The sequence below is a fragment of the Pseudomonas sp. MWU347 genome, from assembly GCF_017947305.1.
Lineage (GTDB): Bacteria > Pseudomonadota > Gammaproteobacteria > Pseudomonadales > Pseudomonadaceae > Aquipseudomonas > Aquipseudomonas putida_A.
Genome location: NZ_JAFGZB010000010.1, coordinates 1 through 56942, shown reverse-complemented (window position 1 = coordinate 56942; position 56942 = coordinate 1). Strand labels below are relative to the sequence as shown.

Below are 56942 nucleotides of genomic sequence, written 5' to 3'. Positions count from 1 at the left end.
CGGCACAGTTTAGGGAAGCATCGAGGCCGGCGCCAGTTTTCTGCCTGAGCGTTTTACATGGCCACTTCCACCTGACCCGGCGCGATGACCTGCGCCTTGATCACCCGGTTGGAATTGAGGTTTTTCACCCGGATCTGTTCTTTCAAACCGCCATTGGCCAGGGCTTCGCCGGGCATGCGCACAGCGAGCGTACCGCTGCGGGCGATGATGACCACCTGATCACCCTTGCGCACCACTTCAGCCTGTTCCAGATGCACCAGGGTAATCACCTGATCGGCGACCGTTGGTCGGGTCAATTTCTGCCCGATGGCTTCATCCACCGACGTCAGGAAACCCTGATTGATCTGGCTGATGTCGCGTTCACGCAAGGTCACATCCTGCGGCTCGATAATTCCGGCGCGTTTTAGCGGGCGAGTGGTGGTGACAATCTCGCGAAACAGGCGGACTTGAGCGGGCACGAACACCGTCCACGGCGAGCTTCCCTCGCACCGGACCTTGACCGTAACCCGGCCCAGCGGACGGGCCGGACTCTCCAGTGACGCTGTCAATTCCTTGTCGCACATAGGCATGCGCATACGCGGGTCGAGCTGGTTGACCTCGATTTCGTAGCGGCCTTCCGTTTGACTGGTAGCCAGATAGTCTTCTACGGTGAACTCAAGAAAGCCTTGGGTGACGCCGATAAGCATGTCAGGCAAGGTAACCGTATCAGCACCGGCAGGGCTGCCAGCGAAGAAGAAGCAGACGGCAGACACCGCGCACAGCGCTTTGCGGGTGCGGGAGGTCAGGCGTCGGAAAAATGTCGTTTGAGCGTTCATACGAGTTAAAAAGCAAGCGCCGTGCCGTTTAGCAATGAATGTGCGTCGCAACAACACTTGGCGTTGGTGTAGGAGTCTGGGCATGGCTGGTGTAATGGATTCGGTGAACCAGCGCACGCAACTGGTAGGGCAGAATCGCCTGGAGCTGTTGTTGTTCCGTCTCGACGGTCAACAGCTCTACGGCATCAACGTGTTCAAGGTGCGGGAAGTGCTGCAATGCCCGTCGCTGACGTTGATGCCCAAGTCCAGTCCTGTCGTGTGCGGGGTGGCGAATATCCGGGGGGCGACCATTCCGATCCTTGATCTGGCAATGGCGACCGGTTCCGGGGCGTTGAAAGACAAGAACAGTCCGTTCGTGATCATCACGGAGTACAACACCAAGACCCAGGGTTTCCTGGTTCGCTCGGTGGAGCGCATCGTCAACATGAACTGGGAAGAGATCCATCCGCCGCCCAAGGGCACCGGGCGCGATCACTACCTGACGGCTGTGACTCGGGTCGACAATCAGTTAGTCGAAATCATCGATGTCGAGAAGGTGCTGGCGGAAGTGGCGCCGACGCCCGAGGCGATTTCGGTCGGTGTGGTCGATGTTGAGACCCAGAGCAAGGCGTTGTCGCTGCGGGTGCTGACGGTCGATGACTCGTCGGTGGCGCGCAAGCAGGTCACGCGTTGCCTGCAGACGATCGGCGTCGAAGTGGTGGCGCTGAACGACGGCAAGCAGGCGCTGGATTACCTGCGCAAGCTGGTCGAAGAGGGCAAGAAGCCGGAAGAAGAGTTCTTGATGATGATTTCCGACATCGAGATGCCGGAGATGGACGGGTACACCCTGACGGCGGAGATCCGCAGCGACCCGCGCATGCAAAAGCTTCATATCATCCTGCATACTTCGTTGTCGGGGGTATTCAATCAGGCGATGGTCAAGAAAGTCGGTGCCGATGACTTCCTGGCCAAATTCCGTCCTGATGACCTGGCATCCCGGGTAGTCGACCGGATCAAAGCAGCAGATATCAGCTAGGGACCTTTTGTCCCTGGCGGTCAACACGATTTAAGAGGCGGCATCATTGTCTACGGGTAATTTGGATTTCGAACAATTCCGGGTCTTCCTGGAAAAAGCCTGTGGCATTTTGCTCGGTGAAAACAAGCAGTACCTGGTCTCGAGCCGTCTCAACAAACTGATGGAGCAGCAAGGCATCAAGTCCCTGGGTGAGCTGGTACAGCGCATCCAGACCCAGCCGCGCAGCGGTTTGCGCGAGCAGGTGGTCGATGCCATGACGACCAACGAAACCCTGTGGTTTCGGGACACCTATCCGTTTGAAGTCTTGAAGAACAAGGTGCTGCCCGAGGCGATCAAGGCCAGTCCCAACCAGCGTCTGCGGATCTGGTCGGCGGCATGCTCGTCGGGTCAGGAACCGTATTCGCTGTCGATGTCGATCGATGAGTTCGAGCGCAGCAACCTCGGTCAGTTGAAGATGGGCGTGCAGATCGTTGCCACGGACTTGTCCGGCAGCATGCTGACCAACTGCAAGACCGGCGAGTACGACAGCCTGGCGATCGGTCGCGGTCTGTCTGCCGATCGTCTGCAGCGCTACTTCGACCCGAAAGGGCCGGGGCGCTGGGTGATCAAGGCGCCGATCAAGAACCGGGTGGAATTCCGTTCGTTCAACCTGCTCGACAGCTACGCGAGTCTGGGCAAGTTCGACATCGTGTTCTGCCGCAACGTGCTGATCTACTTCTCCGCCGAGGTGAAGAAAGACATCCTGTTGCGCATTCACAGCACGCTGAAGCCGGGCGGGTATCTGTTCCTTGGCGCGTCCGAAGCGCTGAACGGTCTGCCGGATCATTACCAGATGGTCCAGTGCAGCCCGGGGATCATTTACCAGGCGAAGTGATTGCACCGGCAACACGGGAAACGGGAGTCCTTGGGGGCTCCCGTTTTTTTGTGCCTGAATTATCTCCCTCACACACCACAAATCCCCTGTGGGAGCGGGCTTGCTCGCGAAGGCAGTGTGTCAGGACAACAAATATTGACTGACACGCCGCCTTCGCGAGCAAGCCCGCTCCCACAGTTGTCCGGTGTTGGCGAGAGCACGCAAGCGGCAGAAAAGCGGCAGCCAGCGGAAACCGGTTGCCGCTTTTCTGGCATTGCCGCTTTGCCGACTCCTCGCAAAGCCCCGGTTTACGGGGGTTGTTCTGTTTGGCACGGCGCTTGCTAAAGCTCAGGTACGAAAAACCGGTCACCCGAAGGTTCCCGACATGAGCATCAGCTTCGATAAAGCGCTCGGCATTCACGAAAAGGCACTGGGCTTCCGCGCCCAGCGTGCCGAAGTCCTGGCCAACAACATCGCCAACGCCGATACCCCGAACTACAAGGCTCGGGATCTGGACTTCTCCAAAGTGCTTGAAGCACAGACCCAGAAGAACGCCAACGGCACCATCGCCCTGAACATGACCAACAGCCGTCACATCGAAGCTGAAGGCCTGGGCAATGGCGACGAGTCGCTGATGTATCGCACGCCGATGCAGCCTTCGATCGACCAGAACACCGTGGACGCTCAGCTCGAGCAGTCGAATTACGCGGAAAACGCGGTCGGCTTCCAGGCCAGCTTCACCCTGCTCAACAGCAAATTCAAAGGGCTGGTGTCAGCCCTGCGCGGAGAGTAATCCATGTCCCTGTCCAGCGTTTTCAACATTGCCGGCAGCGGCATGAGCGCACAAACCACGCGTCTGAACACCGTGGCTTCGAACATCGCCAACGCCGAAACCGTTTCGTCGAGCATTGACCAGACCTACCGCGCCCGTCACCCGGTGTTCGCCACCATGTTCCAGGGCGGCCAGAACAGTGGCAGCAACTCGCTGTTCCAGAGCCAGGACGCCGCAGGGCAGGGCGTGCAGGTACTTGGCGTGGTCGAAGACCAGAGCAATCTCGAAGCGCGTTACGAGCCGAACCATCCGGCCGCTGACGCCAAGGGCTACGTCTACTACCCGAACGTCAACGTGGTGGAAGAAATGGCTGACATGATTTCCGCGAGCCGTTCGTTCCAGACCAACGCCGAAATGATGAACACCGCCAAAACCATGATGCAGAAGGTACTGACCCTCGGTCAGTAATAAGGGGCGACGGCCATGAGTGTTTCCGATACCACCAGCAGCCTGAGCATGAATGACATCCTGGCGAACTCCTCGAAGAAAACGAGCAGTTCGACCACCGGTGGCATTGCTTCGGCCACCAACAGCGCCACTGGCGGCAAAGCCCTGGGCAAGGATGCGTTCCTGCAACTGCTGGTCACCCAGCTGAAAAACCAGAACCCGCTTGATCCGCAGGACAACAGCGCTTTCGTAGCGCAGTTGGCGCAGTTCAGCAGCCTTGAGGGCATCACCACCCTCAACAGCACCGTCAGTTCGCTGGCCGGCAACTACAGCTCCTCGCAAGCCCTGCAGGCGTCGTCGCTGGTTGGCCGTAACGTGATCGTGCAGACCAACACCGTGCAATTGGACGACCCAAGCAAAGGCATGACCGGTTCGGTCACCGTGCCGTCGTCGATTGCCGGTGGCACCGTCAGCATTACCGACAGCAGCGGCACGGTGGTTCGCACCATCGATCTGGGCAGTCGCGCCGCAGGCAGCGCGAGCTTCACCTGGGACGGCAAGGACAAGGACGGCAATCTGGTGAAGACCGGTACCTATACCGTCAAAGCCAACGCCTCGATCAATGGCACCGCGACCGATATGGCGACCTACCTGCCAGCCACGGTCAACAGCGTGACCATCAGCCAGACCGGTGGCGAGCTGATGCTCAACCTGTCCGGCAAGGGCACCGTCGCCCTGTCCAAAGTACAAACCATTGGTATATAGAGCCGACTAACCGGCACAAAGGAGTGGAATATGTCTTTCAATATCGGCCTTAGCGGTCTCTATGCAGCCAACAAACAACTGGACGTGACCGGCAACAACATCGCCAACGTCGCGACCGCCGGTTTCAAATCGTCCCGTGCAGAATTCGAAGACGTTTACTCGTCGACCCGTCTGGGCAGTGGCAGCAAGGTCATCGGTAACGGTGTACGCCTGGCCAACGTTTCTCAGCAGTTCACCCAGGGTGACATCAACAACACCGGTAACGTGCTGGACATGGGTATCAACGGTTCCGGTTTCTTCACCATGAGCAACAACGGTTCGGTTTCCTATACCCGTGCCGGTACCTTCAAGGTCGACAACGCTGGTTACATCACCAACACCGACTACACCTCGCGCCTGCAGGGTTACGGTGTGGATGCCAACGGCAAGATCATCAATGGTGTGCTGACTGACCTGAAGATCGACACTTCCAACCTGGCGCCGAAGTCCACCTCGCTGGTGACCTCGACCATCAACCTGGACTCGACCGCTCCAGTAATCGACGACACAGTGCCCGCCGGCAAGTTCGATCCGAACAACCTCGCGACCTACACCAAATCGTTCAGCACGCCGATCTATGACAGTCAGGGCAACATGCACCCGATGGATCAGTACGTGGTCAAGACCGGTGCCAACACCTGGAAGGTCTACACCCTGGTAGACGGTCGTAATCCGGACGCTACCGGTAGCGATCCGAAGGTCACCGCGCCGACACCTTCGACCATGACGTTTGACTCCGCTGGCAAGCTGACTCAGGTCAGCACTCTGCCGGGTCCGGTGATCAGCAGTGACCTCAAGCTCAGTGGCTGGGTCCCGGGTAATGTGATCAACGGTACATTCAAGCCTAATGGTGCAGCCGCGAACCCGGCAGGCATCACCATTTCGATGGCTCAGACCACCCAGTACAACGCCGATACCGCCCGTTCGATCCCGACTCAGGATGGTTACGCCACTGGCCAGATCACCAACCTGACCATTGATGGCACCGGTACCCTGTTCGCCAACTTCAGCAACAACCAGAGCAAGGCCATCGGCCAGGTTGCGCTGGCCAGCTTCACCAACGAACAGGGCCTGCAGGCTATCGGTGGTACCAGCTGGAAAGAGACCTTCGCTTCCGGTATTCCGGGCTACGACGCGCCGAAAACCGGGACCTTGGGTGAGGTGGTATCCAACTCGCTGGAAGAGTCGAACGTTAACCTGACCAACGAGCTGGTGGACCTGATCAAGGGCCAGAGCAACTATCAGGCGAACGCGAAGACCATTTCGACCCAGAGCACCATCATGCAAACCATCATTCAGATGACCTGATTGCGGTTTCTGGTTGTGCAAGGGAGCCCCTCTTTTTGAGGGGCTTTTTTGTGGGCTATTGTTTTGTGGGCTTATCCGTTGCTGCGGTAACGGCTACTTAGGGTTTCGCCCTTACGGCGAGTCACTTTTGCAGACGCCCAAAAGTAACCAAAACGCTTGGCCCCAACGTTCGGCCCTCGCCGTGGCTCGGGTTCCTTCGCTCCGGGATCGATCCGGGCGCATCGCCTCCGGTTTGCTTCGCTGCACCTCCTCTCGATGTGTTTGGCTTCGCCAAACGGTCGCTACGCTCCCGCCCCCCGGATCAATCCCTCCACTCAGCCTGCCGACGGGCTTTGAAGATCAAAAGCTGCAGCCGAGCTTGCGCTCATCCTGTTGAGTGGGGCGGCTTTGCCGCATGGGCTGTACGCTTTCTGAATTGTAGGAGCCAGCCTGCGGGCGATCGCGGCCTGACAGCCGACCAATCTCTTGCCGGTGTACTCAATCCCTGTGGGAGCGGGCTTGCTCGCGAAGGCGGTCTGACAGCCGACCAATCTCTTGCCGGTGTACTCAATCCCTGTGGGAGCGGGCTTGCCAGCGATAGCGGCCTGTGAGCCGACCAATCTCCGCCAGATTCACATAATCACTTCAGCAGTCTCGTTTCACTCGACAGCTCCTGCACATAAATGGCAGACAAAAGAAAACCCCCGACAAACCAGAAGTCTGTCGGGGGTTTCTTTTGTCTGGAAGAATCAGGCGTCTCGCGACGCCTGACCCGGCTCAGCTTATTGGCAAGCTTCGCAATCCGGCTCGTCGATCGCACAAGCCTTTGGCACTGGTGCCGGACCTGCCGGAGCGGCCAGAACCGAATCATCGCCGTGGTTGCCGCCGCTGGAAACAGCGTTCAGCTTGCCGGTGTTGATGGTCGACTTCTCGGTGCTGGTCGCAGCCAGGGCACGGAGGTAGTAAGTGGTTTTCAGACCACGGTACCAGGCCATGCGGTAGGTCACGTCGAGTTTCTTGCCCGAGGCACCGGCGATGTACAGGTTCAGCGACTGGGCCTGGTCGATCCACTTCTGACGACGGCTGGCCGCGTCAACGATCCACTTGGTGTCCACTTCGAACGCGGTCGCGTAGAGCTCTTTGAGTTCTTGCGGGATGCGCTCGATCTGCTGAACCGAACCGTCGTAGTACTTCAGGTCGTTGATCATGACCGAGTCCCACAGACCGCGAGCCTTGAGGTCGCGAACCAGGTACGGGTTGATCACGGTGAATTCGCCCGACAGGTTCGATTTCACATACAGGTTCTGGTAGGTCGGTTCGATCGACTGCGATACGCCGGTGATGTTGGCGATGGTTGCGGTCGGTGCGATGGCCATGATGTTGGAGTTACGAATGCCTTTCTGTACACGGGCGCGAACCGGTGCCCAGTCCAGGGTTTCGTTCAGGTCAACGTCGATGTACTTCTGGCCACGTTGCTCGATCAGGATCTGTTGCGAATCCAGTGGCAGGATGCCTTTGGACCACAGCGAACCGTTGAAGGTCTCGTAAGCACCACGCTCGTCGGCCAGGTCGCAGGACGCCTGGATCGCGTAGTAGCTGACCGCTTCCATCGACTTGTCGGCGAACTCGACGGCAGCGTCGGAACCGTAAGGGATGTGCTGCAGGTACAGCGCGTCCTGGAAGCCCATGATGCCCAGACCGACCGGACGGTGGCGGAAGTTGGAGTTCTTCGCTTGCGGCACCGAGTAGTAGTTGATGTCGATCACGTTGTCGAGCATGCGCACGGCGGTGTTCACGGTGCGTTGCAGCTTGGCGGTGTCCAGCTTGCCGTCGACGATGTGGTTCGGCAGGTTGATCGAGCCCAGGTTGCAAACGGCGATCTCGTCCTTGTTGGTGTTCAAGGTGATCTCGGTGCACAGGTTCGAGCTGTGAACCACGCCGACGTGCTGCTGCGGGCTACGCAGGTTGCACGGATCCTTGAAAGTCAGCCATGGGTGGCCGGTTTCGAACAGCATGGAGAGCATTTTGCGCCACAGGTCTTTGGCCTGGATGGTCTTGAACAGCTTGACCTTGCCCGGGTACTCGGTCAGGGCTTCGTAGTACTCGTAGCGCTCTTCGAAGGCTTTGCCGGTCAGGTCGTGCAGGTCCGGTACTTCGGATGGCGAGAACAGGGTCCACTTGCCGTCATCGAAGACACGCTTCATGAACAGGTCAGGGATCCAGTTGGCGGTGTTCATGTCGTGGGTACGACGACGATCATCACCGGTGTTCTTGCGCAGTTCGATGAACTCTTCGATGTCCATGTGCCAGGTTTCCAGGTAGGCACACACAGCGCCTTTGCGCTTGCCACCCTGGTTAACGGCTACGGCGGTGTCGTTCACTACTTTCAGGAACGGAACCACGCCTTGCGACTTGCCGTTGGTGCCTTTGATGTACGAACCCAGTGCACGCACAGGGGTCCAGTCGTTGCCCAGGCCGCCAGCGAATTTCGACAACATGGCGTTGTCGTGAATCGCGTGGTAGATGCCCGACAGGTCGTCCGGAACGGTGGTCAGGTAGCAGCTCGACAGCTGTGGACGCAGGGTACCGGCGTTGAACAGGGTCGGAGTCGAAGCCATGTAGTCAAAGGACGACAGCAGGTTGTAGAACTCGATCGCACGGTCTTCTTTCTGCTTCTCTTCGATCGCCAGGCCCATGGCCACGCGCATGAAGAAGATCTGCGGCAGTTCGAAACGCACGCCATCCTTGTGGATGAAGTAACGGTCGTACAGGGTCTGCAGGCCCAGGTAGGTGAATTGCTGATCGCGCTCGTGGTTGATCGCCTTGCCCAGTTTTTCCAGGTCGAAGGTGGCCAGCACAGGGTTCAGCAGTTCGAACTCGATACCTTTGGCGATGTAAGCCGGCAGTGCCTTGGCGTACAGGTCGGCCATCTCGTGGTGAGTGGCGCTCTCGGCCACACCCAGGAAGCCCAGGCCTTCGGCACGCAGGGTGTCCATCAGCAGGCGGGCGGTGACGAACGAGTAGTTCGGTTCACGTTCAACCAGGGTACGCGCGGTCATCACCAGTGCGGTGTTGACGTCGTTCAGCGCCACGCCGTCGTACAGGTTTTTCAGGGTTTCGCGCTGGATCAGGTCGCCATCGACTTCAGCCAGGCCTTCGCAGGCTTCGGTAACGATGGTGTTCAGGCGGCCCATATCCAGCGGCGCGAGGCTACCGTCGGCACGGGTGATACGGATCGACGGGTGCGCGTCGACCGCAGCTTCTACCGGCGCATGGGCTGCGCGTTCTTTCGAACGGCCGTCACGGTAGATCACGTAGTCACGAGCGACTTTCTGCTCGCCGGCACGCATCAGGGCCAGTTCGACCTGGTCCTGGATTTCTTCGATGTGGATGGTGCCGCCCGACGGCATGCGACGCTTGAAGGTCGCGGTGACCTGTTCGGTCAGGCGCGCAACGGTGTCGTGGATTCGCGACGAAGCGGCAGCGGTGCCGCCCTCAACTGCGAGAAACGCTTTGGTGATAGCGACGGTGATCTTGTCATCGGTGTAAGGAACGACAGTGCCATTACGCTTGATCACGCGCAGTTGACCAGGCGCGGTGGCGGCCAGATCCGAATTCGAATCGGCGGCCTGCGGCAAGGTGCCCTGCGGGTTCTCGCGAGTTGTGTCGGTTTGCATGGGTGTCTCCACGTTCTCTATGTTTGTTTGGGCACCATCAAGGTGCCCACCGTTCCGTCCTGAAGCACTACAACCGGCACGCGCCGGGCATAACGACTTCGGGACAGTTCAGGAAGGGGGCCTTGTGAGCGCCGCTTCCATGCCGAAGTCTTCGGTTCGCGCGATACGCGTGAGACCGCATTCCTTTCGGGGAGCAGATTCGTCACTGCAACACCCGTACCGTTATCGTCGTGGTCGACTGAAAAACGGTAGCCATCCGCAGGCGCGGTTTGGGCTTTCGAAAATACGTTTGGTTCAACCCGACAATGGCAATAAAAAGCCTTGAATTCACTGTCCGGTTTGTGTTTGGTTTTTTGCGAAAACCCCTACATGTAGGGTTTTTTTACGCACGGGCTACAAGATAATGCGTTTTGGGGGAGTATTGCAACGTATAGCCTGTGGATAAACCTGTGCGTAAATTGTGTGCGAAAGGGCTGATTCCCGTGTAGGCCGCGAACCTGCTGAGTTAGACCGTTTGTCACTGTTTTTCACTCGGGAAAAACGCTTCAGCGGATTTTTAAGGGCGCGAACCCTATCACAAAAAACCGGCGTATCCGAACGCATTTGCCGACTTGTGTTCTGGCTGTACGCCGTTTATACAATCGAGCGGTGTTTACCCATTCTTATCCTCCCGAAAGATGACAAAAAGACGGGAAAAATGTGGGAGCGGGCTTGCTCGTGAAAGCGGTGGGTCAGGCAATTTCCATGTTGACCATGCCGCCGTCTTCGCGAGCAAGCCCGCTCCCACAGGGGAATTGAGTCAGGCCGAGCATTCTTCCTTATTAATAAAAACAGCAAGCAGAGGTCACCGGTGGAGCAAGAAGCCTGGCAGGTATTGATAGTCGAGGATGACCAGCGTCTGGCCGAACTCACCCGCGAATACCTGCAAGCCAATGGATTGCGCGTGGAGATCGAAGGCAACGGCGCGCTGGCGGCGGCGCGGATTATCAAGGAGCAGCCGGACCTGGTGATCCTCGACCTGATGCTGCCCGGTGAAGACGGCCTGAGCATTTGCCGCAAGGTGCGCGATCGTTACGACGGGCCGATCCTGATGCTCACCGCGCGCACCGACGATGCTGACCAGATTCAGGGTCTCGACCTCGGCGCTGACGATTACGTGTGCAAACCGGTGCGTCCACGGCTGTTGCTGGCGCGCATTCAGGCCTTGCTGCGACGCAGTGACAGCGCCGAACCGATCGCGGAAAAAAGCCGTCGCCTGCAATTTGGCCCGCTGGTGGTGGACAACGCCTTGCGCGAAGCCTGGCTCAGCGAAAGCGGCATCGAACTGACCAGTGCCGAATTCGACCTGCTCTGGCTGCTGGTGTCGAACGCCGGGCGAATCCTCTCTCGCGAAGAAATTTTCACTGCGCTGCGTGGCATCGGCTATGACGGTCAGGACCGCTCGATCGATGTGCGCATCTCGCGCATTCGCCCGAAAATCGGTGACGACCCCGATCACCCGCGCCTGATCAAGACCATCCGCAGCAAAGGCTATCTGTTCGTCCCCGAAGCCTGTGTGGATCTGGCGCTGTGAATTCGATCTTCCTGCGCATCTATGGCGGCATGTGCGCGGCGCTGATTCTGGTGGCGGTGCTTGGTGTGCTGGCGCTGCACCTGCTCAATCAGGTGCGCAGCGAGCAATACCGCGAGCGCCTGGCCCATGGCACGTTCTCGCTGATGGCCGACAACCTGCAACCGATGAATGAGACCGAGCGCCACCGGGCGTTGTTGGTCTGGGAGCGTCTGCTGGGAATTCCGCTGGCACTGAAGAAGTTTTCCGAGACCGGTCTGGACTTGTCTCAGCGCACTCGGGTGCAGCGCGGTCAGGCGTTGGTGGAGCAGACAGGCCCGCATGCGGCGCGGGTCTATCGACTGGTCAGTGATAAAGAACAATTGGTGCTCACCGGCGACGTGCAGCAGATCAGCGAGCAACTGGCGCGCGCGACTATTTATCTGCTGGCCGATGAGCTAGTGCGCTTCCCGGTGAGCGAACAGCCCAAGCGGCTGGCGCAGTTAAAAGAAGAGAAGGGCTTCGGTTTTGATCTGCGACTGGTCACGGTCAACGAGGCCGACATGGACGAAGACCAGAGCCGCCGCGTGTCCGAGGGCGACACGGTGATGGCGCTGGGCAAGGGCGGGGATTCGATCCGGGTGTTTGCCGGCATGGTCGGTACGCCGTGGGTGCTGGAGATCGGCCCGCTGTATCAGATGAATCCGTATCCGCCGCAATGGCTGGTGTTGATCGCTGCCCTGGGCCTGACCTTGATCGGTCTGATCGTATATCTGCTGGTGCGTCAGCTCGAACGACGTCTGCGGGGACTCGAAGCGGCAGCCACACGCATCGCCAAGGGCAGCCTGGAAACCCGCGTGCCGGCCCGCGGAGCTGACTCGGTCGGGCGACTGGCAGCAGCGTTCAACGGCATGGCCGAGCACTTGCAGCAGTTGCTGGCGATCCAGCGCGAGTTGGTGCGTGCGGTGTCCCACGAACTGCGCACACCGGTGGCGCGCCTGCGTTTCGGGCTGGAGATGATCGGCTCGGCCACCACCCCGCAGGCGCTGGAAAAGTACCGCGAGGGCATGGATCACGACATCGAGGACCTCGATAAGCTGGTCGACGAAATGCTCACTTACGCGCGGCTGGAACAGGGTTCGCCAGCGCTGACCTTTCAACGCATCGACCTCGATGCGCTGGTCAATCAGGTGATCGCAGAACTGGCGCCGTTGCGTGCCGAGGTCACGGTGCAGCGCGGGTTGTGCCTGTCAGCGGCGGACAACGATGGCGCCTGGGTCGAAGCCGAGCCGCGCTTCCTGCACCGCGCGTTGCAGAATCTGGTGAGCAACGCGATGCGCCATGCGCGCTCGAATGTCACGGTGAGTTATCAGGTCGGGCAGTTGCGCTGCCGGGTCGATGTCGAGGATGACGGGCCGGGTGTGCCGGAGTCGGCGTGGGAACGGATCTTCACGCCGTTCCTGCGTCTGGATGATAGCCGCACCCGGGCCTCTGGTGGGCACGGGCTGGGGCTGTCGATTGTGCGGCGGATCATTCACTGGCATGACGGTCGGGCGCTGATCAACAAGAGCAAGAGTCTGGGTGGGGCTTGCTTCAGTCTGAGCTGGCCAAGGAATCAGGAGCGCCGTTGAGTTTTGTGTCAGCAGAAATGACGCCTTCGCGAGCAAGCCCGCTCCCACAGGGGAATGCATTTCAAGGGTGGGAGCGGGCTTGCTCGCGAAGGCGGTGCAACAGTCGCCGAAAAATCCTCAGGCCGGAATGCTGACCAGACTCAACAACTGCCCATCCTGCACACCAAATTGCGCTTCCAGCTCGGTGCCATGACGCCATTCGCCAGACAAGTCAGTCAGCAGACGCAACCGGACCTGACCCTGCTCCGTCCACTCCAGCACCTCGGCGTGCTCGAAGTAGAAACGCTTCTGCACAATCGGGTACAGCGCCTTGAACAGGCTCTCTTTCACCGAAAACGTCAGGGTCACCAGTAACGCCAGTTGTTCCCGCGCACCGGCGGCCATGCGTTGCAGCTCCGGCGGCGTCAGAATCTCCCCAGCCAGGCGTTCGGCGCGCTCGGTCTCGAGCAGGTTTTCCAGATCCATGCCCAAGCCGCGCCAGTGTTGCTTGTTGGCGACAATCGCCGCCGCGTGTCCGGTGCTGTGAGTGATCGAGCCGCAGATGTGCGCCGGCCACACCGGTGCGCGGTCTTCGCCAATCGCCGGAATCACGCTTGAGCCTTCCAGTTGCTGCAGCGCAGCCCGGGCGCAGATTCGCCCGGCAAGAAACTCGGCCTGCCGTTTGGCCACCGAGCGCTGAATGCTCGGCGGCGGCTCGATGGCGCTGCGCTGGAAGTCATCGCCCAGCAGTTGCTTCGGGTCGAAACGGGTACTGAGCAGCACGGTCTCGGGCAACACGTTGGGCAACGGCCAATGGGCGTCGAGCGGGGTGCAGCAGGCGGGGAGGATCGGGCTGGAATTCATGGCGGGCATTTTGCCGGTTGAAGCCACGACTGGGTAGAGGCTGCACACTTTTGTGGCGAGGGAGCTTGCTCCCGTTGGGGGCAAAGCCCCCCAAATCTGTGGACGAGGTCTGTCAGGTAAACCGCGTCGGCAGGTTTTTGCGACGGCTTCGCCGCCGAGCGGGAGCAAGCTCCCTCGCCACAGGGGCAATGTCAGCCAAAGATTTTCTGGAAGAACGCCTTCATTTCCGCCCAGGATTTTTCATCGGCCGCCTTGTTGTAACCGATATCCGGGCCACCATGATCGCCGTGGCTCAAGCGATCGGCATCCGGATTGGTGAAGCCATGCTTGGCGCCGTCGAGGCTGACGAATGTGTAGTCGGCGCCGGCCTTGTCCATCTCGGATTTGAACGCGGTGACGTTGTCTGGAGTGACCATGCTGTCCAGCGCACCGTGCTCGACCAGAACCTTTGCCTTCACACTGCCGGGCGTCGCCGGTGTGGTGGTCGCCAGCGCACCATGGAAACTCACCACGCCCGCCAGCGGCTCGCCCTGACGCGCGGCGTTGAGCACCACGCCACCGCCGAAGCAGTAACCGATGGCGGCGATTTTATTGACGTCGGTCTGCGGCTGCTTTTTCAGCAGGTTCAACCCGGCCTCGAAACGTTTGCTGGAGGCCGCAGCATCCTGGGTCGCGGCTTGCATGAACGCCATCGCATCTTTCGGGTGCTCAGTGTTCTTGCCTTCGCCGTACATGTCGATCGCCAGCGCGCTGTAGCCCAGTTCGGCGAGGTCGCGGGCGCGACGTTTGGCGTAATCGTTAAGGCCCCACCATTCATGCACCACGACGACTCCAGGGCGTTTGCCCTTGATCGCGTCGTCGTAGGCGTAGTAGCCGATCAGTTTGGTGCCGTCGGCACTCTGGTAGGGAATCTCCTGGGTCTTGATCGCGGCGTTGGCCAGACTGCTGGCGGTGAGCAAGGCGAGGGCGAGGAACAGGCGCATGGTCGGTCTCCTTATCGAAAGTGGTCAGGACAGCCTAGTCGATTTGATTCAGTGCAGGTTCACCGAGTGTTCAGGGCAGGTACAGGGGCGGCTTGCTAACCTTGCAGCCTATCGAACAGCAATGAGAAAGTTGTCGCCTGTGCCGTCGCCTTCGCGAGCAGACTCGCCCTCACAAGTATGCTGTTGACGTTGGAGCTTTTTGATTTGCCCGGGAGAGCGTTATGAAACTGTTGGTCGTCGAAGATGAAGCGCTGTTGCGCCATCACCTGCAAACCCGCCTGACGGAGAGCGGTCACGTGGTCGAGTCCGTGGCCAATGCCGAAGAGGCGCTGTACCAGACCGGACAGTTCAACTTCGATCTGGCGGTCATCGACCTCGGGCTGCCAGGCATGGGCGGTCTGGACTTGATCCGGCAGTTGCGCTCGACCGGCAAGACGTTTCCGATCCTGATCCTCACCGCGCGCGGCAACTGGCAAGACAAGGTCGAAGGCCTGGCGGCCGGTGCCGACGACTACGTGGTCAAGCCGTTCCAGTTCGAAGAACTCGAGGCGCGACTCAACGCCTTGCTGCGTCGCTCCAGCGGCTTCACCCAGTCCACCATCGTCGCCGGACCGCTGTTGCTGGACCTCAATCGCAAGCAGGCATCGCTGGATGCAGAGCCGCTGGCGCTGACTGCCTACGAATACCGCATCCTCGAATACCTCATGCGCCACCACCAGCAAGTGGTGCCCAAGGATCGCCTGATGGAGCAGCTCTATCCGGATGACGACGAGCGCGATCCGAACGTGATCGAAGTGCTGGTCGGCCGCCTGCGCCGCAAGCTCGAAGGACCGGGCGGGTTCAAACCGATCGACACCGTGCGCGGTCTCGGCTACCTGTTCAATGAGCGCTGCACTTGATTCGTTCTCTTCGCGTTCGTTTGATGCTCGCCGCCACCACGTTGGCGGTGTTGTTCATGCTTGGCTTGCTGCCGGCCATGCAAGGCGCGTTCAGCCTGGCATTGCAGGACTCGATCGAGCAGCGCCTGGCCTCGGATGTGACCACGCTGATTTCGGCGGCACGTATCGAGAACGGTCGCCTGCAGATGCCGGCGCAGTTGCCTGACGAGCGATTCAACCTTACTGACGGGCGTCTGCTGGGCTACATCTATGATCGCGAGGGGCATCTGGTCTGGCGCTCCAAGGGCACAGAAGAAGGGCAGATCAACTACAAGCCGCGTTACGACGGCATGGGCAATGAGTTCGCGCGGATTCGCCAGGCCAGCGGTCAGGAATTTTTTGTCTACGACGTCGAAGTCAAGTTGCTCGGGGGCAAGAGTGCGGCATTCAGCTTTGTGACCCTGCAACCGGTGCACGAGTACGAATCGACGCTCGAAGGCCTGCGCGACAACCTTTATCTGGGCTTTGGTGCTGCACTGTTTGTCTTGCTTGCGCTGTTGTGGATTGGCCTGACCTGGAGTTTGAAAGCCTTGCGCCGGTTGAGTCAGGAGCTCGACGAAATCGAAAGCGGCACTCGCGAAAGCCTCAGCGAACAACACCCGCGCGAACTGCTGCGCCTGACCGGCTCGCTCAACCGTCTGCTGCACAGTGAGCGCCAGCAGCGCAGCCGCTACCGTGACTCCCTCGATGATCTGGCGCACAGCCTGAAAACCCCGTTGGCGGTACTGCAAGGGGTCAGTGAAGACATGGCCCAACGCCCGGAAGATCGCGATCAAGCCTGGGTGCTGCAAACCCAGATCGAGCGCATGAGCCAGCAGATCAGCTATCAACTGCAGCGCGCCAGCCTGCGCAAAAGCGGCCTGGTGCGCCACCAGGTGCGGCTGCAACCGGTGCTCAAAAGCCTGTGCGACACCCTCGACAAGGTCTACCGCGACAAACACGTGCGGGTGGCCTTCGATCTGCCGGAGCACTGTTACGTGCCGATCGAGCAGGGCGCGCTGCTGGAGATGATGGGCAACCTGCTGGAAAACGCCTATCGCCTGTGCCTGGGTGAAGTGCGCATCAGCGTGCGCGAGAGCCTCACCGGCATCGAGCTGTGCATTGAGGACGACGGCCCCGGTGTGCCGCCGAATCAGCGCGCGCGGATCCTCGAGCGTGGTGAGCGTCTGGATCGTCAGCATCCGGGGCAGGGCATCGGGCTGGCGGTGGTCAAGGACATCATCGAAAGCTACAACGCCAAGCTGATGCTCGGGGATTCGCCGATGGGCGGGGCGGCGTTCAGAATTCAGTTTCCTGCGGTTTAGTCGGTGCCTTTCGGGCCTCTTCGCGAGCAAGCTCGCTCCCACATTGAATCGGCGGCGCTCGCCCTTCCCCTGTGGGAGCGAGCTTGCTCGCGAAGGGGCCAGCCGCCTCGGCGCAAAACTCCGCGGTGTCTTACTGCTCCTGCGCCCGATACGCCCCCGGCGTCAGCCCGGTCCATTTCTTGAACGCCCGGTGAAACGCCGAGGGCTCGGAAAACCCCAACTGCTCGGCAATCTGTTGCAACGACAGATCCGCCCGTCCCAGATGATAGATCGCGATGTCGCGGCGCAACTGATCCTTCAATTCCTGAAAACTGCTGCCTTCCTCACGCAAATGCCGACGTAGGGTTTGCGGGCTGATGTGCAGCTGCGCGGCCACCGCTTCGAGGTCCGGCCACTGCGCACTGTCGCGGCTGAGCAAGCGGCGCAGGCGACTGCTGAGGCTGTCGCCGTCGTCCGGGCGCGATAGCAGGTCGGCGGGTGAGCGTTCGAGAAAGTGCTTGAGGGTGCGTTCGTCCTGCAACAGCGGCATGTGCAGATAGCGACTGTGAAACAACAGGCTGCTCTGCTGGGCGGAAAACACCAAAGGGCAGGGGAATAACAGGTCGTACTCGGCACCGTGCGCCGGTTTCGGGTAACTGACGGTGGCCTGCTCCAGACGAATCCGCTGGCCGATCAGCCAACTGCCGAGGCGATGCCAGATCACCAGCAGGCTCTCGCTGAGAAAGTGATCCGGGTCCCATAACTGCGAATCATCGAGGCTCAGGCGCACCCATTCGTCTTCGCGGCTCAGGTCCAGGCGCGGGGCTCCCGGGAATAGGCTATAAAACAGTAAACCGCGTTGCAGTGCCTTCTCCAGGTTGCGGCAGTGGATCAGGGCGTGGCACATCATCGCGAAGCTGCCGGGTTTGCTCGGTACGTTGCCGAAGCCCAGGTACTCATCATCCAGCGCCAGCCACAGGCTCTGGATCAGTTGGGTGAATTGCTCCGGTGCAATTCGCGCCCGGGGTTCATCGAGCAACTCGGGACTGATGCCCAGTTGCTGCAGCAGCGGCGCATAGTCGAACCCCGAACGGCGCGCGCCACCGAGGGCGGCGCGGGCGAAATGACTGGCGATGGTACGTTCGCGCATAAGCGGCAGATCCTTCCTCAGGCGCTGGATGGTAGCCGGGGCATGCGCAGGGCAACAAGGCGGATTTCCGCCAAATTGTAGGACGAGAGCCGCTGACTTGGCGGAAATCCGCCACACTGGCGTCACCGAGCAGTGACAAAAAATACTCTGCATCCCCTGATATCAAAAGGCTTGCAGCGAATTGCACCAAAGTGGCACGGCGTTTGCGATAAGAGCGACAGAAGTGTGCGTCTATCCCGCGGGAAAAACGCCGCTCGAACAACAAATCCCTCCAGTGCAGGAGGGTTCGCAATTCAGGTTCTGCGCCCAACAGATGGATGTTGCCCGCGGGACGCTTGAGGACACTTGCAATGACGACTCGTCAGCCACTGTACAAATCTCTGTATTTCCAGGTGATCGTCGCGATCATCATCGGTATTGCCCTTGGTCACTACTACCCGCAGTTCGGTGTGGCGGTAAAGCCACTGGGTGACGGGTTCATCAAGCTGATCAAAATGATCATTGCCCCGATCATCTTCTGCACCGTAGTCAGCGGCATCGCTGGCATGCAAAGCATGAAGTCGGTCGGCAAGACCGGCGGTTATGCACTCCTGTACTTCGAAATCGTTTCGACCATCGCCCTGCTGGTCGGCCTGATCGTGGTCAACATCGTGCAGCCGGGCAACGGCATGCACATCGACGTCAGCACCCTCGACGCCTCGAAAGTCGCGACCTACGTGCAGCAAGGCGCAGACCAGAGCGTAGTCGGCTTCCTGCTCAACGTGATCCCGACCACCATCGTCGGCGCGTTCGCCACCGGTGACATCCTGCAAGTGCTGATGTTCTCGGTGATCTTCGGTTTCGCCCTGCATCGCCTGGGTGACTATGGCCGTCCGATCCTCGACTTCATCGATCGCTTCGCCCACGTGATGTTCAACATCATCAACATGATCATGAAGCTCGCGCCAATCGGTGCCTTCGGCGCGATGGCGTTCACCATCGGTGCTTACGGTGTCGGCTCGCTGGTGCAGTTGGGTCAACTGATGGCCTGCTTCTACATCACCTGCCTGGCCTTCATCCTGATCGTGCTGGGTGCCATCGCCCGCATGCACGGCTTCAGCGTGCTGAAGATGATCCGCTACATCCGTGAAGAACTGCTGATCGTACTCGGTACCTCGTCCTCGGAATCGGTACTGCCACGCATGCTGATCAAGATGGAGCGTCTGGGCGCGAAGAAATCCGTCGTGGGTCTGGTGATCCCGACCGGTTACTCGTTCAACCTCGACGGTACCGCGATCTACCTGACCATGGCTGCAGTGTTCATTGCTCAGGCCACCGACACGCACATGGACATCACCCATCAGATCACCCTGCTGGTGGTGTTGCTGCTGTCTTCCAAAGGTGCCGCCGGTGTGACCGGTTCGGGCTTCATCGTGCTGGCCGCCACTCTGTCGGCGGTCGGTCACCTGCCGGTGGCCGGTCTGGCGCTGATCCTCGGTATCGACCGCTTCATGTCCGAAGCCCGCGCCCTGACCAATCTGGTCGGCAACGCCGTCGCGACCATCGTGGTTGCCAAGTGGGTGAAAGAGCTGGACACCGACGTGCTGCAATCCGAGCTGGCTTCGGGTGGTCGCGGTATCGCCGATACCCGTCCGGAAGATGACCTGGGTGTGGCTGAAGGTGCTACTCCGAGCAACGTCAAGTAATCTGAATTGGCTCCAGTGTAATGCTGGAGTCTGAGAGCCCTTGTGGTGAGGGGATTCATCCCCGATGGGTCGCGAAGCGGCCCCTTCTTAGATAGAAGGGGGACTGCTGCGCAGTCCATCGGGGATGAATCCCCTCGCTACAGGGGTTTTTTATTGCCTGCGATTTGAGCATTACGGTCACTGCCGCTGATGCATCCGGTGATTGCCGTGCGCGGCAGCGCTGCCTAGGCTGGGTGCATCGCCCAAGGAGTTCGCCCATGTCCGCGCCGCTGACCTCACTGAAAATTCTGGATTTCTCGACCCTGCTGCCAGGGCCGTTCGCCTCGCTGTTGCTGGCGGACATGGGCGCCGAGGTGCTGCGCATTGAATCACCGACGCGCATGGACCTGCTGCGGATGCTGCCGCCGCATGATCAAGGTGTGTCCGCCAGCCACGCTTACCTCAACCGCAACAAGCGCAGTCTGGCGCTGGATCTCAAACAGCCTGAGGCGCTGGAGGTGGTCAGGCAGTTGCTGGCCGACTACGACATTGTCCTCGAGCAGTTCCGCCCCGGTGTAATGGAGCGTCTGGGTCTGGGTTATGAGGCGCTGAGGGCGATCAACCCGAAGCTGATTTACGTGTCGATCACCGGCTACGGCCAGACCGGGCCGTACAAGGATCGCGCCGGGCATGACATCAACTACCTGGCGCTGGCCGGTCTGTCCAGTTACACCGGCCGCGCCGACAGCGGGCCGTTGCCGCTGGGCATGCAGGTGGCGGATGTGGCGGGCGGATCGTTGCACGGGGTGATCGGCCTGCTGGCGGCGGTCATCGCCCGGCAGCAGACCGGGCAGGGCACGCATCTGGACGTGAGCATGACCGATTGCGCCTTCAGCCTGAATGCCATGGCCGGTGCCGGCTATCTGGCCTGTGGCGACGAACCGCATTGGGAAGAGCAGATGCTCAATGGCGGCAGCTTCTACGACTACTACCGCTCGCGCGACGGGCGCTGGTTGTCAGTAGGCAGTCTGGAACCGGGGTTCATGCAGCAGCTGTGTACGGCGTTGAGCCGGCCGGAGCTGGCGGCGCAGGGCTTGTCGCCGAAACCCGAGCAGCAACGGTTATTGAAGGATGCGTTGAAAGTCGAATTCGAGAAGCACGACTTTGCCGAGCTGCGCGCGTTGTTTGCCGAGGTCGATGCCTGTGTCGAACCGGTCTTGAACCTGAGCGAGGCGGTGCAGCATCCGCAGTTGCAGGCGCGTGAACTGGTGACCCAGGTGCCGCGTGGCGATGGCACGACCCAGGCGCAGATCGCCTGTCCGCTGAAGTTCTCCGAAGCGCTGCCGGCGCCGCGGCATGTCGGCGCAGGGTTGGGACAGCATACTGAGCAGGTGTTGGGGGAGTTGGGGTTTGATGCTGAGCGGATTGCCGAGTTGCGGCGTGCCAAGGTGATTCTCTAGCGTCTGTGCCGGCCCTTTCGCGAGCAAGCCCGCTCCCACAGGGGAATGCATTTCAAAATGTGGGAGCGGGCTTGCTCGCGAAGGCGTCGGCGGCGACAACACCAAACCGGCTATTCCACCCGCATCTCACCACTGAACACCAAAGTGTTGCGGCATCTACGGCATAAATACCGTCGCCCCTGGCGCACCAGGCTATGACGCTGCGCCGAAAACGGAAAATCACTGTCGGCGCACGGGCATTTGTAGATGTAGCGGGTCACGCTGCGGCGTTTGATTGCGTAGGTGTGGCAGCGATCCGGCGGCAGTTCGTAAACCCCGCGCATGATCAGTTGCCACTCCTCGCCGTGCGGCTGGATGCGGTCGCCGAACAGTTGATGGGCGATCAGGTGCGCGACTTCGTGGGCCACGGTCTGCTTGAGGAAGTGTTCGGTGTTTTCCCGGTACAGCTGCGGGTTGAAGCGCAGCAGGTTCTCGTGCAGATGCGCGACACCGGCTTTTTGCCCGCGCAGCTTGAGGCTGACGACCGGGCGTTGGAAATGACGTTTGAAAAAGGCTTCAGCGAGTTGGTAACAGTCTTCGACGCGGGTATTGAGTTGCTCGGGCATGCTTGATGGATCTCCAGAGGCGTCGAGTATGCCGCAACGTTCCTGACTTGCGAATCGCTGACCTGCCGAATGGTCATCCGCCAAACGAGAAGGCCGCCTTGCGGCGGCCTGTATTGGCAGATCTTGTTTTTCTCTGGGGTGAAGCTTGTCAGTTGGTATACACCGGCCCCACGCCGAGGCCCCAGACAATCACGGTGAACGCCATGATGGCCACCAGCACCACCAGACCCACCGCCAGCACTGAGCTGGAAAACAGGAAGCCTTCGTCCGACGGAATGTTCATGAACGTTGGCAGCCCCACGTACAGCAGATACACCGTGTAGCAGATGGCCGCCGTGCCGACGATCATTCCCAGCCACATGTGCGGATACAGCGCCGCCAATCCGCCGACGAACAACGGTGTCGCGGTGTAGGTGGCGAATGCCACGCAACGGGCCAGACTCGGGTTGGCGTCATAGGTGCGGGCCATCCAGTGCACGAACGCGCCCATCACCGCGACCCCGCCGAGCATCGCCAGGTACGACATCACGGTCATCCAGATCGCACTTTCGACGGTGAGCATCACCGGTGCGCGATTGCCGATCACCCAGCCGACCTGAGTGGTGCCGATAAACGCCGAAACCGCCGGAATCGCCGCCAGGATCAGCGTGTGCGTCAGGTACATGTGGCTGATGCTTTCCTCTTGGTCGCCACGGATTTCCTTCCATTCCTGATCGGGGTGGGTAAAAAGTCCCACTACGTGATGGATCATGCCAGTCACTCCTCTTGTTATTGCCATCGCCCCCCAACGGAGCGCCTACGGGCCAAAGGTGGCCGAGCAAATTCAGGTCTTCAGATTGTGTGCGACCTTATGTCGCAGTATAGAAAGGTCTTAACCGCACAGGGACTAGGGGCTTAGAGCAAATTGCGCTGTAAACACGGGGTGTAATCGCGGCAGGGTCTTGCACATTTGAGGCCGGATCGACTCTGTGGCGAGGGAGCTTGCTCCCGCTCGGCTGCGCAGCAGTCGCCAATCCTTGCGGTTCGGTGAGTCAGGAAAATAACGGCTGCAGGTTTGGGGGCGCTTCGCACCCCAGCGGGAGCAAGCTCCCTCACCACAGGGGATCGGTTGAAAGTGACAGACCCACGGCCCTTCGCGCTCCCCGGGTTTTTGCGTAAAATGCCCGCCTTTCGTCACACCTCACGGATTTCGCGTCATGGGCACTCTTACGGTCAACCAGAACAAACTGCAAAAGCGCCTGCGCCGCCTGGCCGGCGAAGCGGTCGCCGATTTCAACATGATCGAAGACGGCGACAAGGTCATGGTCTGCCTGTCCGGGGGCAAAGACAGCTACACCATGCTCGACGTGCTGCTGCACCTACAGAAGGTTGCACCGATCAAGTTCGAGATCGTCGCAGTGAACATGGACCAGAAGCAGCCGGGTTTCCCCGAGCACGTACTGCCGGCCTACCTGAAAGAGCTGGGCGTCGAGTACCACATCGTCGAGAAGGACACCTACTCGGTGGTCAAGGAGCTGGTGCCGGAAGGCAAGACCACCTGCTCGCTGTGCTCGCGCCTGCGTCGCGGCACGCTGTACACCTTTGCCGACGAAATCGGCGCGACCAAAATGGCCCTCGGTCACCATCGTGACGACATCGTCGAGACGTTCTTCCTCAACATGTTCTTCAACGGCACCCTCAAGGCGATGCCGCCGAAGTTGCGCGCCGACGACGGGCGTAACGTGGTGATCCGTCCGCTGGCGTACTGCAACGAGAAAGACATCCAGGCCTACTCGGACTTCAAGGAATTCCCGATCATCCCGTGCAACCTCTGCGGTTCGCAGGAAAACCTGCAGCGTCAGGTGGTCAAGGAAATGCTTCAGGACTGGGAGCGCAAGACTCCGGGCCGAACTGAAAGCATCTTCCGCAGTCTGCAGAACGTGGTGCCGTCGCAACTGGCCGACCGCAACCTGTTCGACTTCACCAGCCTGAAGATCGACGAGACCGCGGCTTCGCGCTTCGTCAACGTCGTCAATCTGTAAACACTGTCCCTGTGGGAGCGGGCTTGCTCGCGAAGGCGGTGTATCAGTCGCTATATGCGCCGACTGACACTCAGTCTTCGCGAGCAAGCCCGCTCCCACATTGGTTTTTTGTTTCATTCAATAGGAGAGGGCATGCGCGATTACAAGTGGCTGCACGAATACTGTCTGAACCGCTTCGGTTCGGCGGCTGAACTGGAAGCCCATCTGCCCGTTCCCAAGACTCCCGCGCAACTGCGCAAGATCAGCGACGATCGTTACCTCTCGACCATGGCCCTGCGCGTGTTTCGCGCCGGGCTCAAGCACAGCCTGGTGGACGCCAAGTGGCCGGCCTTCGAAGAAGTGTTCTTCAGGTTCGACCCGGAAAAAGTCGTGCTGATGAGCGCCGAACACCTCGAACGCCTGATGCAGGACGCGCGCATCATCCGCCACCTGGGCAAGCTCAAGAGCGTGCCGCGCAATGCCCAGTTCATCCTCGATGTCGAGAAAGACAAGGGCAGTTTCGGCGCGCTGATCGCCGACTGGCCGGTGACCGATATCGTCGGTCTGTGGACCTACCTGAAAAAGCATGGGAGTCAGTTGGGCGGGCTGTCGGCGCCACGCTTCCTGCGCATGGTCGGCAAGGACACGTTCGTGCCGAGCTATGACGTGGTCGCGGCGCTGAATGCACAGAAGATCGTCGACAAGGCGCCGACCAGTCTGCGCGATCTGGCGATTGTGCAGAACGCGTTCAATCAGTGGCATGAACAGAGTGGCGGGCGGCCGATGAGCCAGATTTCGATGATGCTCGCGTACACCGTCAACCATTAAGACCGCGTCGCCCCATTCGCGAGCAAGCCCGCTCCCACAGGATCCTTGTTGAAACACAATATTGTGATCGACACAAAAACTGTGGGAGCGGGCTTGCTCGCGAAGGCGTCAGCTCAGGCGACGGAAATCTCGCCCTCGCCAGCCAGCTTGCGATTCAACTGATACCGCCACCGCACATACAATAGCGCCGAGCAGAACAACGCCAGGCTCGCGGCCATCTCCAGCACGCCAAACAGTTGCCGGTTCGGGTCATACGCTGCCAGTGCGCCCTTGATGAAATACAGATTCACCACAAAGCACATCCACGAGTGCGCACGCGCGTTGCCCATCAGCATCCCCGGCGCAAGGATCAGCCACGGGATCAGCTCGACCAGCAGGATCACCCACGGTCGGGCGCCGTGCAGGTCGGCGAACACCAGGTAGTAAGCGGCAAGCAGCCCGGCGAGGCCGAAGAAGCACAACAGGCTGACGATCCGCATCGCCTTGACGCGGGGTTCGAGCCACTCGACGGAGGGCAGGACTTTCGGCTTCTTCGCCACCCTTAGCCCTCCAGTTTTTGCGCGGTCTTGGCCAGGCGTGCGCCGAGTGCGCGACACAGCGCCATCTCGTGCTGATCGAGACCTTTTTTGCCATCGGCCCCGGCGTGATGACTGGCGCCATACGGCGTACCGCCGCCCTGGGTTTCCAGCAGCGCCGACTCGCTATACGGCAGGCCGGTGATCAGCATGCCGTGGTGCAACAGCGGCAGCATCATCGACAGCAGGGTGGTTTCCTGGCCACCGTGCAGGCTGGCGGTGGAGGTGAAGACGCCGGCCGGTTTACCCACCAGAGCGCCGGTCAGCCACAGGTTGCTGGTGCCGTCGAGGAAGTACTTGAGCGGCGCGGCCATGTTGCCGAAACGCGTCGGGCTGCCAAGGGCGAGGCCGGCGCAGTTCTTCAGGTCATCGAGGGTGGCGTAGAGCGCACCGTCTTCCGGTATGTCCGGGGCGACCGCCTCACACTCGCTGGAAATCGCCGGTACGGTACGCAGGCGCGCTTCAAGGCCAGCCTGTTCGACGCCGCGGGCAATCTGCCGGGCCATTTCATTGGTCGAACCGTTGCGGCTGTAATACAGAACCAGAATGTACGGCGTGCTCACGGCAGCAACTCCAGAATCTGCTCCGGTGGACGGCCGATCACGGCCTTGTTGCCGACTTCCAGAATCGGTCGTTCCATCAGTTTCGGGTGTTCGGCGATGGCGGCAATCAATTGCGCTTCGCTGAGGCTCGTGTCGGCCAGCTGAAGCATTTTGTATTCATCTTCTCCCGTGCGCAGCAGTTGCCGTGCGCTGATGCCGAGCTTGCCGAGCAGTGCCTTGATTTGCACCGCATTCAGCGGGGTTTCGAGGTAACGCACCACGTTCGGGGTCAGGCCACGGGCCTCGAGAAGTTCCAGCGCGCCTCGGGATTTCGAGCAGCGCGGATTGTGATAAAGCGTCAGATCGGTCATGGCGGGTCGCTTCTGGCGTAAAGTGGCGGCTATTCTAACTGTGCAGCGCGCAATCCAGAACCTTCAGAGGCGATGGGTCGCAGGCGCATTCAATTTTTGACCAGGGAACATGACATGACACGGCGATTGGCAGCGGCATTGACGATAATCGGGGCGTTGATGCTGGGGGGCTGCGGCAACGACTACGGCATTGACCAGAATGGTCAGAAGGTTGCGTCCGAGCGTCTGGACAAACAATGGGTAGTCATCAATTACTGGGCCGAATGGTGTGGCCCGTGCCGCACGGAAATTCCTGAGCTCAATCATTTGGCGGACGAACTCAAGAGTAAGAATGTTGGGGTGTTCGGGGTCAACTTCGACAACGTCCAGGGTGAAGACCTGAAATCTGCCAGCGAGAAGCTGGGCATCAAGTTCACCGTGCTGGCGCAGGATCCGGCCGACCTGTTCGACCTGCCGCGCAGTGAGGCCTTGCCGGTGACTTACATCATCGACAACAAGGGCAAGGTGCGTGAGCAGTTGATGGGCGAGCAGACGGCGGCGGGGGTGATGGCCAAGCTTGAGGCATTGCAGGCGACAAAGTGAGCTGCCTCTAAAGAGCAACCCTCACCCCAGCCTCTCCCAGAAGGAGAGGGAGCTGACCGAGGTGTCTGGCGCTTCCATCGACCTGGAAGATCGTGTCGATTATGGATTCAGCGAAGATCCTTCAAGTCGGCGCACACTTTCAGAACCCCCCAATCAGTTCCCTCTCCCTTTGGGAGAGGGTTAGGGTGAGGGTTTGGCGTTCTTGAGGGTTAACCCTCTTCCAGCCACCAGCGCAACGGCTTGCCTTCGGCCGGCCAGAAGCGCATCTGCTCGATCGGCGAGATGTCCCAGCGCTCAACGCCTTGCAGCGCCTGCAGGAAGCGTTGTTCCTGCTCCATCAGCGCCGGGGCGCAGAGTTTGCGGGTCTTGCCGATCGGGCCGAAGCTCAGCTTGTCGCCTTCGAGGGTGTACGGCGCGAACCAGTGGTTGCAACCGCCGTTGCCATATGCGCGGCCATCGTCACCAAGGGTCACGGTCAGATGGCTGTAATCCATCAATGGCCGCTCGCCTATCCACTCCAGAATGTAGCTGCGGTTCTGCTGCAATTGCACAGGCTCTGCGGCGCAGCCCACCAGAGCGGCACCGACCAGCAGCGGCAGGGCAAGGCGTTTCATCACGCAGGCTCCTGGCATTTCGGGCACAGGTGCTTGTCGCCGACGGCTTTCCAGCCCAGCTCGGCGATGCGCGCCGTGGCGGCCGGTTTCTCGGCGGTCTTGCCCAGCTTGGCGTCCACCGCGAACTCGAAGTTCAGCTCTTTGGCGCAGCTGTCGCAGTTGACCTGCCAGGTGTGGATCGCCAGTTCGCCGAAGACCGGGCCGGTGGTCATCGCGGTCCATTGGCCCGGCGGATTGATCAGGTGGCGCACGGTGTCGACGGTCAGGCGCATGGACAAGTCCTTGCTGCCTTTGAGGGTGACCAACAGGACATCACCGTTGCGGATCGAGCCACCGTTGCCGGTGACCTGATAGCGGCCCGGTACGAGGGCGCGGCATTCGGTGAGGGTGTGTTGCGGGTTCATCAGGGTGTAGCGGAAATCGTGTTCGACCATGGGTCCTCCAAATCTGCGCGACATGCTAGCACGGGCTGGATTGCAGGATGGCGTACACGTGCGACCTTCGATCCGGTTCAAATCGTCCGGCGCTCATGGCAAACTGCCGCCCTTCACTCTGAGGGAACGGAACATGGCGCTGATCGAATGTTATGAATGCAAGCGGAGCATCAGCTCGGAAGCAAAGGCGTGCATTCATTGTGGTGCTCCGATGGCGCAGCAGCATGAGCACACACCGGCGCAAGCCGCCGCCGCGACGATTTCATTTGGCAGCCTGCCGCGCAACAAATCCGTGCCTGAAGCCTTCGTCCCGGCGCCAGCCCCGGAGCCTGCGCCGAAAGTCACACCGGCCGCGCTCGGCCGCCGTCGTCGGCAACCCGAGCCCGCACCTCAACTTCAGCCCAACGCCGACGGTTCGCGGCCGGTGGAAGGCTGGTTGAAGATCATGGTGTTCCTGCTGCCGATGGTCTTTGTCTGGTTCCTGCTGCGTAACGGTCATTCGATGAAGCAGCGCTTTTTCGGTTTTGGCTGGCTGGCGTTGCTGATCCTGGCCTCGTCGCTGTCGCCGAAGTAAACCGGCAAGCCTTCAACCCTCGACCTGGTTCTGCGGTGCACCTGCAGCCCAGGTCGCGATGTTGTGCAGGGTGGTCGCGGCAATCGCGCCCAGCGCTTCATGGGTCAGAAACGCCTGATGCGCGGTGATGATCACGTTCGGGAAAGTCAGCAGCCGCGCCAATACGTCGTCCTGCAACGGCAAGTCGCTGCGATCCTCGAAAAACAGCTGCGCCTCTTCTTCATACACATCCAGTCCCAGATAGCCCAGTTGGCCGTCTTTCAAGGCGTCGATCAGCGCCGGCGTGTCGACCAGGCCGCCGCGTCCGGTGTTGATCAACATCGCCCCCGGTTGCAGGTGTGCCAGTGACTCGCGGTTGATCAAGTGTTTGCTCTGGGCGTTGAGCGGGCAGTGCAGGCTGATGATCCGTGACTGCGCGAGCAGCTCCGGCAGACTCAGGTAACGGGCGCCCAGCGCCACGACCTCAGGGTTTGGGTACGGGTCGTAGGCCAGCAATTGGCAACCGAAACCGTGCATGATTTTCGCGAACGTCGCGCCGATCTGCCCGGTGCCGACGATGCCCACGGTCTTGCCCACCAGATCGAAACCGGTCAGCCCGTGCAGCGTGAAATCGCCTTCGCGGGTGCGGTTGTAGGCGCGGTGCAGGCGTCGGTTGAGTGCCAGAATCAGCGCCACCGCGTGTTCGGCCACCGCATGTGGCGAGTAGGCCGGTACCCGCACCACGGCCAGCCCGAGGCGTTTTGCCGCGAGCAGATCAACATGGTTGTAGCCCGCCGAGCGCAGGGCGATCAGCCGTGTGCCACCGGCGGCGAGGCGCTCCAGCACCGGCGCACTGAGGTCGTCATTGATGAAGGCGCAGACCACCTCGTGCTGCTCGGCCAGGGCGGCGGTGTCGAGACTGAGCCGGGCCGGTTGAAAGTGCAGTTCTATCCCGGTCGGGCATTCGGCGCCGAGGAAGCTGTCGCGGTCATAGGTCTGGCTGCTGAAAACGAGCGTGCGCATGAATTCCTCCTGGAACGGGGTGGCGAGTCAGCGTTGACGGCCACCACTTTAACGGCGGATGCCGCTGCCGGCATTGCCGTGGATCAGGCGCTGATCCTGGCTTGCGTCGCGAGTCGATTGATCGCCCGCTCCAGTTCTTCCAGCGCCACCACTGCCTTCGGATCGCCCTGTTTGAGCAGGGTTTCACTGCGCTGACAGGCCGCGCGTAACTGCGGCACGCCACAATATCGGGTCGCACCGTGCAAACGATGCACGCGCTCGATCAGCGCGTTCTGATCGCGAGCTTCACTGGCGGCACGAATGGCTTCGCGGTCGGCCTCCAGCGAGGCGAGCAACATGGCCAGCATGTCGGCTGCCAGATCGGCCTTGCCGGCGGCCAGGCGCAGGCCTTCTTCGTGGTCGAGCACCGGCAATTCACTGCCACCCGCCGCGCTGTCGCTGGCCCGTTCCGTTCCTTGATTGCGCAAGGCCAGACCGGTCCACTTCAGCACCACTTGCGCCAGTTGCCGCTCGCTGATCGGCTTGGTCAGATAGTCATCCATGCCGCTTTGCAGCAAGGCGCGTTTTTCGTTGGCCATGGCGTGGGCGGTGAGGGCGACGATCGGCAGCGGTGTGCTATGCCGTTCGCTTTCCCACTGGCGAATGGTTTCGGTGGTCTGGCGTCCGTCCATGCCCGGCATCTGTACGTCCATCAGCACCAGATCGAAGGATTCGCTCTGCACCGCTTTGACTGCTGCGTAGCCGCTTTCCACGGCCAGAACCTTGGCGCCCATGTCTTCGAGCAGGGTCTGCACCAGCAACAGGTTGGCCGGGTTGTCGTCGACGCACAGCACTTTCGGTGCACGGCTCGACAGCGGTTCACCCGGCTCGTTACGCGGCTGGCGTGGATTGGCCAGATCGGCCAACGCCCGACGTAGTTTGCGCGTGCAGGCTGGTTTGGCTTGCAGCTGGCTGTGCGGGTTGGGCACCGAGAGATGGAACAGCGTCTGTTCGGTGGTCGGGCACAGCACCAGCACTTTGCAACCGAGGTGTTCGAGGTCCCAGATATGCTGATTCAGGCGCTCCGGGAGCATGTCGTTGCTGGTGATGCCGAGCACCGCAAGATCGATCGCCTGATCGGTCTGGTGCGCGCCAGTGACGCCGTTGGTCAGGCTCTCCAGCGTATTGAACGGCGTGACGTCGAGGCCGCAGTCTTCCAGTTGATGCTGTAGGGCCTGACGTGCCAGTTCGTGATTTTCCAGCACCGCCACGCGACGCCCGAGCAGTGGCGGGCCCGGCAGGTCTTCGCTGTCGTCGCGGGTTTTCGGCAGGCTCAGGCTGATCCAGAATTCCGAGCCTTCGCCCGGGGTGCTGTCGACGCCGATTTCGCCACCCATCTGTTCGATCAGACGCTTGGAGATCACCAGGCCCAGACCAGTACCGCCGGGTTGGCGCGACAACGAGTTGTCGGCTTGACTGAACGCTTGGAACAACGCGCGCACGTCCTGACTCGACAGGCCGATGCCGGTGTCCTGAATGCTGATCCGCAACTGCACGCTGTCTTCGTGTTCTTCTTCAAGCATGGCGCGGGCGACGATGGTGCCTTCGCGGGTGAATTTGATCGCGTTGCTGACCAGGTTGGTGAGGATCTGCTTGAGGCGCAGCGGGTCGCCGACCAGCGACAGCGGCGTATCGCGATAAACCAGACTCACCAGCTCCAACTGCTTTGCGTGGGCGGCCGGGGCCAGGATGGTCAGGGTGTCCTGCAGCAGATCGCGCAGGTTGAACGGGATGTGGTCGAGCACCAGTTTGCCGGCCTCGATCTTCGAGAAATCGAGAATCTCGTTGATGATCCCCAGCAGGCTGTCGGCGGACTTTTCGATGGTGCCCAGATAGTCGAGCTGGCGCGGCGTCAGTTCGCTTTTCTGCAACAGATGCGTGAAACCGAGAATGCCGTTGAGCGGCGTGCGGATCTCATGGCTCATGTTGGCGAGGAACTCGGATTTGATCCGGCTCGCCTCCAGCGCCTCTTTGCGTGCCAGATCCAGTTCGATGTTCTGGATCTCGATGGTTTCCAGATTCTGCCGCACGTCTTCGGTGGCCTGATCGACGCTGTGCTGCAGTTCTTCGCGAGCGTTCTGCAGGGTGCCGGCCATGCGGTTGATGCCCGAGGCGAGCTCGTCCAGTTCCTGACTGCCGAGCGGTGGCAGGCGGGTTTCCAGATGACCGTCCTTGAGCTGGGCAACTGCCTGTTTGATCTGGCTCAGCGGGCGGTTGATGGTGCGGCCCATGCGCAACGCGAGCAGGGCCGCGCCCGCCAGACCGGCGGCAATCAGCAGCAGGCTGGCAAACAGGCTGCGATAACCGCGCAGCAGCATGCCGTTGTGCGACAGCTCCAGTTCGACCCAGCCGAGCAGACGGTCGGATTCTTCGGGGATCAGATCACCAGCGAGGTTGCGATGCTTGCCGAACACCGGCATCAGGTAACGGGTGGCGTCATTGCCGCTGCGCCGTTGCAGTTGTGCACTGTCACCGCTGGGCGCCTGATTGAGCATGGTCGGGCCGGCGTGCGCCAGCGGTGTGCGGTCGGGGGCGAGGAAGGTGACGGCGCGCACGTCAGGTTGTTCGAGGGACTGGGTGGCGATGCGTTCGAGCAGATCGGTGTTGCCGTGGCCCATGGCGGGCGCCACCAGCGGCGCCAGTTGTTCGGCGATCATTTCACCGCGCTGCATCAATTGGGTCTGCAAATCGGACTGTTGCATCCAGGTGAAATAGCCACCGAGCACCAACGCCATCAGGCTGGTGGGCAACAGGGTCAGCAACAACACGCGACCTTTGATTCCCAGTTTCTTGAGCACACCCATCTCCTGCATCCCGCTGAACTGTTGACTCGCACGTGCGTCCGGCACGCGACATTGGCGCAGTGTAGCGATTTGCAGGCAGGCAATCTTCGGAAAAATCATGTCGCCATTGGTCGGCGCGGCCTGGCGCGTTTGTCCGGCCGGTCAAGCTTGGGTTGCCCGATGGCGGGCAATCTTGAATAATCGGCCAACTGAGAATTATTAGCAGATACTCATGACTCCTGTTTCCACCGACCTGCCACGCATTCTCGCCATTGAGGACGACCCGGTGCTGGGCGCCTATGTTCACGAGCATCTGGGCCGCAGCGGCTTTGCGGTGACCTGGTGCCAGAACGGTCAGGAAGGGCTGAACATTGCGCGTCACCAGCCGTTCGACGTGGTGCTGATGGACATTCTGCTGCCGGGGCTCGACGGCCTGAAGGTGCTGACGCAATTGCGCCAGAGCCATTCGACGCCGGTGCTGCTGATGTCGGCGCTGGGCGCCGAGGCCGATCGCATCAGCGGTTTTCGCCTGGGCGCCGATGATTACCTGCCCAAGCCGTTCAGCATGGCCGAGCTGCATGTGCGGATCGAGGCGATCCTGCGCCGGGTGGCGCTGGATCGGCGCCCGGCAGCGATTGCCCCGGCTGCGATCCACGGCGCGCTGCGCTTCGACGACGAACAATGCGAAGTCTTCTATAACGCACAAGCCGCCGGTCTGACTCGCAGCGAATACCGTCTGCTGGAAACCCTCAATCGCAACGACGAAGAAGTGCTGAGCAAGGCCTTCCTTTATCAGCATGTGCTGCAACGTGGCTATGCGGCCCACGACCGCAGCCTCGACATGCACATCAGCCAGATCCGCCGCAAACTCAAGGCCATCGGTTACCTCGAACGGGAAGTGCGCACGGTGTGGGGCAAGGGTTATGTGCTGAGTGCCACCGATGAAAATCTCTGACCTGCCGGGGCGGCATTCGCTGTTCTGGAAACTGGCGTGTCTGCTGGTAGCGTTCTGTCTGTTGATGATCTGGCTGAGCTGGTCCTGGGGCCGCTACATGGAAGAGCGCAACCAGTATCTCTCCGACGAGGCGCGCGGCACTCTGAGCCGTTATGCCGGCGAAGCCGAGCGGGCGTGGCAGCGCGGTGAGCGCGACGGGGTCGATAACTGGTTGCAGAGCATGGAGCTGCGCGAAGCCGCCTGGGTCGGGGTGATCGACCGCAATCTGCAGTCGTTGAGCAGCGATCCGCTGAATGAACAGGAAATCCAGCACCTGACCTTTTTACGCGGCCTCGACTGGCCGATCCACAAGCAAGGCCGGCCATGGCTGCGCGTACCGTTTCCGCAGAATCCGTCCGCCGGCAGTCTGGTAATCGAGTTGCCCGAGCGCTTCCTGCCGGGGAAATACCGGGTGTTCTGGCGGGTGATCACCAACGGGGTGATTCCGGGATTGTTCACCTTGCTGCTGTGTGTCGGTCTGTATCGCTTGCTGGTGGTGCCGCTGAACAACCTGCGTGAGCAGGCCAATGCGTGGCGTGCCGACCAATTGAATGTGCGTCTGTCGAGCGGCATTACCCAGCGCCCGGACGAACTCGGTGAACTGGCGCGGGCCTTCGATTCAATGTCCGAACGCCTGCAATCCACCGTCGCCCTGCAACAGCAATTGCTGCGCGACCTGTCCCATGAACTGCGCACGCCGCTGAGCCGGCTGCGGGTGGCCAGTGAAAGCGAACAGGATCTACGGCAACTGCGCGAGCGCATCGGCCGTGAAGTCGACGGCATGCAACGACTGGTCGAAGACACCCTGCAACTGGCGTGGCTCGACACCGAGCGTGCGCCGCTGCCTGACGAAGCGATCCAGATTCAGGCCTTGTGGGAAATGCTCACCGACAACGCCTGTTACGAAAGCGGCTGGCCGAGCCTGCAATTGCAGTGCGCGGTGCCGGCGTCGTGCTGGGTGCGCGGCAATCTCAATACTTTAGCGCAGGCGCTGGAGAACATTCTGCGCAACGCCATCCGTCATTCGCCCGAGGGCGGCATCGTGCGCCTCGATGGACGGCGTGACGGCGATTACTGGCATTTGTGGCTGGAGGATCAGGGCGGCGGGGTGGCCGAGGGCGATCTGCAACGGATCTTCTCGCCCTTCACCCGCCTCGACGGCTCGCGCCCGGGGGACGGCGGGTTTGGTCTGGGGCTGAGCATTGCGAGGAATGCGGTGCAAAGGCAGGGTGGGATGTTGTGGGCGGAGAATGGTGGGGCGGGGTTGCGCTTGAATTTTCGGCTGATTGCCGATGACGGCGGCGTGACGGCTGACGCCTTCGCGAGCAAGCCCGCTCCCACAGTGGATGTGGGGCGTCCGCAGATTGTATAACCAACACCGTCACCCTCCTGTGGGAGCGGGCTTGCTCGCGAAGGGGCCCTTCGATTCAACTAATAGTCTCACCACTGGTGAGACTTTTACTGCTTATTCCCATAAGCCATAAGCACCGCACTTTGCGTGATATGGCCTGCGAACGTTTGCCGGTATGATAGGCGCCCCCGCACGTCTGGATTGCGAATACGCCATGACCCTGCAGTACCCAACCATCGCCGATTGCGTCGGCAACACTCCGCTGGTGCGTTTGCAGCGCCTGCCCGGTGCCACCAGCAACACCCTGTTGCTCAAGCTCGAAGGGAACAACCCGGCGGGTTCGGTCAAGGACCGTCCGGCGCTGTCGATGATCACCCGTGCCGAACTGCGCGGGCAGATCCACGCCGGCGACACGCTGATCGAAGCGACCTCGGGCAACACCGGGATTGCGCTGGCCATGGCCGCCGCGATCAAGGGTTACAAGATGATCCTGATCATGCCGGACAACTCCAGCGCCGAGCGCAAGGCGGCGATGACCGCTTACGGTGCCGAGCTGATTCTGGTCAGCCAGGAAGAGGGCATGGAAGGCGCTCGCGATCTCGCCCAGCGGATGGAAGCCGAAGGCCGTGGCAAAGTGCTTGATCAGTTCGCCAACGGCGATAATCCGGAGGCGCACTACACCACCACCGGCCCGGAAATCTGGCGTCAGACCCAGGGCTCCATCACCCATTTCGTCAGTTCGATGGGCACCACCGGCACCATCATGGGCGTGTCGCGCTACTTGAAAGAGCAGAGCGACAGCGTGCAGATCATCGGGCTGCAACCGATGGAAGGCTCGGCCATTCCCGGTATCCGTCGCTGGCCGCAGGAATACCTGCCGAAGATCTATCAGGCTGATCGCGTTGACCGCATCGTCGACATGGCGCAAAGCGAGGCCGAAGACGTCACCCGGCGTCTGGCCCGCGAAGAAGGCATCTTCTGTGGCGTGTCCTCGGGCGGTGCGGTGGCAGCGATGCTGCGCCTGTCCAAAGAAGTTGAAAACGCGGTGATCGTCGCGATCATCTGCGACCGTGGCGACCGTTATCTGTCGACCGGCATTTTCGACGCGCCCAACTGATGGCCAAGCACGAGAGAGGCCTGCGCTTCCAGCCCACCGGCGGCAGCAAGGCCGCGCAAATTCCGACCGGCAAAAAACAGCGCTTGAACATCGAGCGCCTGGCCAATGACGGTCGCGGCATCGCGTTTTTCGAAGGCAAAACCTGGTTCGTCCTCGGCGCCCTCGCCGGTGAAGAGGTCGAGGCGCGGGTGCTTGGCGCCCGCGGCAAAGTGGTCGAAGCGCGCACCGAGCGCGTGTTCAAGGCCAGCGAGTTGCGTCGCCCGGCAGCCTGTCAGCATGCCGGCCGCTGCGGCGGGTGCAGCGTGCAACACTTGCCCCACGCCGAGCAGCTTGCCCTGAAACAGCGCATGCTCGCCGAGCAGCTGTCGAAGGTCGCCGGGGTCGCGCCTGACGAATGGGCTGCGCCGTTGACTGGCCCGGAATTCGGCTATCGCCGCCGCGCGCGGATCGCCGTGCGCTGGGACATGAAAGCCAAGCAGCTTGAAGTCGGTTTCCGCGCTGCCGGCAGTCAGGACATCGTCGCCATCAACGAATGCCCGGTGCTGGTACAGCCCTTGCAACCGATCATGACCCGTTTGCCGGAGATGCTCCGTCGTTTGAGCAAACCGCAGGCGCTGGGGCATGTCGAGTTGTTCAGTGGTTCATCGCTGGCGGTGTTGTTGCGACACATGGCGCCGCTGTCCGAAGCCGACCTGACGATCCTCAAGGATTTCTGCCAGTTCCATGCAGCGCAACTGTGGTTGCATGGCGAAGGCCAGCCGCAACCGGTGGATGCCACGCAGGCGCTGGGCTATCGCCTGGAGCAATGGGATCTCGATCTGGCCTGGCGGCCAGGGGATTTCATCCAGGTCAACGCCGGGGTCAACGAGGCGATGGTCGCGCAGGCGCTGGACTGGCTGAAGCCGACCGGTGACGAGCGCGTACTCGACCTGTTCTGCGGTCTGGGTAACTTCGCCTTGCCGCTGGCCAAAAGCGTGCGTGAAGTGGTGGCGGTGGAGGGCGTGCAGACCATGGTCGACCGTGCCGCTGCCAATGCTGCTAGCAACAATTTGCATAACACAAAGTTTTTTCAAGCCGATTTATCCCAGCCTTTGACCGATGCTCAGTGGATCGGAAACGGCTTTTCTGCGGTACTCTTGGACCCACCGCGTGACGGTGCTTTCGAGGTGGTGCGCAAGCTCGCGACCCTGGGTGCCAAACGGTTGGTGTATGTATCGTGCAACCCTGCAACTCTGGCGCGCGATACGGTCGAATTGATCAGGCAGGGCTACCGGTTAAAACGTGCCGGGATTCTCGATATGTTTCCTCAGACGGCACATGTCGAGGCCATGGCGTTATTTGAAGCGAGCCAGGATGGCTCGTCTGAATCCGTCTGACCTGTCCGGGCGGCGCTCGCTTTAGCCCCGCGAGCGCATACGGGCGTTGAGGGTCAGCGATTTGACGCATTGAATCTGCGTCGTAGGGAAGGTAAAGCAGCATGGTACAGGTGAGAGCACACCAGCCGATCAACACTGACGGCAGTATCAATCTCGAGGCTTGGCTCGATCACGCGGTCAGTGTCGACATGGCACTGGATCGCGAAGCCTTGAAAGAAGCCTGCGAGTTCGCTCGCGAGGCCGAACAGCAGTCCAATGCCAAGAAGAATCTGTGGGCCGAAGGCTCCGGCAGTTTCAGCACGGGACTGGAGATCGCCGAGATCCTCGCCGACCTCAAACTCGATCAGGATTCGCTGGTCGCGGCGGTGCTGTATCGCGGCGTCCGCGAAGGTCAGATCGAACTCGCGGCGGTCAGCCAGCGCTTCGGTCCCGTCGTGGCCAAACTGATCGACGGCGTGCAGCGCATGGCGGCAATCAGTGCCAGCCTCAGCCCGCGCCAGTCGATGGTGATGGGCACTCAGGGCCAGGTGGAAAACCTGCGCAAGATGCTGGTGGCGATGGTCGACGACGTTCGTGTCGCGCTGATCAAACTGGCCGAACGTACCTGCGCCATTCGCGCGGTGAAAACCGCTGACGACGAGAAGCGCAACCGCGTCGCCCGGGAAGTCTTCGACATCTATGCGCCGCTCGCGCACCGGCTCGGCATCGGTCATATCAAGTGGGAGCTGGAGGACTTGTCCTTCCGTTACCTGGAGCCTGATCAATACAAACAGATCGCCAAGCTGCTCCATGAGCGGCGGCTGGACCGTGAGCGGTTCATCAGCGATGTGATGACCCAGCTCAAGGACGAATTGCAGGCCACCGGCGTCGACGCCGACATCAGCGGCCGGGCGAAACACATCTATTCGATCTGGCGCAAAATGCAGCGCAAGGGTCTGGAGTTCAGCCAGATCTACGACGTGCGCGCCGTGCGCGTGCTGGTGCCGGAAATGCGCGACTGCTACACCGCGCTCGGCATCGTCCACACCCTGTGGCGGCACATCCCGAAGGAATTCGACGACTACATCGCCAACCCGAAAGAGAACGGCTACCGCTCGCTGCACACCGCGGTAATCGGTCCGGAAGGCAAGGTGCTGGAAGTACAGATCCGTACGCACTCGATGCACGAGGAGGCCGAGCTCGGCGTCTGCGCGCACTGGCGCTACAAGGGCACCGACGTCAAATCCGGCTCGAACCACTACGAAGAGAAAATCTCCTGGCTGCGGCAGGTGCTCGAATGGCACGAAGAGCTGGGCGACATCGGTGGTCTGGCCGAACAGCTGCGGGTCGATATCGAACCGGACCGGGTGTACATCTTCACCCCCGACGGCCACGCCATCGATTTGCCGAAGGGGGCGACGCCGCTGGACTTCGCCTACCGCGTGCACACCGAAATCGGGCACAACTGCCGTGGCGCGAAGATCAACGGGCGGATCGTGCCGCTCAACTACAGCCTGCAGACCGGTGAGCAGGTCGAGATCATCACCAGCAAACACGGTACGCCGAGCCGTGACTGGCTGAACCCGAACCTGGGCTACGTCACCACCTCGCGGGCGCGGGCGAAGATCGTTCACTGGTTCAAGTTGCAGGCCCGTGACCAGAACGTTGCGGCCGGTAAAACCCTGATCGAGCGCGAACTCAATCGCCTCGGTCTGCCGGCGGTGGATTTCGACAAGCTGGCCGAAAAGGCCAACATGAAGACCGCCGAAGACATGTTCGCCGCCCTCGGTGCCGGCGACTTGCGTCTGGCGCAACTGGTCAACCTGGCGCAGCAACTGGTCGAGCCGGAACGCGGCAACGAACAGCTGGAGTTGATCCCGCGCAAAGCCACTGGCTACAAGCCGGGCAAGCGCGGCGACATTCAGATTCAGGGTGTCGGCAACCTGATGACGCAGATGGCCGGCTGCTGCCAGCCGCTGCCGGGCGACGCGATTGTCGGCTACATCACCCAGGGCCGCGGCGTGAGCATTCACCGGCAGGACTGCGCCTCGGTGCTGCAACTGGCCGGGCGCGAGCCGGAGCGGATCATCCAGGTCAGCTGGGGCCCGGTGCCGGTGCTCACCTATCCGGTGGACATCGTCATCCGCGCCTACGACCGTTCCGGTCTGCTGCGGGACGTCTCGCAGGTGCTGCTCAACGAGCGGATCAACGTGCTGGCGGTCAATACCCGCTCGAACAAGGAAGACAACACCGCGCTGATGTCGCTGACCATCGAGATTCCCGGGCTGGATGCGCTGGGGCGCTTGCTGGGGCGGATTTCGCAGTTGCCGAACATCATCGAGACGCGGCGTAACCGTACTCCGTGAAGATGGCTTCGTTCGAAGGTGGGAGCGGGCTTGCTCGCGAAGAGGGCGTGTCAGTCGATATTTGCGCTGAATGACACACCGCATTCGCGAGCAAGCCCGCTCCCACATTGGTTTTGTGTAGAGGCATGACAGATGTATTCACTTGAAGACCTGCTCCACCTGATGAGCCGCCTGCGCGATCCGCAGTTCGGTTGCCCGTGGGACATCAAGCAAACCTACGCGACCATCGTCCCGCATACCCTCGAAGAAGCCTATGAAGTGGCTGACGCCATTGAACGCGGCGACTTCGATCACTTGCAGGGCGAGCTGGGTGATCTGTTGTTTCAGGTGGTCTATTACAGCCAGTTGGCCCGGGAAGAAGGGCGCTTCGAATTTGCCGGAGTGATCGACAGCATCACGCGCAAGCTGATCCGTCGTCATCCGCACGTGTTCCCCACCGGCGATCTGTACGCGCCGCTGGATGTGCCACGGCTGAATGAAGAACAGGTCAAGCAGCGTTGGGAAGAGATCAAGGCCGAAGAACGCGCGGAGAAATCCGCCGTGCCCGAGCAGCTGTCACTGCTCGATGACGTGCCCGCCGCGTTGCCGGCACTGTCGCGTTCGGCCAAGTTGCAAAAGCGCGCCGGGCAGGTCGGCTTCGACTGGCCGGATGCACTGCCGGTGCTGGACAAGGTGCGCGAAGAGCTCGATGAAGTGCTCGAAGCCATGTCCGAAAACGATCCCGACGCGGTGGCTGACGAGATCGGTGATCTGCTGTTTTCCGTGGTCAATCTGGCCCGGCATCTCAAGGTCGATCCGGAAACCGCACTGCGCTGTGCCAACGCCAAGTTCGAACGACGTTTCCGATTTATCGAACAGGCATTGCGCGACACCCGTCGTCCCATGGAAGATTGCACCCTCGAAGAGTTGGACGCCCTGTGGGGTGAAGCCAAACGTCAGGAAAAGAATTTGCCCAGCTGCGGCTGAGCCGTTGCCCAAGTGAGTAAGCATTAATGAGCCTTTCCCTTCGCGACCAGTTGCTCAAAGCAGGTCTGGTCAACCAAAAGCAGGCCAAGCAGGTCAGCAAAGACAAGCAGAAGCAACAGCGTCTGGCCCACAAAGGGCAGGCCGAGCTGGATGATTCGCAGCAGCGCGCCGCTCAGGAAGCCATGGCCGAGAAGGTCAAGCGCGACCAGGAGCTGAACCGCCAGCAGCAGGAGAAAGCCGAGGCCAAGGCCCGTGCCGCACAGGTCAAGCAGTTGATCGAAGTCTCGCGTCTGCCGAAGCTGACCACCGAGGACTACTACAACTTCGTCGACGACAAGAAGGTCAAGCGCATCTCGGTCAATACGCTGATGCGCAACAAGCTCAGCAGCGGCTCGCTGGCGATCGTGCACCATGCCGGCGGCTACGAAGTGATCCCTCGTGAAGCGGCCCTGAAGATCCAGGAGCGCGACCCGCAACGTATCGTGCAGCTCAACGTGCAGACCGAAGAGGTCAATGCCGAGGACGATCCGTACGCGGCCTATCAGATCCCTGATGACCTGATGTGGTAAACCGATAAAGCTGTAACAACCCAAACTGTGGCGAGGGAGCTTGCTCCCGCTGGACTGCGTAGCAGGCCTCTGCTCTTGAGTTGAAGAGCAGGGCCGCTTCGCGCCCCAGCGGGAGCAAGCTCCCTCGCCACAGGTTCAATATTCGCCTAAGCGGATTTCAGATCCCGTTGCTGTTCTTGCAGTTCGAGTTCGGCCTTGTAGTTGTGGGCATCGATCTCGTTGTGGAACATGCCGACCAGCAAGTCTTGTTGATGCACATCCCAGATCCGTACACCGGCGGCTACGCCTTCATGGGACATGTGTGAATCGTCGCGTTCAGTTACTTTTACAGTCATCTGCTAGCTCCAAATCTCAAGTTATCTGCAGCAAGGCGTGTGCAGGACTCTTTTATATGATTTGTTAGCTTGCTAAGTAAACGCTTGATTTGTGCAAGGTGTTGTTGCGGTTTTTGCAACAGTGCTGCAGCCCGCGTAATCCGCGACATTCGGTCGCAGGGCGGGAAGTTGCATGACAGAAGTTTCATTTTCAGGCGCACTGATATCCCCTGTGGGAGCGGGCTTGCTCGCGAAAGCGGAGTGTCAGTCGCCACCTTCATACCTGAGCCAGCGCTTTCGCGAGCAAGCCCGCTCCCACAAGGGAAAGCGGAGTGCCTGGCGACTTTCTGCAGACGAAAAAAAACGCCCCGAACCAGTCGGGGCGTTTTCATGTGTGGCTCTGCAGCGGGGACTTACTTGCCTTCCCAGCGCTTCAGCACCAGCGTGGCGTTGGTGCCGCCGAAGCCGAAGCTGTTGCTCATCACGGTGTTGATGGTGGCGTTTTCGCGGGTCTTGGTCAGCACCGGCAGATCGGCCACTTCAGGGTCCAGTTCGTCGATGTTGGCGGAACCGGCGATGAAGTTGCCTTCCATCATCAGCATGCAGTAGATCGCTTCGTGAACGCCGGCGGCGCCCAGGGAGTGACCGGACAGGCTCTTGGTCGAGCTGATCGCTGGAGCCTTGTCGCCGAACACTTCACGCACACCTTTCATTTCCGCGACGTCGCCGACCGGAGTCGAGGTGCCGTGGGTGTTCAGGTAGTCGATCGGGGTGTCGACGGTGGACATTGCCATCTGCATGCAGCGGATCGCGCCTTCGCCACTTGGGGCAACCATGTCGTAGCCGTCGGACGTTGCGCCGTAGCCAACGATTTCAGCGTAGATCTTGGCGCCACGGGCCAGAGCGTGTTCCAGCTCTTCAACCACGACCATGCCGCCACCGCCAGCGATGACGAAACCGTCACGGTCGGCGTCGTAGGCGCGGGAGGCTTGTTCCGGGGTGTCGTTGCGCTTGCTGGACAGGGCGCCCATCGCGTCGAACAGGAACGACTGGCTCCAGTGCTCTTCTTCACCGCCACCGGCGAAGACGATGTCCTGCTTGCCCATCTGGATCTGTTCCATGGCGGTACCGATGCAGTGAGCACTGGTGGCGCAGGCAGAAGCGATGGAGTAGTTCAGGCCCTTGATCTTGAACGGCGTGGCCAGGCACGCGGAAACGGTGCTGCTCATGGTCCGCGTTACACGGTATGGGCCAACGCGTTTCACGCCTTTCTCGCGCAGGATGTCCAGCGCTTCCATCTGGTTCAGAGTCGACGCGCCGCCGGAGCCGGCGATCAGGCCGGTACGCGGGTTGGACACTTGCTCTTCGGTCAGGCCGGAGTCAGTGATCGCGTCTTTCATGGCCAGGTAGGCGTAAGCCGCTGCGTGGCCGACGAAACGATAGATCTTGCGATCGATCAGTTCTTCAAGGTTGAGGTCGATGGAGCCGGAAACCTGGCTACGCAGACCCATTTCAGCATATTCCGGGTTGAACCGGATGCCAGGGCGGCTTGCACGCAGGTTAGCGGAGACGGTCTCTTTGTCATTGCCCAGGCACGAAACAATGCCCAGACCAGTGATAACGACGCGGCGCATGCGAATAACCCTTAGAAGTTGTCAGTGGAGGTGAACACGCCGACGCGAAGGCCTTCGGCGGTGTAGATTTCGCGACCGTCGACAGTCACCGAACCGTCGGCGATGGCCAGGTTCAGCTTGCCCTTGAGGACGCGTTTGATATGAATGTTGTAGGTGACTTTCTTGGCGGTCGGCAGGACCTGGCCGAAGAATTTCACTTCGCCCGAACCCAGCGCACGGCCACGGCCCGGCAGGCCTTGCCAGCCCAGGAAGAAGCCGACCAGTTGCCACATGGCGTCCAGACCCAGGCAGCCCGGCATCACCGGATCGCCCTCAAAGTGGCACGCGAAGAACCACAGGTCAGGGTTGATATCCAGCTCGGCGACCAATTCACCTTTGCCGTACTTGCCGCCTTCTTCGCTGATCAGGGTGATGCGATCCACCATCAGCATGTTCGGGGCGGGCAGTTGCGCGTTACCTGGGCCGAACAGCTCACCGCGACTGCAGCGCAGCAGGTCTTCCCGAGTAAAGGCGTTTTGTTTGGTCATGCGAGCTCCTCAATAATCCCATGCGGCAGGTGGGGCAAATCTTCCCGGCCGATCGACGCGTTCATGCCTCGTACCGGCAGCCTACTCATAGACTATTGCGTTGTGGTGAAAGTCACAGCACCAAGGACATGAATGTACACTTGTGCACTGAAATTTTTATTCAAGCCTCTTTTGAGGCTCGTTCGGGTGCCTAAGACTGCCGCACTTTCGCTTTTCACGCCAGTCGCAGATGGTCGAAAAACCGTCACTACTGCACCCAGCGCTGCAGAATCTGTTGTAGGTCATTGCGTTTGAACGGCTTGGCCAGGTAATCGTTCATGCCCGCCGAAAGGCAAGTTTCGCGGTCGCCCTGCAACGCGTTGGCGGTCAGCGCGATGATCGGCACCTCGCGGCGTCCGGGCAGTTGACGGATCTGCCGAGTCGCCTCGTAACCGTCGATGATCGGCAGGCGGCAGTCCATCAGAATCACTTCGAAATCATTGCCTTCGGCGCTGCGCACCGCTTGCGCGCCATCGGTGGCGACGCTGACGGTAAAGCCCAGGCTGCGCAGCATCGCTTCGATGACGGTCTGGTTGACCGGATTGTCCTCCACCAGCAACACATTGCGCCCCTCACCATGCCCGTTGCCATTGGCTGCGCGCGGTGCCGCCAGTTGCGGTAGCGACTGCTTATATAAGGCCAGCGGGATTTCCAGGGTGAACACCGACCCCAGGCCTTCTTCGCTTTGGGCGCGCAACGTCCCGCCCATGCGTTCGGCCAGGGTGCGGGCGATCGGCAAGCCGAGGCCGGTGCCGCCATAGCGCCGGGAAATCGAACTGTCGGCCTGCTGGAACGCATTGAACATCAACTCCAGGCTTTCCGAGGAGATACCGATGCCACTGTCGCGCACCGAACAGGTGAACCACAGCAACTCGTGATCCAGCGACTGCCACTGTGCCTCGATGCTGACCCGGCCACGCTCGGTGAACTTCAACGCGTTGCCCACCAGATTGACCAGAATCTGCCGGATCCGCGTCGGGTCGCCCTGCACCTGCAAGGCGCGCATGTCCTCGGGGATCCGCAGATTCAGGTCCAGGCCACGCTGCACCGCGCTGTGCTGGAACGACTGGGCGCAAGCGCCGATCAGGTCGGCGAGGTTGAATGGAATGTGCTCAAGCTCCAGTTCCGAGCGTTCGATCCGCGAGAAGTCGAGAATGTCGTTGATGACTTTCAGCAGGTGTTCGGTGGACTCGGAAGCCAGCGCCGCGTACTCGATCTGCTCCTCGGTCATGTCGGTGGTTTCCAGCAACTGCAACATGCCCAGCACTCCGTTCATCGGGGTGCGCAATTCATGGCTCATCATCGCCAGAAAATCGGATTTGGCGTTGTTGGCCTTTTCCGCTTCTTCACGGGTCTGGATCAGTTGCGCCATCGCTTGATGCTGTTCGCGGCTGGCCTGCTCCAGTGCCTGGGCGAGGTTGTTGATGTGCTGCGACAGGGCGCCCAACTCGGTGTCATCGACGATCGGCAGTGGGGTCTTGTAATCGCCTTGCTGAATCGCCTTGACCGCGTTGCCGATATCGCGGATCGGCGCCGACAGACTGCCGGCCAGACGCCGCGCCAGAACAAAGGTGAAGAGCAGGGCGAACAACGCCAGAATCCCGGCCTTGAGCAGAATTTCCTGTTGGCGCTGACTGAAGGCATCGTTGGACAGACCGACAATCACCCGGCCCAGATAGTCCTCGCTGGTCACATTGTTGCTGGCTTTGGCGTCGTGGAAAAAATCGCTGTTGAGGGCGATCCGTTGCAGGCGCACCGGGGCCTGGAACACCTCCACCTGATGCGGGCGGTTGTGCGCGTCGGCGGCTTGTTCAACGTAGGCAAGAATCCGGTTGGCGCTGTCCTGCACTTCCAGAAAGCGCACGTTCGGTGTGGCCAGGGTCGCTTTGAGCAGGCTTTCCAGCACTTCGTTGTTGCCGGAAATCACCCCGTACTCGGTGGCGGGCGCCAGTTGGTTGGCGATCAGTTGCCCGGTGTGATTGAGCTCCTGCCGTAAATCCTGAATCCGCACGAAGGTAAAGAAACTGATCAGCAGCAGCGTGAGCAGCAGGGCCGGGCCGAGGCTGATCAATTGCGTGCGGGTGTTGATGTCCCAGCGGCGACGCAGATTCATGGGTGGCTTTCTCCTTCAGCCAACTGGCGGGCAACAGACGCTTCATCGATTGGCTCGATACCGAGGGAACGAGCGACCTGCACATTACTTGAGACCTTGAAACGATCGGGGTAGAGCGTGCGCGGCCACGTCGCCGGCGGGCGATCAAGTAACCGGTCAAGGATCGCCAGCCAGTCGGGCTGATCGCTGTAAGTGCTGGCGAGGCTGCCGGCCCGCACGAACGCCGCGTTCGGCCCGACCAGCGCCACTTGCCGGGAGTAACTGCTGAGCAACAGGTTTTTCGCGGTTTTCGGGTTGTACAGATCGGGATCGTCGAGGCCCAGCAGCACGTCACTGTTTCTCAGCACGCTTTGTAACGGGCGACTGTCCTGGGTGTTGTCCCAACGCTGGCTGACGATTTGCAGATTCAGCGGCGCTGCTGCCTGGTGCAGCTCCTTGAGCAGGAATTCGCTGTGCTGGTCGAACAGCACGCCGACCCGCCGCACCTGCGGCAGAATCCGTCGAATCAGTTGCAGTTGCCGCCCCAGCGGTGGATCGCTCCATAGCAGACTCAAGTGCGGCGGTTGTGCGCCACCCAAGCGTTGCCGCGCTTGCAATCGGCTGATGCGCAACACCAGCGTCGCCGGGCCCTGGGGCTCCTGCAGGCGCCAGTCGAGGCTGGGCAGGTCGAGCAGAATCATCCGCAGATTGCTCGGCAACTTGCCCGGCGCCGGCAGGCTGGCCAGCGGCTGGAACCGCACGTTGTCGGTAGGACGCAGCTCGCTCAGGGCCTGGACGAAGGCTTGCACCCCGGGGCTTTCTTCGGCGCCGGTCAACAGAATATCGGCGGCTTGCACCGCCACGCCGTGTAGCCACGCGGTCAAAAACAGACAGACACCCGCCAGCCAGTGGCCAAGGGTTGGCGTCTTGTTTGCCGTGGCGTAGCGCACCCTAGAACTCCAGCTCGGCGCTGAAGTACAGCACCCGGCGTTCGTCGTAATTGTTGTCGACGAAAGTGGTCGGTTCATTGTCGAGCCGCTGCTGCAGCACGCCGGCCAGTTGCAGTTGTGCCTTGCCCAGCGGGATGCGTTTGGCGATGCGCGTGTCGACGCGCTCGAAGCGGTAGCCGTTGAGCGCGTTGTCGCCGTAATAGAACAGCGCGCTGTTCCAGCCGTGGCCCCAATCACGCAGCCAGCCGGCAGAACCGCTGTTGCGCGAGGTGAATTGCTGATCCAGCGGATTGCTCGCTTCGGCGTCGACGAAAGCGTAAGTGAAGCGCAGGCGATCGATCATGCTCAGGCGCCAGTCGAGCTGGGTTTCGGTGCCGCGAAAGCGTGAGCTGTTGGCGTTGCTGGCGATGTACTGGTTGTTGCGCAGCGGCTCGCTGATCATCCCGGTGATTTCGTCGTAGAACAGCTTCACGTCCACGGCCAGCCCTAGCTCGGCGAAATAGCCGTTGTAGCCCAGTTCGCGCGAGCGCATGTGTTCCTGATCGAGATTGCCCGGGCCACGGGTCTTGACGAAGTAGCGCGCCGAGGACTGACCGTAGGCCGAGGGCCGCAGGTTGCTCACCTGATAGCTCCAGTTGACGTTGTTCTCGAACATGTCCGGCGAACGGATCGCCTCCGAATACACCGCGCGCAGGCCATGGCGCGGGTTGATCAGGTAGTTGACGGCGAATCGCGGCGTCAGCGAACTGCCGATCAATTGGGTGTTTTCGAACATGGCGCCACCCTGCAACAGCCAGTGTTCACTGGCGCGCCACTCCAGTTGGCCGAACGCGCGCCAGGTGGTGTCGTCCAGCGTGCCGTTGAAGTAGGTCTCGGAGTCGGCCCGGTCGTAACGATAGTTCAGGCCGCTGACCAGCCGCAGACTGTCGGACAGGCTGAGGGTGTCCTGCAATTCGAGATCGTAGCGCGACTCGCGGGCGCTTTGATCGATGTCTCCGCACAAGGTCTGGCTGGCACCGTTGCGCCACTGATCCAGCACCTGATTGGCCAGGGCCATTTCCTGCGGGGTACCCGGCGCGGCGCCAGGGCCGGTGAAGCGGGTGATATTGCGTGCGAGGCGTTCGGTGTAGTTCGGGTTGAGCTGCCACAGCTGGGTCAGTTGCGGGCTGAACGACACTTCGGCATCGCAAGCGCGCCACACTTGCTGGCGATCCCAGTGCTGGGCCGAACCCTGTATATAAAGGCTGTGTTCGGGATTGATGTCGAGATTCCAGCGCACCGAGCCGGCGTAATCCTTGGCGATCACGTCGGAATTGTTCCCGGCAGCGGTAATCCCCGAGAACACCGGGCGGTAGGTGTAGGGCCGCTGGTTGCTGCCGTCCTTCGCGTTGATCTGCCAGTCGAGGCTCTGATTGTCGCTCAGGGTCTGGCTGACGGCGAGGCTGAAGCGGTTCAAGCGGCGGCTGTCACGGTAATCGGCGCCGGTACGGTCGCTGTCGAAGCCATCGTCTTCCTGGCCGGACAGCGACAAACGCAGGTCGCCGCCATTCCACCCCGTGCCCTGGCTGGCATAGAAGTCGTTGATGCCGCGCTGGCCTCGGGTGACCTTCAGGCGCGTGCCGTGGCTGTCCGCCGGGTTGCGGGTGATGATGTTGACCACCGCCATCAGCGCGTTGGCGCCGTAGCTGACGGTGTTCGGCCCACGGAAAACCTCGATGCGCTCGATGTCTTCCATGGCCACCGGAATGTCACTCCAGTCCACCGTGGCCAGGCCTGCGCGGTACACCGAGCGGCCATCGATCAGCACCTGCATGCGCCGCGCTTCGCTGGCGTTGGTTCCGTGATAGTTGACCGCCGCCTGATTGCCGCTGATGTTGCCGACCATCATCCCCGGCACCAGTCGCAGCAACTCGCTGATGTCCCGCGCGCCACTGGCACTGATCAGCTCACTGTCGATGACGGTCATGCTCCCCGGCACTTCCGCCGGCGTCTGTTTCAGGCGCGTGGCCGTCAGCACCTGCGGCAGCGTTTCGCTGTCGACAAACAGGTCGTCCGCCTGCAACACCGGGCTGAACAGCAGCGCCAGCAGCAGTGACGAACGCGAGGGGGGAGAGCCAAAAGACACGGCACGGCCTTGATCGCAAAGAATTGGCGCGCATGTTAACCGAGGACAGTGACTTTTCCAGTCACGATGCGGGCATTTTCCTCGGCTTTATTGGTCTTCTTCCTACAAGTGTCGGTAATTGACGCAGGGGCTGGCCGCGCTCCGGTCGCCCCGTATAATGCCGGCATCGCCACTGGTATGGATTAACGGATTGCATATGACTGAACAGCGCCCGATTGCGGTCCTGGGAGGCGGAAGTTTTGGTACCGCCGTGGCCAATCTATTGGCCGAGAACGGCCATCAAGTCCGGCAGTGGATGCGTGACCCCGAGCAGGCCGAGGCCATCCGGGTCAACCGCGAGAATCCGCGTTACCTCAAAGGCATCAAGATTCTGCCGGGAGTGACTGCGGTCACTGACCTGCAGGCCACCCTCGACGCCTGCGAGCTGTGCTTCGTCGCGCTGCCCTCGAGCGCATTGCGCACGGTGCTGGCCGCCCACGCCGAGCGCCTGAGCGGCAAGATGCTGGTCAGCCTGACCAAGGGCATCGAAGCCCACACCTTCAAACTGATGAGCCAGATCCTCGAAGAGATCGCCCCGCAGGCGCGCATCGGCGTGCTGTCCGGGCCGAACCTTGCGCGGGAGATCGCTGAACACGCGCTGACCGCCACCGTGGTCGCCAGCGAAGACGAAGAACTCTGCAAAGCGGTACAGGCTGCGTTGCATGGTCGCACCTTCCGCGTTTACGCCAGTGCTGACCGTTTCGGCGTCGAGCTGGGTGGGGCGTTGAAAAACGTTTACGCGATCATCGCCGGCATGGCGGTGGCGCTGGAGATGGGCGAGAACACCAAGAGCATGCTGATCACTCGCGCCCTGGCCGAGATGACCCGGTTCGCGGTGAACCAGGGTGCCAACCCGATGACCTTCCTCGGTCTGGCCGGGGTCGGTGATCTGATCGTCACCTGCTCGTCGCCGAAGAGCCGCAACTACCAGGTCGGGTTTGCTCTCGGTCAGGGCTTGAGCCTTGATGAAGCGGTGTCGCGTCTGGGCGAAGTCGCCGAAGGCGTGAACACCCTGAAGGTGCTCAAGGCCAAGTCCCAGGAGGTTGGCGTGTACATGCCGCTGGTCGCCGGGCTGCATGCGATTCTGTTTGAAGGACGCACGCTGGAGCAGGTGATCGGTCTACTGATGCGTGCCGAACCGAAAACCGACGTCGACTTTATTTCCACCAGCGGTTTCAACTGATTCAACAGGAAGCGAGCCATGAACGATCCGAAAACCGAAGCCAAGTACGAATCCATTCTCCTGCGGGTGCTGTGGATGATCGTCTACGTGCTGGTCTGGCAAGTGGCGCAGTTCATCCTCGGCGCCGTGGTGCTGGTGCAACTGATCTATCGTTTGATTTACGGCGCGCCGAGCGCCAGCCTGATGAATTTCGGCGACAGCCTGAGCCAGTTCCTCGCGCAGATCGGCCGCTTCGGCAGCTTTCACAGCGACCAGAAACCCTGGCCGTTTGCCGACTGGCCAACCCCGCGTGCCCCGGAAGGCGAAGCACCGCACGCCGTGCCGCCAGCGCCGCATCCGGCCCGCGATGAGGAACCCAAGCTATGAAACTCTGGGTGTTGCGTCACGGCGAGGCGGTGCCTTACGGCTCGTGCCCTGACTCCGAGCGGGCGTTGACCGAACACGGTCGCAAAGAAGCGTTGAGCAGCGCCGCGCAATTGATCGGCCAGCCACTGACGGCGATCTACGCCAGCCCTTATCTGCGCGCGCAACAGACCGCACAGATTGTCCGCGAGGCGCTGGGGTTCGAGCCGGAGATCCGCACGGTCGGCTGGCTGACGCCGGAGAGCGATCCGGACAAGGTAGCCGATCAACTGGTGTCGGTGAGCGATGTGCTGCTGGTCAGTCACAACCCGTTGGTGGGCAATCTGCTGAGCTATCTGCAGCATGGCGCCGGATATCCGCCGGAGAAGGTCGGTACGGCGGGGTTGGCCGAGCTGGAAAGCCCTGAGCTGCTGATCGGCTCGATGACCCTCAACAGTCTCAAGCACCCCTGACGCTGATTCCTTGTGGGAGCGGGCTTGCTCGCGAATGCGCTGTGTCAGTCACTGTAAATGTCACTGATAGACCGCATTCGCGAGCAAGCCCGCTCCCACAGGGCCCTCATTTTCAGTTGAAATTATTTGTTTGAATTTTCCAACCAAGCACTTGCTTGGTTGACTACGCTTGCTCCAGACCCAAAAAACAGGAGCGAGTCGCATGTCTGCCGCCTTCCGTTTGCCGCTGGATATGTTTTACGAGCGTGAGGCCCGGCACCCGCGCCAGCGTTTTCTGGTGCAGCCCATCGGTGGCGGGCAGGTCGAGACCCTGACCTGGGCCGACGTCGGTCATCAAGCGCGTTGTGCCGCGCATTGGCTGCGCGCGCGGGAATTACCGCAGGGCAGCCACATCGCGCTGATCTCGAAAAACTGCGCGCACTGGATCATTGCCGATCTGGCGATCTGGATGGCCGGGCACGTCTCGGTGCCGCTGTATCCCAACCTGACCGCCGACTCGGTGAATCAGGTGCTGACGCATTCGGAAAGTGTGCTGGCGTTCATCGGCAAGCTTGATGACTGGCCGGGCATGTCGGTCGGTGTACCGGCGGATTTGCCGACCATCAGCCTGCCGCTGCACCCGCCCGGCGAGTTCGATTTTAGTTGGGATGACCTGCAAAAAAGCTCGCCGATCCAGGACAACCCGCGTCCTGCTGCCGAGCAACTGGCAACCATCATCTACACCTCCGGCACCACCGGGTTGCCCAAAGGCGTGATGCACAGTTTTGCCAATCTGGGGTTCGCCACGACTCGCGGCACGCAACTGTTCGGGCTTAACGAGCAAGACCGGCTGCTGTCGTACCTGCCGCTGTGCCATGTCGCCGAACGCATGTTCGTTGAGCTGGCCTCGATCTACACCGGGCAAACCGTGTTCTTTGCCGAAAGCCTCGACACCTTCATCACCGATCTGCAGCGGGCGCGGCCCACGGCGATGTTCGGCGTGCCGCGGATCTGGACCAAATTCCAGATGGGCGTGTACGGCAAGATTCCGGCTAAACGCCTGGATTTCCTGCTCGGCCTGCCGTTCCTTGGCAAGCGGGTCGGGCACAAGGTGCTGGCCGGCCTGGGTCTTGATGCCTTGCGCGTCGCCCTGTCCGGCGCGGCACCGGTGCCGCAGACCTTGCTCAGTTGGTATCAGAAACTCGGCCTCGATGTGATGGAGGTCTATGGCATGACCGAGAGTTGCGGCTATTCGCACATCTGCCTGCCGGGCCAATACAAACAGGGCTGGATCGGCAAACCGTGCCCGGAGGTCGAGGTGCGGATCGACGAGTCCGGCGAGGTGCAGGTGCGCAGTCAGGCGAACATGCTCGGCTATTTCAAGGAGCCGCAGAAAACCGCCGAGACCCTCACCGAGGACGGCTTCCTGCGTACCGGCGACAAGGGCGAGCAGGATGCCGAGGGGCGCTTGCGCCTGACCGGCCGGCTCAAGGAAATCTTCAAGACCAGTAAAGGCAAATACGTCGCCCCGGCGCCGATTGAAAACCGGCTGGCGGTGCACTCGCGGATCGAACAGGTCTGTGTTGTCGGCGATGGCCTGAGTGCGCCGCTGGGCTTGTGCGTGCTCTCGACGGTCAATCAGGACGAAGGGCGGGCCAGTCTGCATTCGAGCCTGGAAAAACTGCTCGAAGAGGTCAACGCCGTGCTCGACAAACACGAGCGCCTGCGCCGGCTGGTGGTGGTCAAGGACAGCTGGGCGGTGGAAAACGGTTTTCTCACGCCGACCTTGAAGATCAAGCGCAACGTCATTGAAGACACCTACGGCGCGCGGTTTGAAGAATGGAGCGCGCGCAGCGAGGCGGTGCTGTGGCAGGATTGAGTGACCACCAAAACAACAAAGGAAGCCAGCGATGAGCTTGTGGCGCACCACTCCGAACATCGAGCAGTTGAACGCAATCCAGAAAAACACCATCGGCGAAGTGCTGGATATCCGTTTCGAGTCCTTCGACGAGGAATCGCTGACGGCGAGCATGGTCATCGACCACCGCACCCACCAGCCTTACGGTCTGCTGCACGGCGGCGCCTCGGTGGTGCTGGCGGAAACCGTCGGTTCGATGGCCAGTTATCTGTGCATCGATGCCAGCAAGTTCTACTGCGTGGGGCTGGAGATCAATGCCAACCATTTGCGCGGTTTGCGCAGCGGGCGGGTGACCGCGGTGGCCAAACCGATTCACATCGGCCGCACCACGCATGTCTGGGATATCCGCCTGACCAGTGACGAGGGCAAGGCCAGTTGTGTGTCGCGGTTGACCATGGCGGTGGTTCCACTGGGCGAGCAGCCGCCCTCACCCTAACCCTCTCCCGGAGGGAGAGGGGACTGATCGGGCTGGATGTTCGAGTTGCGCCGACCTGAGCTATCGAGCCGAGTTCAGGTTTTGAAATTCATGCAGATCAGCTCCCTTTCCCCCTCGCCCCCTTGGGGGAGAGGGTTGGGGTGAGGGGGAAGCGATCTCCCTGAAACACCATCATGCTGTCCGGACTGTCATCATTCCTGGCAGTTACGGTCATTGCTCAGGGCCGCGCTCTTGCGGACAATCAGCGGCATGTTTCCGCTCATGGATAAACCTGCATGTCGCAACCGATCTTTTTCGCCCACGCCAACGGGTTTCCCTCGGGCACCTATGGCAAGTTGTTCGCGGCGCTGGCGCCCGAGTATCGGGTCGCGCATCTGGAACAGCATGCCCATGACCCGCGTTTCCCGGCGGACGACAACTGGTACAACCTGGTCGACGAACTGATCCACCATCTGCAGCAACAGGATCAGCCGGTGTGGGGCGTCGGCCATTCGTTTGGCGGTGTGTTGCACCTGCACGCGGCGTTGCGTTGCCCGGAGCTGTATCGCGGCGTGGTCATGCTCGACTCGCCGGTGCTGACTCGCACAGACCAGTGGGTGATCCGCGCGGCCAAGCGCTTCGGCTTCATCGACAAACTGACCCCGGCCGGACGTACGTTGGGGCGGCGCGAAGAGTTCGCCGATCTCGACACGGCGCGCAGCTATTTTGCCGGCAAGAGCCTGTTTCGCGGTTTCGATCCGGAATGCTTCGATGCCTATCTGCAACACGGATTGCATACGGTCGGCGGCAAGCTGCGTCTGCGCTTCGACCCGGCCACTGAAATCAGCATCTATCGCGGCGTGCCGCACACCAGTCCCGGTCGCACGCGCCAATTGCAGGTGCCGCTGGCGGTGGTGCGTGGTCACAAGAGCCGCGTGGTCATGCGTCATCACAGCCGATTCGTCGGGCGCCTGCCGCAGGGTGAAGCACTGAGCATGCCCGGCGGGCACATGTTTCCGCTGGAACGTCCGCAAGACACGGCGCGCCTGCTCAAAGAGCTGTTTACGCGCTGGGAGCGCCGCCAACAGAAGGACTGCGCATGAGCCCGACCTTCGAAGAAGTGCGCTTGAGCCTGCCGCATATCGAACTGGCCGCGCATTTGTTCGGCCCCGAGGACGGTCTGCCGGTGATTGCCCTGCATGGCTGGCTCGACAACGCCAACAGCTTTGCGCGCCTGGCGCCCAAGCTCAAAGGCCTGCGCATCATCGCGCTGGACATGGCCGGGCATGGGCATTCCGGGCATCGGCCCAACGGCGCCGGTTATGCGTTGTGGGACTATGCGCACGACGTGTTGCAGGTCGCCGAGCAATTGGGCTGGAAGCGCTTCGGCCTGCTCGGGCATTCGATGGGCGCGATCGTTTCGCTGGTGCTGGCCGGGTCGTTGCCGGAGCGCATCACTCACCTGGCGTTGATCGACGGGGTGATTCCTCCTACGGACAAAGGCGAAAATGCCGCCGAGCGCATGGGCATGGCCCTGCAAGCGCAGCTGGATCTGCGCGAAAAGCGCAAGCCGGTCTACAACACCCTCGACCGCGCTATCGAAGCACGGATGAAGGGCTTGGTGGCGGTCAGTCGCGAAGCCGCCGAACTGCTGGCGCAACGCGGTCTGATGCCGGTGCCTGGCGGTTATACCTGGCGCACCGACAATCGCCTGACCCTGCCGTCGCCGTTGCGCCTGACGCAGGAGCAGGCGATGGCTTTCGTCCAGCGCATCACTTGCCCGGCGCAACTGGTGGTCGCCGCCGACGGCATGCTGGCCAAACATCCGCAGTTGCTGGAGCGTCTACCCTTTAGCCAGGAACAGCTGGCGGGCGGGCATCATTTGCACCTGAACGATGAGTCCGGTGCCGACCTTGTCGCAGACTGTTTCAATCGCTTCTTCGCCATTCCTTGACTTGCACCGGGCAACTGTCGAGGCTGGGCGGGTTGAAATGGGAGACAAACTCGATGGATTTCTATACCGCTGCGCCCCCGACCCGCCAAGCCATGCCGATCCGATGAGCCTGACTATGCGGTCACTCAGTCTGTTGGCGCTGTGCTGTTTCAGTTCCGTTTCGTTCGCCGCCGACGTGCCCGGCAGCCAGGATTTGCAGATCGTGCCGCGTCTGGCCGATGCGCAGATCGTCGACTATCGCCCTCCTGTGGAGCTTGAGCGGATCTATCCGCTGGGCTCGATCCGCAAGATCAGCGGCCAGTTGCGCTTTGACGGCCAGGTCACGGCGCGCGGCCAGACCACTTCGGTCACCTACGAGTTGCCGCCTGAGCATTCCGCCACCGAAGCCTTCACCGCCGCCCGCGAAGCCCTGCAAAAACAGGACGCCGAGTTGCTGTTCTGGTGTCAGGCCCGTGATTGTGGCGAAAGCAGCCTGTGGGCCAATGAAGTGTTCGGCAACTCCAAGCTGTACGGTGCCGATGAGCAACAGGCCTATCTGCTGTTGCGTCTGGCCGCACCGAAGGACAACACCCTGGTCGCGCTCTACAGCATCACCCGCGGCAATCGCAAAGCCTACCTGCATGTCGAACAGTTCGAAGCGGGCGCGCCGCTGGGCGTGTTGCTGCCGACCTCGGCCACGCTGTTGCGACAGCTCAAAAGTACCGGTGAACTGGACTTTCCCAAGCTGACCGGCGATCCGGATGACACCTGGTTACGACTGATTTCCCGTGGCTTGAACCTCGACACCACCCAACGCGTGACGATTGCCGGACCCAAGGCCGAGGCCTGGCGTCAGGCGCTGATCGGTCAGGGGGTGCGGGCGGCACGGATGGAGGCGGGGAGCGCCGAAGGCTCTGGCCTGCGCATCGATCTGTTGCGGTAAGCTGCATCGGGCGTGCACGCGCGGCGTGTTCGCCTACTCTTTGACCGACTGACTTCTTCGAGACTGTACATGCTCAATAACGATCGGCTGTTGGTGCAAATCCTCCTGCTGGTGCTGTTCGGTGCCAGCCTGTGGGTGATGGCGCCGTTCTGGTCGGCGCTGTTCTGGGGCGCGGTGCTGGCGTTCGCCAGTTGGCCGCTGATGCGTCTGCTGACCCGCTGGCTCAATGGCCGCGAATCACTTGCCGCGGCCATTTTGACCCTGGGCTGGATGTTGCTGGTGGCGGCGCCACTGGTGTGGCTCGGGTTCAACCTGGCCGATCACGTGCGCGATGCCACGGCGTTCATCAAGGATGTGCAGGTCGATGGTCTGCCGGAGGCGCCGGTCTGGCTCGGCAGCGTGCCATTGGTGGGCGAGCGGCTGGTGGGGATCTGGAACAGCATTGATCAGCAGGGCGCAGCGCTGATGGTGTCGATCAAACCGTATCTGGGGCAGGTCGGTAACTGGTTGCTGGCGCGCAGTGCGCAGATCGGCGGCGGGATTCTCGAGCTGACCCTGAGCATTGTCTTTGTGTTCTTTTTCTATCGCGACGGGCCGCGCTTGGCGGCGTTTGTGCACGGTCTGCTGCAGCGCCTGATCGGTGAGCGTGCCGGGTATTACATCGAGCTGGTGGCCGGCACCGTGCAGCGGGTGGTCAACGGGGTGATCGGTACGGCGGCGGCGCAGGCGGTTCTGGCGTTGGTCGGGTTCCTGATTGCCGGGGTTCCGGGGGCGCTGGTGCTGGGGATCGTGACCTTTCTGTTGAGTCTGATTCCGATGGGGCCACCGTTGGTGTGGATTCCGGCCACGGCCTGGCTGGCCTGGAAAGGTGAATACGGGATGGCGGTGTTTCTCGGGATCTGGGGGACGTTCATCATCAGTGGCGTGGATAACGTGTTGAAGCCTTATCTGATCAGCCGCGGGGGGAATCTGCCGTTGGTGATTGTATTGCTTGGGGTGTTTGGCGGGTTGATCGCTTTTGGGTTTATCGGGTTGTTTATCGGGCCTACGTTGTTGGCGGTGGCTTATAGTTTGTTGACGGATTGGAGTAAGAGTCAGGCTCGGGTTTAGGTTGGACTTGGCGGCCTTAGGGCCGACCAGGTTCCTGGGAGGGTGGGTGAATATCCGTTTTTTTGGGTGTTGCGGCTGGCGGTTTCGC

Annotated in this window: 52 protein-coding genes; 32 read left to right on the top strand and 20 right to left on the bottom strand. The window is 61.1% G+C overall.

Features of this window, described 5'->3' with window-relative positions:
* Positions 1–53: 53 nt before the first annotated feature.
* Positions 54–815, bottom strand: a complete 762-nt coding sequence (gene flgA, locus KCG87_RS21030) for a flagellar basal body P-ring formation chaperone FlgA (protein ID WP_027612276.1) — start codon at positions 813–815, stop codon at positions 54–56.
* Between the two features lie 82 nt (positions 816–897).
* On the opposite strand from flgA, the gene KCG87_RS21025 reads away from it, so the two are divergent.
* From KCG87_RS21025 to flgE, 6 genes are all read left to right on the top strand, one after another.
* A complete protein-coding gene (locus tag KCG87_RS21025) occupies positions 898–1830 on the top strand; it encodes a chemotaxis protein CheV (protein ID WP_095137138.1) in 933 nt (310 codons plus the stop codon).
* A gap of 46 nt (positions 1831–1876) precedes the next feature.
* Positions 1877–2704 (top strand): protein-glutamate O-methyltransferase CheR, encoded by an 828-nt coding sequence (gene cheR / locus KCG87_RS21020; RefSeq protein ID WP_007963053.1) that lies wholly within the window; start codon positions 1877–1879, stop codon positions 2702–2704.
* A gap of 364 nt (positions 2705–3068) precedes the next feature.
* Complete coding sequence (gene flgB / locus KCG87_RS21015; protein ID WP_007917581.1) at positions 3069–3476, top strand: flagellar basal body rod protein FlgB; 408 nt, start codon at positions 3069–3071, stop codon at positions 3474–3476.
* Between the two features lie 3 nt (positions 3477–3479).
* Positions 3480–3923, top strand: coding sequence for a flagellar basal body rod protein FlgC (flgC, locus tag KCG87_RS21010; RefSeq protein ID WP_003227217.1), 444 nt, complete (start codon positions 3480–3482; stop codon positions 3921–3923).
* 15 nt (positions 3924–3938) lie between these two features.
* On the top strand, positions 3939–4667 hold the full coding sequence (gene flgD / locus KCG87_RS21005; protein ID WP_097085799.1) for a flagellar hook assembly protein FlgD: 729 nt from the start codon (positions 3939–3941) through the stop codon (positions 4665–4667).
* Between the two features lie 30 nt (positions 4668–4697).
* Positions 4698–6014 carry a flagellar hook protein FlgE gene (gene flgE / locus KCG87_RS21000; RefSeq protein WP_098965102.1) on the top strand — a complete coding sequence of 439 codons (1317 nt, stop codon included), beginning with the start codon at positions 4698–4700 and terminating at the stop codon, positions 6012–6014.
* Positions 6015–6775: 761 nt separating this feature from the next.
* Here flgE and KCG87_RS20995 read toward each other — a convergent pair.
* A complete protein-coding gene (locus KCG87_RS20995) occupies positions 6776–9670 on the bottom strand; it encodes a ribonucleoside-diphosphate reductase subunit alpha (protein ID WP_095137143.1) in 2895 nt (964 codons plus the stop codon).
* An 850-nt stretch (positions 9671–10520) separates the two neighbouring features.
* Here KCG87_RS20995 and KCG87_RS20990 point away from each other — a divergent pair.
* Positions 10521–11243 carry a response regulator gene (locus KCG87_RS20990; protein ID WP_210558874.1) on the top strand — a complete coding sequence of 241 codons (723 nt, stop codon included), beginning with the start codon at positions 10521–10523 and terminating at the stop codon, positions 11241–11243.
* A complete protein-coding gene (locus KCG87_RS20985) occupies positions 11240–12850 on the top strand; it encodes an ATP-binding protein (protein WP_103368757.1) in 1611 nt (536 codons plus the stop codon). The genes KCG87_RS20990 and KCG87_RS20985 overlap by 4 nt, the downstream gene beginning before the upstream one ends.
* Positions 12851–12967: 117 nt before the next feature.
* Here KCG87_RS20985 and KCG87_RS20980 read toward each other — a convergent pair whose 3' ends face one another.
* Positions 12968–13693, bottom strand: a complete 726-nt coding sequence (locus KCG87_RS20980; RefSeq protein WP_210558875.1) for a 4'-phosphopantetheinyl transferase — start codon at positions 13691–13693, stop codon at positions 12968–12970.
* A 191-nt stretch (positions 13694–13884) separates the two neighbouring features.
* Positions 13885–14676 (bottom strand): dienelactone hydrolase family protein, encoded by a 792-nt coding sequence (locus KCG87_RS20975; protein ID WP_210558876.1) that lies wholly within the window; start codon positions 14674–14676, stop codon positions 13885–13887.
* Positions 14677–14897: 221 nt separating this feature from the next.
* On the opposite strand from KCG87_RS20975, the gene KCG87_RS20970 reads away from it, so the two are divergent.
* Entirely contained in the window at positions 14898–15575 is a 678-nt protein-coding gene (locus KCG87_RS20970; RefSeq protein WP_134787108.1) for a response regulator transcription factor, read from the top strand.
* Positions 15572–16918: an ATP-binding protein gene (locus tag KCG87_RS20965; protein ID WP_098965094.1), complete on the top strand. Its 1347-nt coding sequence runs from the start codon at positions 15572–15574 to the stop codon at positions 16916–16918. Before KCG87_RS20970 ends, KCG87_RS20965 begins: the two co-directional genes overlap by 4 nt.
* A gap of 130 nt (positions 16919–17048) precedes the next feature.
* Here KCG87_RS20965 and KCG87_RS20960 read toward each other — a convergent pair whose 3' ends face one another.
* Entirely contained in the window at positions 17049–18047 is a 999-nt protein-coding gene (locus tag KCG87_RS20960) for an AraC family transcriptional regulator (RefSeq protein ID WP_210558877.1), read from the bottom strand.
* 350 nt (positions 18048–18397) lie between these two features.
* On the opposite strand from KCG87_RS20960, the gene KCG87_RS20955 reads away from it, so the two are divergent.
* The gene (locus KCG87_RS20955) at positions 18398–19732 is read left to right on the top strand and encodes a dicarboxylate/amino acid:cation symporter (protein ID WP_027612291.1); all 1335 of its coding nucleotides are present in this window, start codon (positions 18398–18400) and stop codon (positions 19730–19732) included.
* A gap of 257 nt (positions 19733–19989) precedes the next feature.
* Positions 19990–21171: a CaiB/BaiF CoA-transferase family protein gene (locus tag KCG87_RS20950; protein ID WP_210558878.1), complete on the top strand. Its 1182-nt coding sequence runs from the start codon at positions 19990–19992 to the stop codon at positions 21169–21171.
* 110 nt (positions 21172–21281) lie between these two features.
* Here KCG87_RS20950 and KCG87_RS20945 read toward each other — a convergent pair whose 3' ends face one another.
* The gene (locus KCG87_RS20945; RefSeq protein ID WP_003227192.1) at positions 21282–21776 is read right to left on the bottom strand and encodes a SprT family zinc-dependent metalloprotease; all 495 of its coding nucleotides are present in this window, start codon (positions 21774–21776) and stop codon (positions 21282–21284) included.
* A 148-nt stretch (positions 21777–21924) separates the two neighbouring features.
* Positions 21925–22527: a Yip1 family protein gene (locus KCG87_RS20940; protein ID WP_007917515.1), complete on the bottom strand. Its 603-nt coding sequence runs from the start codon at positions 22525–22527 to the stop codon at positions 21925–21927.
* A 445-nt stretch (positions 22528–22972) separates the two neighbouring features.
* On the opposite strand from KCG87_RS20940, the gene ttcA reads away from it, so the two are divergent.
* The gene (ttcA, locus tag KCG87_RS20935; RefSeq protein WP_007968702.1) at positions 22973–23797 is read left to right on the top strand and encodes a tRNA 2-thiocytidine(32) synthetase TtcA; all 825 of its coding nucleotides are present in this window, start codon (positions 22973–22975) and stop codon (positions 23795–23797) included.
* A gap of 132 nt (positions 23798–23929) precedes the next feature.
* Positions 23930–24604 carry a DNA-3-methyladenine glycosylase I gene (locus KCG87_RS20930; protein ID WP_098965089.1) on the top strand — a complete coding sequence of 225 codons (675 nt, stop codon included), beginning with the start codon at positions 23930–23932 and terminating at the stop codon, positions 24602–24604.
* 113 nt (positions 24605–24717) lie between these two features.
* Here the strand turns inward: KCG87_RS20930 and KCG87_RS20925 are convergent, their stop codons facing one another.
* Genes KCG87_RS20925 through arsC form a run of 3 tightly spaced genes read right to left on the bottom strand, consistent with a single transcriptional unit; the run spans position 24718 to position 26092 of the window.
* Positions 24718–25143 carry a DUF2069 domain-containing protein gene (locus KCG87_RS20925; RefSeq protein WP_135296356.1) on the bottom strand — a complete coding sequence of 142 codons (426 nt, stop codon included), beginning with the start codon at positions 25141–25143 and terminating at the stop codon, positions 24718–24720.
* A 2-nt stretch (positions 25144–25145) separates the two neighbouring features.
* A complete protein-coding gene (wrbA, locus tag KCG87_RS20920) occupies positions 25146–25742 on the bottom strand; it encodes an NAD(P)H:quinone oxidoreductase (protein WP_139054871.1) in 597 nt (198 codons plus the stop codon).
* Complete coding sequence (arsC, locus tag KCG87_RS20915; protein ID WP_098965083.1) at positions 25739–26092, bottom strand: arsenate reductase (glutaredoxin); 354 nt, start codon at positions 26090–26092, stop codon at positions 25739–25741. Before arsC ends, wrbA begins: the two co-directional genes overlap by 4 nt.
* Positions 26093–26206: 114 nt before the next feature.
* Between arsC and KCG87_RS20910 the strand changes: the two genes are divergently transcribed.
* Positions 26207–26674: a TlpA disulfide reductase family protein gene (locus KCG87_RS20910; RefSeq protein ID WP_027612297.1), complete on the top strand. Its 468-nt coding sequence runs from the start codon at positions 26207–26209 to the stop codon at positions 26672–26674.
* Between the two features lie 209 nt (positions 26675–26883).
* On the opposite strand, the gene KCG87_RS20905 is transcribed toward KCG87_RS20910, so the two are convergent.
* Together KCG87_RS20905 and KCG87_RS20900 are read right to left on the bottom strand one after the other, a co-directional pair.
* On the bottom strand, positions 26884–27288 hold the full coding sequence (locus tag KCG87_RS20905; RefSeq protein WP_098965082.1) for an META domain-containing protein: 405 nt from the start codon (positions 27286–27288) through the stop codon (positions 26884–26886).
* The gene (locus KCG87_RS20900) at positions 27288–27722 is read right to left on the bottom strand and encodes a hypothetical protein (RefSeq protein WP_025112952.1); all 435 of its coding nucleotides are present in this window, start codon (positions 27720–27722) and stop codon (positions 27288–27290) included. The genes KCG87_RS20905 and KCG87_RS20900 overlap by 1 nt, the downstream gene beginning before the upstream one ends.
* Before the next feature lie 133 nt (positions 27723–27855).
* Between KCG87_RS20900 and KCG87_RS20895 the strand changes: the two genes are divergently transcribed.
* Complete coding sequence (locus tag KCG87_RS20895) at positions 27856–28296, top strand: hypothetical protein (protein ID WP_103368748.1); 441 nt, start codon at positions 27856–27858, stop codon at positions 28294–28296.
* Positions 28297–28308: 12 nt separating this feature from the next.
* Here the strand turns inward: KCG87_RS20895 and KCG87_RS20890 are convergent, their stop codons facing one another.
* Positions 28309–29298 (bottom strand): 2-hydroxyacid dehydrogenase, encoded by a 990-nt coding sequence (locus tag KCG87_RS20890; protein WP_139054873.1) that lies wholly within the window; start codon positions 29296–29298, stop codon positions 28309–28311.
* Between the two features lie 83 nt (positions 29299–29381).
* A complete protein-coding gene (locus KCG87_RS20885) occupies positions 29382–32135 on the bottom strand; it encodes a response regulator (protein ID WP_098968440.1) in 2754 nt (917 codons plus the stop codon).
* Between the two features lie 217 nt (positions 32136–32352).
* Here KCG87_RS20885 and KCG87_RS20880 point away from each other — a divergent pair, with 217 nt between their 5' ends.
* From KCG87_RS20880 to KCG87_RS20850, 7 genes are all read left to right on the top strand, one after another.
* The gene (locus tag KCG87_RS20880; protein ID WP_098965077.1) at positions 32353–33075 is read left to right on the top strand and encodes a response regulator transcription factor; all 723 of its coding nucleotides are present in this window, start codon (positions 32353–32355) and stop codon (positions 33073–33075) included.
* A complete protein-coding gene (locus KCG87_RS20875; RefSeq protein ID WP_210558879.1) occupies positions 33062–34486 on the top strand; it encodes a sensor histidine kinase in 1425 nt (474 codons plus the stop codon). Before KCG87_RS20880 ends, KCG87_RS20875 begins: the two co-directional genes overlap by 14 nt.
* Before the next feature lie 193 nt (positions 34487–34679).
* The gene (gene cysM, locus KCG87_RS20870) at positions 34680–35582 is read left to right on the top strand and encodes a cysteine synthase CysM (protein ID WP_045122014.1); all 903 of its coding nucleotides are present in this window, start codon (positions 34680–34682) and stop codon (positions 35580–35582) included.
* Entirely contained in the window at positions 35582–36958 is a 1377-nt protein-coding gene (gene rlmD / locus KCG87_RS20865) for a 23S rRNA (uracil(1939)-C(5))-methyltransferase RlmD (protein WP_210558880.1), read from the top strand. Before cysM ends, rlmD begins: the two co-directional genes overlap by 1 nt.
* Positions 36959–37059: 101 nt before the next feature.
* Positions 37060–39303 (top strand): GTP diphosphokinase, encoded by a 2244-nt coding sequence (gene relA / locus KCG87_RS20860; RefSeq protein WP_027612305.1) that lies wholly within the window; start codon positions 37060–37062, stop codon positions 39301–39303.
* 132 nt (positions 39304–39435) lie between these two features.
* Entirely contained in the window at positions 39436–40269 is an 834-nt protein-coding gene (mazG, locus tag KCG87_RS20855) for a nucleoside triphosphate pyrophosphohydrolase (RefSeq protein WP_210558881.1), read from the top strand.
* Positions 40270–40295: 26 nt separating this feature from the next.
* On the top strand, positions 40296–40838 hold the full coding sequence (locus tag KCG87_RS20850) for a DUF2058 domain-containing protein (RefSeq protein ID WP_007968960.1): 543 nt from the start codon (positions 40296–40298) through the stop codon (positions 40836–40838).
* A gap of 146 nt (positions 40839–40984) precedes the next feature.
* Here the strand turns inward: KCG87_RS20850 and KCG87_RS20845 are convergent, their stop codons facing one another.
* The 6 genes from KCG87_RS20845 to KCG87_RS20820 form a co-directional block, all read right to left on the bottom strand.
* On the bottom strand, positions 40985–41173 hold the full coding sequence (locus KCG87_RS20845; RefSeq protein ID WP_003227153.1) for a hypothetical protein: 189 nt from the start codon (positions 41171–41173) through the stop codon (positions 40985–40987).
* 392 nt (positions 41174–41565) lie between these two features.
* The gene (gene fabB, locus KCG87_RS20840; RefSeq protein ID WP_007968959.1) at positions 41566–42786 is read right to left on the bottom strand and encodes a beta-ketoacyl-ACP synthase I; all 1221 of its coding nucleotides are present in this window, start codon (positions 42784–42786) and stop codon (positions 41566–41568) included.
* Between the two features lie 11 nt (positions 42787–42797).
* Positions 42798–43313, bottom strand: coding sequence for a 3-hydroxyacyl-[acyl-carrier-protein] dehydratase FabA (gene fabA / locus KCG87_RS20835; protein WP_003227150.1), 516 nt, complete (start codon positions 43311–43313; stop codon positions 42798–42800).
* Between the two features lie 247 nt (positions 43314–43560).
* Positions 43561–45465 carry a response regulator gene (locus KCG87_RS20830; RefSeq protein ID WP_210558882.1) on the bottom strand — a complete coding sequence of 635 codons (1905 nt, stop codon included), beginning with the start codon at positions 45463–45465 and terminating at the stop codon, positions 43561–43563.
* Entirely contained in the window at positions 45462–46394 is a 933-nt protein-coding gene (locus KCG87_RS20825) for an ABC transporter substrate-binding protein (RefSeq protein ID WP_134787097.1), read from the bottom strand. Before KCG87_RS20825 ends, KCG87_RS20830 begins: the two co-directional genes overlap by 4 nt.
* Position 46395: 1 nt before the next feature.
* Positions 46396–48519, bottom strand: a complete 2124-nt coding sequence (locus tag KCG87_RS20820) for a TonB-dependent receptor (RefSeq protein ID WP_210558883.1) — start codon at positions 48517–48519, stop codon at positions 46396–46398.
* Positions 48520–48715: 196 nt separating this feature from the next.
* On the opposite strand from KCG87_RS20820, the gene KCG87_RS20815 reads away from it, so the two are divergent.
* From KCG87_RS20815 to KCG87_RS20775, 9 genes are all read left to right on the top strand, one after another.
* Entirely contained in the window at positions 48716–49741 is a 1026-nt protein-coding gene (locus tag KCG87_RS20815) for an NAD(P)H-dependent glycerol-3-phosphate dehydrogenase (protein ID WP_027612311.1), read from the top strand.
* Between the two features lie 18 nt (positions 49742–49759).
* Positions 49760–50107 carry a DUF4389 domain-containing protein gene (locus KCG87_RS20810; protein ID WP_007968953.1) on the top strand — a complete coding sequence of 116 codons (348 nt, stop codon included), beginning with the start codon at positions 49760–49762 and terminating at the stop codon, positions 50105–50107.
* Positions 50104–50556, top strand: a complete 453-nt coding sequence (gene sixA, locus KCG87_RS20805; RefSeq protein WP_134787095.1) for a phosphohistidine phosphatase SixA — start codon at positions 50104–50106, stop codon at positions 50554–50556. The genes KCG87_RS20810 and sixA overlap by 4 nt, the downstream gene beginning before the upstream one ends.
* A gap of 202 nt (positions 50557–50758) precedes the next feature.
* The gene (locus KCG87_RS20800) at positions 50759–52414 is read left to right on the top strand and encodes an AMP-binding protein (protein WP_210558884.1); all 1656 of its coding nucleotides are present in this window, start codon (positions 50759–50761) and stop codon (positions 52412–52414) included.
* Between the two features lie 31 nt (positions 52415–52445).
* Positions 52446–52889 (top strand): hotdog fold thioesterase, encoded by a 444-nt coding sequence (locus KCG87_RS20795; RefSeq protein WP_134787093.1) that lies wholly within the window; start codon positions 52446–52448, stop codon positions 52887–52889.
* A gap of 275 nt (positions 52890–53164) precedes the next feature.
* Positions 53165–53971: an alpha/beta hydrolase gene (locus tag KCG87_RS20790; protein ID WP_202368753.1), complete on the top strand. Its 807-nt coding sequence runs from the start codon at positions 53165–53167 to the stop codon at positions 53969–53971.
* Positions 53968–54822: an alpha/beta hydrolase gene (locus KCG87_RS20785; RefSeq protein ID WP_210558885.1), complete on the top strand. Its 855-nt coding sequence runs from the start codon at positions 53968–53970 to the stop codon at positions 54820–54822. The genes KCG87_RS20790 and KCG87_RS20785 overlap by 4 nt, the downstream gene beginning before the upstream one ends.
* Positions 54823–54937: 115 nt before the next feature.
* Positions 54938–55744 (top strand): DUF4892 domain-containing protein, encoded by an 807-nt coding sequence (locus tag KCG87_RS20780; protein WP_210558886.1) that lies wholly within the window; start codon positions 54938–54940, stop codon positions 55742–55744.
* Between the two features lie 69 nt (positions 55745–55813).
* Entirely contained in the window at positions 55814–56854 is a 1041-nt protein-coding gene (locus KCG87_RS20775; RefSeq protein ID WP_027612318.1) for an AI-2E family transporter, read from the top strand.
* Positions 56855–56942 lie beyond the last annotated feature (88 nt).

Coding starts and splice junctions, on each gene's coding strand:
- flgA (WP_027612276.1), bottom strand. CDS start 815: ATGAACGCTCAAACGACATTTTTCCGACGCCTGACCTCCCGCACCCGC.
- KCG87_RS21025 (WP_095137138.1), top strand. CDS start 898: ATGGCTGGTGTAATGGATTCGGTGAACCAGCGCACGCAACTGGTAGGG.
- flgB (WP_007917581.1), top strand. CDS start 3,069: ATGAGCATCAGCTTCGATAAAGCGCTCGGCATTCACGAAAAGGCACTG.
- flgC (WP_003227217.1), top strand. CDS start 3,480: ATGTCCCTGTCCAGCGTTTTCAACATTGCCGGCAGCGGCATGAGCGCA.
- flgD (WP_097085799.1), top strand. CDS start 3,939: ATGAGTGTTTCCGATACCACCAGCAGCCTGAGCATGAATGACATCCTG.
- flgE (WP_098965102.1), top strand. CDS start 4,698: ATGTCTTTCAATATCGGCCTTAGCGGTCTCTATGCAGCCAACAAACAA.
- KCG87_RS20995 (WP_095137143.1), bottom strand. CDS start 9,670: ATGCAAACCGACACAACTCGCGAGAACCCGCAGGGCACCTTGCCGCAG.
- KCG87_RS20980 (WP_210558875.1), bottom strand. CDS start 13,693: ATGAATTCCAGCCCGATCCTCCCCGCCTGCTGCACCCCGCTCGACGCC.
- KCG87_RS20975 (WP_210558876.1), bottom strand. CDS start 14,676: ATGCGCCTGTTCCTCGCCCTCGCCTTGCTCACCGCCAGCAGTCTGGCC.
- KCG87_RS20970 (WP_134787108.1), top strand. CDS start 14,898: ATGAAACTGTTGGTCGTCGAAGATGAAGCGCTGTTGCGCCATCACCTG.
- KCG87_RS20960 (WP_210558877.1), bottom strand. CDS start 18,047: ATGCGCGAACGTACCATCGCCAGTCATTTCGCCCGCGCCGCCCTCGGT.
- KCG87_RS20955 (WP_027612291.1), top strand. CDS start 18,398: ATGACGACTCGTCAGCCACTGTACAAATCTCTGTATTTCCAGGTGATC.
- KCG87_RS20950 (WP_210558878.1), top strand. CDS start 19,990: ATGTCCGCGCCGCTGACCTCACTGAAAATTCTGGATTTCTCGACCCTG.
- KCG87_RS20945 (WP_003227192.1), bottom strand. CDS start 21,776: ATGCCCGAGCAACTCAATACCCGCGTCGAAGACTGTTACCAACTCGCT.
- KCG87_RS20940 (WP_007917515.1), bottom strand. CDS start 22,527: ATGATCCATCACGTAGTGGGACTTTTTACCCACCCCGATCAGGAATGG.
- ttcA (WP_007968702.1), top strand. CDS start 22,973: ATGGGCACTCTTACGGTCAACCAGAACAAACTGCAAAAGCGCCTGCGC.
- KCG87_RS20930 (WP_098965089.1), top strand. CDS start 23,930: ATGCGCGATTACAAGTGGCTGCACGAATACTGTCTGAACCGCTTCGGT.
- arsC (WP_098965083.1), bottom strand. CDS start 26,092: ATGACCGATCTGACGCTTTATCACAATCCGCGCTGCTCGAAATCCCGA.
- KCG87_RS20910 (WP_027612297.1), top strand. CDS start 26,207: ATGACACGGCGATTGGCAGCGGCATTGACGATAATCGGGGCGTTGATG.
- KCG87_RS20905 (WP_098965082.1), bottom strand. CDS start 27,288: ATGAAACGCCTTGCCCTGCCGCTGCTGGTCGGTGCCGCTCTGGTGGGC.
- KCG87_RS20900 (WP_025112952.1), bottom strand. CDS start 27,722: ATGGTCGAACACGATTTCCGCTACACCCTGATGAACCCGCAACACACC.
- KCG87_RS20895 (WP_103368748.1), top strand. CDS start 27,856: ATGGCGCTGATCGAATGTTATGAATGCAAGCGGAGCATCAGCTCGGAA.
- KCG87_RS20890 (WP_139054873.1), bottom strand. CDS start 29,298: ATGCGCACGCTCGTTTTCAGCAGCCAGACCTATGACCGCGACAGCTTC.
- KCG87_RS20880 (WP_098965077.1), top strand. CDS start 32,353: ATGACTCCTGTTTCCACCGACCTGCCACGCATTCTCGCCATTGAGGAC.
- KCG87_RS20875 (WP_210558879.1), top strand. CDS start 33,062: ATGAAAATCTCTGACCTGCCGGGGCGGCATTCGCTGTTCTGGAAACTG.
- cysM (WP_045122014.1), top strand. CDS start 34,680: ATGACCCTGCAGTACCCAACCATCGCCGATTGCGTCGGCAACACTCCG.
- rlmD (WP_210558880.1), top strand. CDS start 35,582: ATGGCCAAGCACGAGAGAGGCCTGCGCTTCCAGCCCACCGGCGGCAGC.
- relA (WP_027612305.1), top strand. CDS start 37,060: ATGGTACAGGTGAGAGCACACCAGCCGATCAACACTGACGGCAGTATC.
- mazG (WP_210558881.1), top strand. CDS start 39,436: ATGTATTCACTTGAAGACCTGCTCCACCTGATGAGCCGCCTGCGCGAT.
- KCG87_RS20850 (WP_007968960.1), top strand. CDS start 40,296: ATGAGCCTTTCCCTTCGCGACCAGTTGCTCAAAGCAGGTCTGGTCAAC.
- KCG87_RS20845 (WP_003227153.1), bottom strand. CDS start 41,173: ATGACTGTAAAAGTAACTGAACGCGACGATTCACACATGTCCCATGAA.
- fabB (WP_007968959.1), bottom strand. CDS start 42,786: ATGCGCCGCGTCGTTATCACTGGTCTGGGCATTGTTTCGTGCCTGGGC.
- fabA (WP_003227150.1), bottom strand. CDS start 43,313: ATGACCAAACAAAACGCCTTTACTCGGGAAGACCTGCTGCGCTGCAGT.
- KCG87_RS20830 (WP_210558882.1), bottom strand. CDS start 45,465: ATGAATCTGCGTCGCCGCTGGGACATCAACACCCGCACGCAATTGATC.
- KCG87_RS20815 (WP_027612311.1), top strand. CDS start 48,716: ATGACTGAACAGCGCCCGATTGCGGTCCTGGGAGGCGGAAGTTTTGGT.
- KCG87_RS20810 (WP_007968953.1), top strand. CDS start 49,760: ATGAACGATCCGAAAACCGAAGCCAAGTACGAATCCATTCTCCTGCGG.
- sixA (WP_134787095.1), top strand. CDS start 50,104: ATGAAACTCTGGGTGTTGCGTCACGGCGAGGCGGTGCCTTACGGCTCG.
- KCG87_RS20800 (WP_210558884.1), top strand. CDS start 50,759: ATGTCTGCCGCCTTCCGTTTGCCGCTGGATATGTTTTACGAGCGTGAG.
- KCG87_RS20795 (WP_134787093.1), top strand. CDS start 52,446: ATGAGCTTGTGGCGCACCACTCCGAACATCGAGCAGTTGAACGCAATC.
- KCG87_RS20790 (WP_202368753.1), top strand. CDS start 53,165: ATGTCGCAACCGATCTTTTTCGCCCACGCCAACGGGTTTCCCTCGGGC.
- KCG87_RS20785 (WP_210558885.1), top strand. CDS start 53,968: ATGAGCCCGACCTTCGAAGAAGTGCGCTTGAGCCTGCCGCATATCGAA.
- KCG87_RS20780 (WP_210558886.1), top strand. CDS start 54,938: ATGCGGTCACTCAGTCTGTTGGCGCTGTGCTGTTTCAGTTCCGTTTCG.
- KCG87_RS20775 (WP_027612318.1), top strand. CDS start 55,814: ATGCTCAATAACGATCGGCTGTTGGTGCAAATCCTCCTGCTGGTGCTG.